This is a genomic window from Mesorhizobium sp. M6A.T.Ce.TU.016.01.1.1, assembly GCF_003997065.1.
Classification (GTDB): Bacteria; Pseudomonadota; Alphaproteobacteria; order Rhizobiales; family Rhizobiaceae; genus Mesorhizobium; species Mesorhizobium mediterraneum.
In genome coordinates this window covers 97,668-155,338 of record NZ_RZTJ01000013.1, presented here as the reverse complement: position 1 = coordinate 155,338, position 57,671 = coordinate 97,668, and the positions used below count along the sequence as shown (strand labels likewise).

Annotated in this window: 45 protein-coding genes and 1 pseudogene (2 of these 46 cut by a window edge); 14 read left to right on the top strand and 32 right to left on the bottom strand. The window is 63.2% G+C overall.

Annotated features, from left to right (window positions below):
• Nucleotides 1–44, bottom strand: the 5' end (the start) of a protein-coding gene (locus EOC94_RS22445; RefSeq protein ID WP_127293528.1) for an NAD(P)-dependent oxidoreductase. 1,321 nt of this gene lie to the left of the window's left edge; the window shows 44 of its 1,365 coding nt (coding positions 1–44); the start codon lies at nt 42–44; its stop codon lies off the left edge, out of view.
• 140 nt (nt 45–184) lie between these two features.
• Nucleotides 185–901, bottom strand: coding sequence for a gamma-glutamylcyclotransferase (locus tag EOC94_RS22440; protein WP_127293526.1), 717 nt, complete (start codon nt 899–901; stop codon nt 185–187).
• A gap of 178 nt (nt 902–1,079) precedes the next feature.
• On the opposite strand from EOC94_RS22440, the gene EOC94_RS22435 reads away from it, so the two are divergent.
• Nucleotides 1,080–1,856, top strand: a complete 777-nt coding sequence (locus EOC94_RS22435) for a VOC family protein (RefSeq protein ID WP_127293524.1) — start codon at nt 1,080–1,082, stop codon at nt 1,854–1,856.
• 427 nt (nt 1,857–2,283) lie between these two features.
• Here EOC94_RS22435 and EOC94_RS22430 read toward each other — a convergent pair whose 3' ends face one another.
• Nucleotides 2,284–2,772: a hypothetical protein gene (locus EOC94_RS22430; RefSeq protein ID WP_245465628.1), complete on the bottom strand. Its 489-nt coding sequence runs from the start codon at nt 2,770–2,772 to the stop codon at nt 2,284–2,286.
• 196 nt (nt 2,773–2,968) lie between these two features.
• Between EOC94_RS22430 and EOC94_RS22425 the strand changes: the two genes are divergently transcribed.
• Complete coding sequence (locus EOC94_RS22425) at nt 2,969–3,361, top strand: DoxX family protein (RefSeq protein ID WP_095482903.1); 393 nt, start codon at nt 2,969–2,971, stop codon at nt 3,359–3,361.
• Between the two features lie 20 nt (nt 3,362–3,381).
• Here the strand turns inward: EOC94_RS22425 and EOC94_RS22420 are convergent, their stop codons facing one another.
• Both EOC94_RS22420 and EOC94_RS22410 read right to left on the bottom strand, forming a co-directional pair.
• On the bottom strand, nt 3,382–5,823 hold the full coding sequence (locus tag EOC94_RS22420) for an FAD-dependent oxidoreductase (protein WP_127293520.1): 2,442 nt from the start codon (nt 5,821–5,823) through the stop codon (nt 3,382–3,384).
• 243 nt (nt 5,824–6,066) lie between these two features.
• Entirely contained in the window at nt 6,067–7,605 is a 1,539-nt protein-coding gene (locus EOC94_RS22410) for a trimethylamine methyltransferase family protein (protein ID WP_148128433.1), read from the bottom strand.
• A gap of 218 nt (nt 7,606–7,823) precedes the next feature.
• Here EOC94_RS22410 and EOC94_RS22405 point away from each other — a divergent pair, with 218 nt between their 5' ends.
• Nucleotides 7,824–8,414, top strand: a complete 591-nt coding sequence (locus tag EOC94_RS22405; protein WP_127293516.1) for a hypothetical protein — start codon at nt 7,824–7,826, stop codon at nt 8,412–8,414.
• A 13-nt stretch (nt 8,415–8,427) separates the two neighbouring features.
• Here the strand turns inward: EOC94_RS22405 and EOC94_RS22400 are convergent, their stop codons facing one another.
• The 6 genes from EOC94_RS22400 to EOC94_RS22375 all read right to left on the bottom strand — a co-directional run bounded on the left by EOC94_RS22400 (nt 8,428) and on the right by EOC94_RS22375 (nt 23,127).
• Entirely contained in the window at nt 8,428–10,644 is a 2,217-nt protein-coding gene (locus EOC94_RS22400) for an ABC transporter ATP-binding protein (protein ID WP_126105842.1), read from the bottom strand.
• A gap of 48 nt (nt 10,645–10,692) precedes the next feature.
• The gene (locus EOC94_RS22395; protein ID WP_095482909.1) at nt 10,693–11,850 is read right to left on the bottom strand and encodes an ABC transporter permease; all 1,158 of its coding nucleotides are present in this window, start codon (nt 11,848–11,850) and stop codon (nt 10,693–10,695) included.
• 12 nt (nt 11,851–11,862) lie between these two features.
• Nucleotides 11,863–12,897: an ABC transporter permease gene (locus EOC94_RS22390; protein WP_127293514.1), complete on the bottom strand. Its 1,035-nt coding sequence runs from the start codon at nt 12,895–12,897 to the stop codon at nt 11,863–11,865.
• A gap of 225 nt (nt 12,898–13,122) precedes the next feature.
• Complete coding sequence (locus EOC94_RS22385) at nt 13,123–14,775, bottom strand: ABC transporter substrate-binding protein (RefSeq protein WP_127293512.1); 1,653 nt, start codon at nt 14,773–14,775, stop codon at nt 13,123–13,125.
• Nucleotides 14,776–15,148: 373 nt separating this feature from the next.
• Nucleotides 15,149–21,199 carry a translocation/assembly module TamB domain-containing protein gene (locus EOC94_RS22380; RefSeq protein ID WP_127293510.1) on the bottom strand — a complete coding sequence of 2,017 codons (6,051 nt, stop codon included), beginning with the start codon at nt 21,197–21,199 and terminating at the stop codon, nt 15,149–15,151.
• The gene (locus tag EOC94_RS22375; protein WP_127293508.1) at nt 21,199–23,127 is read right to left on the bottom strand and encodes an autotransporter assembly complex family protein; all 1,929 of its coding nucleotides are present in this window, start codon (nt 23,125–23,127) and stop codon (nt 21,199–21,201) included. The genes EOC94_RS22380 and EOC94_RS22375 overlap by 1 nt, the downstream gene beginning before the upstream one ends.
• Before the next feature lie 376 nt (nt 23,128–23,503).
• On the opposite strand from EOC94_RS22375, the gene EOC94_RS22370 reads away from it, so the two are divergent.
• From EOC94_RS22370 to EOC94_RS22340, 7 genes are all read left to right on the top strand, one after another.
• The gene (locus tag EOC94_RS22370; RefSeq protein WP_127293506.1) at nt 23,504–28,984 is read left to right on the top strand and encodes an alpha-2-macroglobulin family protein; all 5,481 of its coding nucleotides are present in this window, start codon (nt 23,504–23,506) and stop codon (nt 28,982–28,984) included.
• A gap of 261 nt (nt 28,985–29,245) precedes the next feature.
• The gene (gene pbpC / locus EOC94_RS22365) at nt 29,246–31,336 is read left to right on the top strand and encodes a penicillin-binding protein 1C (protein ID WP_127293504.1); all 2,091 of its coding nucleotides are present in this window, start codon (nt 29,246–29,248) and stop codon (nt 31,334–31,336) included.
• A 1-nt stretch (nt 31,337) separates the two neighbouring features.
• Nucleotides 31,338–32,063: a M15 family metallopeptidase gene (locus EOC94_RS22360; RefSeq protein ID WP_127293502.1), complete on the top strand. Its 726-nt coding sequence runs from the start codon at nt 31,338–31,340 to the stop codon at nt 32,061–32,063.
• 244 nt (nt 32,064–32,307) lie between these two features.
• The gene (locus tag EOC94_RS22355) at nt 32,308–33,336 is read left to right on the top strand and encodes a sulfate ABC transporter substrate-binding protein (protein ID WP_095482917.1); all 1,029 of its coding nucleotides are present in this window, start codon (nt 32,308–32,310) and stop codon (nt 33,334–33,336) included.
• Nucleotides 33,337–33,368: 32 nt separating this feature from the next.
• Entirely contained in the window at nt 33,369–34,220 is an 852-nt protein-coding gene (gene cysT, locus EOC94_RS22350) for a sulfate ABC transporter permease subunit CysT (protein ID WP_095482918.1), read from the top strand.
• A complete protein-coding gene (gene cysW / locus EOC94_RS22345) occupies nt 34,213–35,097 on the top strand; it encodes a sulfate ABC transporter permease subunit CysW (RefSeq protein WP_095482919.1) in 885 nt (294 codons plus the stop codon). Before cysT ends, cysW begins: the two co-directional genes overlap by 8 nt.
• Before the next feature lie 68 nt (nt 35,098–35,165).
• A complete protein-coding gene (locus tag EOC94_RS22340; protein WP_126105834.1) occupies nt 35,166–36,206 on the top strand; it encodes a sulfate/molybdate ABC transporter ATP-binding protein in 1,041 nt (346 codons plus the stop codon).
• Between the two features lie 67 nt (nt 36,207–36,273).
• Here the strand turns inward: EOC94_RS22340 and EOC94_RS22335 are convergent, their stop codons facing one another.
• Both EOC94_RS22335 and EOC94_RS22330 read right to left on the bottom strand, forming a co-directional pair.
• A complete protein-coding gene (locus EOC94_RS22335; RefSeq protein WP_127293500.1) occupies nt 36,274–36,750 on the bottom strand; it encodes a GNAT family N-acetyltransferase in 477 nt (158 codons plus the stop codon).
• Nucleotides 36,750–37,031: a DUF1778 domain-containing protein gene (locus EOC94_RS22330; RefSeq protein WP_095482922.1), complete on the bottom strand. Its 282-nt coding sequence runs from the start codon at nt 37,029–37,031 to the stop codon at nt 36,750–36,752. The genes EOC94_RS22335 and EOC94_RS22330 overlap by 1 nt, the downstream gene beginning before the upstream one ends.
• A 271-nt stretch (nt 37,032–37,302) precedes the next feature.
• Between EOC94_RS22330 and EOC94_RS22325 the strand changes: the two genes are divergently transcribed.
• Together EOC94_RS22325 and EOC94_RS22320 are read left to right on the top strand one after the other, a co-directional pair.
• A complete protein-coding gene (locus tag EOC94_RS22325; RefSeq protein WP_127293498.1) occupies nt 37,303–38,289 on the top strand; it encodes a sulfate ABC transporter substrate-binding protein in 987 nt (328 codons plus the stop codon).
• A 251-nt stretch (nt 38,290–38,540) separates the two neighbouring features.
• Complete coding sequence (locus tag EOC94_RS22320; RefSeq protein WP_006202816.1) at nt 38,541–38,990, top strand: Rrf2 family transcriptional regulator; 450 nt, start codon at nt 38,541–38,543, stop codon at nt 38,988–38,990.
• A gap of 92 nt (nt 38,991–39,082) precedes the next feature.
• Here EOC94_RS22320 and EOC94_RS22315 read toward each other — a convergent pair.
• The 15 genes and pseudogenes from EOC94_RS22315 to EOC94_RS22245 all read right to left on the bottom strand — a co-directional run.
• Nucleotides 39,083–39,354: pseudogene (locus EOC94_RS22315) on the bottom strand (transposase); the annotation flags it as partial.
• Nucleotides 39,355–39,532: 178 nt separating this feature from the next.
• Entirely contained in the window at nt 39,533–40,081 is a 549-nt protein-coding gene (locus EOC94_RS22310) for a dihydrofolate reductase family protein (protein WP_127293496.1), read from the bottom strand.
• 218 nt (nt 40,082–40,299) lie between these two features.
• Nucleotides 40,300–41,226 carry an SRPBCC family protein gene (locus tag EOC94_RS22305; protein ID WP_127293494.1) on the bottom strand — a complete coding sequence of 309 codons (927 nt, stop codon included), beginning with the start codon at nt 41,224–41,226 and terminating at the stop codon, nt 40,300–40,302.
• Nucleotides 41,223–41,564 (bottom strand): metalloregulator ArsR/SmtB family transcription factor, encoded by a 342-nt coding sequence (locus tag EOC94_RS22300; RefSeq protein ID WP_095482948.1) that lies wholly within the window; start codon nt 41,562–41,564, stop codon nt 41,223–41,225. Before EOC94_RS22300 ends, EOC94_RS22305 begins: the two co-directional genes overlap by 4 nt.
• Before the next feature lie 274 nt (nt 41,565–41,838).
• Entirely contained in the window at nt 41,839–42,324 is a 486-nt protein-coding gene (locus EOC94_RS22295) for a gluconokinase (RefSeq protein WP_095482927.1), read from the bottom strand.
• A gap of 70 nt (nt 42,325–42,394) precedes the next feature.
• Nucleotides 42,395–43,381 (bottom strand): ABC transporter permease, encoded by a 987-nt coding sequence (locus EOC94_RS22290; RefSeq protein WP_127293492.1) that lies wholly within the window; start codon nt 43,379–43,381, stop codon nt 42,395–42,397.
• Nucleotides 43,378–44,358 carry an ABC transporter permease gene (locus EOC94_RS22285; RefSeq protein ID WP_127293490.1) on the bottom strand — a complete coding sequence of 327 codons (981 nt, stop codon included), beginning with the start codon at nt 44,356–44,358 and terminating at the stop codon, nt 43,378–43,380. Before EOC94_RS22285 ends, EOC94_RS22290 begins: the two co-directional genes overlap by 4 nt.
• Nucleotides 44,355–45,947 (bottom strand): sugar ABC transporter ATP-binding protein, encoded by a 1,593-nt coding sequence (locus tag EOC94_RS22280; RefSeq protein ID WP_245465627.1) that lies wholly within the window; start codon nt 45,945–45,947, stop codon nt 44,355–44,357. The genes EOC94_RS22285 and EOC94_RS22280 overlap by 4 nt, the downstream gene beginning before the upstream one ends.
• Before the next feature lie 71 nt (nt 45,948–46,018).
• Nucleotides 46,019–47,143 carry a sugar ABC transporter substrate-binding protein gene (locus EOC94_RS22275; RefSeq protein WP_095482929.1) on the bottom strand — a complete coding sequence of 375 codons (1,125 nt, stop codon included), beginning with the start codon at nt 47,141–47,143 and terminating at the stop codon, nt 46,019–46,021.
• 296 nt (nt 47,144–47,439) lie between these two features.
• The gene (locus tag EOC94_RS22270; RefSeq protein ID WP_127293488.1) at nt 47,440–48,468 is read right to left on the bottom strand and encodes a LacI family DNA-binding transcriptional regulator; all 1,029 of its coding nucleotides are present in this window, start codon (nt 48,466–48,468) and stop codon (nt 47,440–47,442) included.
• 237 nt (nt 48,469–48,705) lie between these two features.
• Nucleotides 48,706–48,921, bottom strand: coding sequence for a hypothetical protein (locus EOC94_RS22265; protein ID WP_127293486.1), 216 nt, complete (start codon nt 48,919–48,921; stop codon nt 48,706–48,708).
• Between the two features lie 135 nt (nt 48,922–49,056).
• Nucleotides 49,057–49,467, bottom strand: coding sequence for an SRPBCC domain-containing protein (locus tag EOC94_RS22260; RefSeq protein WP_127293484.1), 411 nt, complete (start codon nt 49,465–49,467; stop codon nt 49,057–49,059).
• Entirely contained in the window at nt 49,464–49,787 is a 324-nt protein-coding gene (locus EOC94_RS22255; protein ID WP_095482933.1) for a metalloregulator ArsR/SmtB family transcription factor, read from the bottom strand. Before EOC94_RS22255 ends, EOC94_RS22260 begins: the two co-directional genes overlap by 4 nt.
• A 132-nt stretch (nt 49,788–49,919) precedes the next feature.
• The gene (locus EOC94_RS22250; RefSeq protein WP_127293482.1) at nt 49,920–50,891 is read right to left on the bottom strand and encodes a squalene cyclase; all 972 of its coding nucleotides are present in this window, start codon (nt 50,889–50,891) and stop codon (nt 49,920–49,922) included.
• Between the two features lie 281 nt (nt 50,892–51,172).
• Nucleotides 51,173–52,345, bottom strand: coding sequence for an MFS transporter (locus EOC94_RS22245; protein WP_127293556.1), 1,173 nt, complete (start codon nt 52,343–52,345; stop codon nt 51,173–51,175).
• 236 nt (nt 52,346–52,581) lie between these two features.
• On the opposite strand from EOC94_RS22245, the gene EOC94_RS22240 reads away from it, so the two are divergent.
• Nucleotides 52,582–52,869, top strand: coding sequence for a DUF3175 domain-containing protein (locus EOC94_RS22240; protein WP_095482934.1), 288 nt, complete (start codon nt 52,582–52,584; stop codon nt 52,867–52,869).
• A gap of 45 nt (nt 52,870–52,914) precedes the next feature.
• Here EOC94_RS22240 and EOC94_RS22235 read toward each other — a convergent pair whose 3' ends face one another.
• Both EOC94_RS22235 and EOC94_RS22230 read right to left on the bottom strand, forming a co-directional pair.
• The gene (locus EOC94_RS22235; RefSeq protein ID WP_127293480.1) at nt 52,915–53,691 is read right to left on the bottom strand and encodes a FadR/GntR family transcriptional regulator; all 777 of its coding nucleotides are present in this window, start codon (nt 53,689–53,691) and stop codon (nt 52,915–52,917) included.
• 100 nt (nt 53,692–53,791) lie between these two features.
• A complete protein-coding gene (locus EOC94_RS22230; RefSeq protein WP_095482936.1) occupies nt 53,792–54,688 on the bottom strand; it encodes an NAD(P)-dependent oxidoreductase in 897 nt (298 codons plus the stop codon).
• A gap of 155 nt (nt 54,689–54,843) precedes the next feature.
• Here EOC94_RS22230 and EOC94_RS22225 point away from each other — a divergent pair, with 155 nt between their 5' ends.
• A complete protein-coding gene (locus EOC94_RS22225) occupies nt 54,844–55,770 on the top strand; it encodes an NAD(P)-dependent oxidoreductase (RefSeq protein WP_127293478.1) in 927 nt (308 codons plus the stop codon).
• A gap of 206 nt (nt 55,771–55,976) precedes the next feature.
• On the opposite strand, the gene EOC94_RS22220 is transcribed toward EOC94_RS22225, so the two are convergent.
• A complete protein-coding gene (locus EOC94_RS22220) occupies nt 55,977–56,774 on the bottom strand; it encodes a FadR/GntR family transcriptional regulator (protein ID WP_095482938.1) in 798 nt (265 codons plus the stop codon).
• A 135-nt stretch (nt 56,775–56,909) separates the two neighbouring features.
• Nucleotides 56,910–57,671, bottom strand: the 3' portion of a protein-coding gene (locus EOC94_RS22215) for a sugar-binding protein (RefSeq protein WP_095482939.1). Its footprint extends 228 nt past the window's final position; 762 of the gene's 990 nt are visible here — the last part of the coding sequence; its start codon lies beyond the right edge, outside the window — the gene reads right to left on this strand; its stop codon occupies nt 56,910–56,912.

The window sequence follows — 57,671 nt, the reverse complement described above, 5'->3', positions numbered from 1 at the left end:
AGCCGTCCGCCGGCAATGCCCTGCTTGAAATGACCAGTCGCCATTCCGCTTCCCCATTTCTTGTGGTTTTGAGGAAAGCTAACACGTTTTGTTTTTTTATCAATTGGTCAATTTTCGATGCAAGCCGCTGAAAAGGCTTGATAAAAACATGATAGATATACTCATGTTTTTGTTTCACGCGCGATCACTGTGCAGACAGGAGGCCCATTCCGGGGGCACGGCCATGAATCGACCTGATCTCGTTCGCGACCAGTTCCTGCAGCCGCCACAGATTGCGGTCACGAATGCCGAACGCTTCCAGGTGACTGACGGTGTTGTAGAGATATTCGGCACCGGACCCGACATGCCCGCACGCCCGCGCCAGCACTTGTGCTACCCTCTCCAGCGGCTGGTTGAGCGAGGTGCCCCTGCCGGTCACACCGACCCAGAAGCCCAGCGCCCTTAGCCTGCCTTGAGCCGTATGCACGGGAAGCCACCTGACTGAGCCAATACTCTCGTGATCACTGATTTCGCGCCGCAACAATCTCTCGATCTGCAGCGGTTTTTCGCCTTCCGGAAAACGGTAGATCACCCCGTTGCATCGCCCGCCCCGTTCGAGCGCCATCATCAAGCCCGGCTGCTCGGCACTGCCGCGCCAACGGACCATGTCGAGGCAAAAAGATCGATGCCAGCCGAAAGCGGTGGCGCGCTGTTGTTCGACGGACTCGAAGGCCGGCTTCCAGATCAGCGAGCCATAGGCAAACACCCATAGCGGTCCCTCGTCCGCCTCGCCTGACAGCCGGGAGGCAAGCGTCTGGAAATCCTCATCGGTCAGTTGCGTCCAGCTTCCATCAGGACCGGGATCGGCCTCCTCCCGATGGCATAGCGCGACAAGCTCTGAAGTGAGCGACATCCGGCGCATTGATCAACAACCCTCGTTGGCGGCAAGCAAAGTCGAAAACCGCGACTTGCGCAAGATTACGAATGAGGAGCGCCTTGCCGCCATCGATTTCTGGCCCAGATGTCGGATTTCCGTCGCCAAGATCGTCCTAGGATGGATCGAACCACAATCCACAACTGGAAACGCAAGGAGCACGACAATGCCAAAGTCCCCGATGCCCTTTTTCTGGTATGAACTGATGACCACCGATCTCGACGCTGCCGAAGCGTTCTACACCGCTGTCGTTGGCTGGAAAGCGCAACTCTTCGAGGGCGCGCCCGGCATGCCGCGATATATCGTCATGAATGTCGGCGAGCGCGGCGTCGGCGGGCTGATGGCGCAGCCAGACGAAGTGCGCAAGATGGGTATGCCGCCGGCCTGGATCGGTTACATCCACACCAGGGATGTCAATGCTTCGACGAAATCGTTGAAGGAAGCCGGCGGTGCGGTTCACCGCGAACCCGACGACATTCCGGGCGTCGGCCGCTTTGCCGTCGTTGCCGATCCGCAAGGCGCGGCCTTCAACTTCCTGCAGCCGGATGGCCCCGACCAGCCGCCGCTGCCATTGACGACGCCCGGCAATATCGGCTGGCATGAGCTCTATACGACCGACTGGCAGGCCGCGTTCGATTTCTATGCCGGGCAATTCGGCTGGACCAAGGGCGACGCCATGGATATGGGGCCGATGGGCACCTACCAGCTCTTCGCCGCCGGTGGCGAGCCTATTGGCGGCATGATGAACAAGCCCGAGCAGATTCCGGTGCCGGTCTGGCAGTTCTATTTCAATGTTCCGGCCATCGACGCGGCGGCCAAGCGCGTGACCGACAATGGCGGCAACATCCTTATGGGCCCGATGGAGGTTCCGGGCGGCGGTTGGATCGTGCAGTGCACGGATCCGCAAGGCGCTCATTTCGCGCTGATGGCGCCGGTGCGGTAGGCGTCCTGACCAACCGAGTGCTGCCGCTGGATCATCCAGCGTCAGCACCGCAACTTTTTGGTGCTGCTGAGTTGGACGGCTATGTGTCGTTCGGCGACGGCAAGAATTGGGAGCGCGAGTTAGCGAAAGAGCTTCGGGGAGCCGGAGTGCCATTCGGTCCGGGCGACGTTCTTAGAGCAATTCCAGGAAAAGTGCGTAGCGGTTTTCCGTCCGGAATTGCGTAAGAACAAATACTTAGAGCGGTTCGGCGATTCTATCAAAAGCTGAACCGCTCTAGGCGAAATCTATCGTGCCCATGGCGGAGTCTCACCCGTATTTCGCGCTGATCGCGCCGGGACGCTGAACCAGCCCGATACCTATCAAAATTGAACAGCCGCACCGCACCGTTGGTGCGATGCGAGCAAATGAATTGCCTCAGGGCGCAAAGTCATTCCGGCGCCAGTACAGCAATCTTGAGGGTCTCTTTCTTGGCGCCGCTGAGTTGGATGGTCGCCGGGCCGGCGGCCGGCTTGAAGCGCACGCTCTTGCGGATCCCGGGACAGGTCTTCATACCACTGAAACCCGCCAACTTCACGGCTTTGCCGTCCTGAACGACATCGATCCAGGCCTCATCGGACAGGCTGATCTGGAGTTCTCCCTCCGGGGGCACGGCCACGCTTGCCATCGCGCCGAATGTACCGGCTGCCGGCGCGCGTTCCGGCGGAACGGTGAAGCTGATCGTGTCGACCGGCACCAACGCCACATCTGCAGCCTCGCCGACCGAAAGGTCAGCGCCAGACTGCGCTGCGGGCGCCACCGCAAACAAGGCCTCCTCGCGCGTCACCGGCCATTTAAAAGCAGCACAATCGGTGTCGTCGGCGATGGCGACGCTGGTGCCTGCAACGATGGCGAATAGGCTGACGACGACTTTTCTCATGGCAAACGGAACCCACATGGTTTGGAGTGTCTGGCTATCAATACAACTATAGCGATTTTATGCAACCATAGCGAGAAAAATATTGAGGGACGAGCAACATTTCCAATCACCGATTGTTGATGGCAGGCCGTGCGAAGTGAATGGTCCCTTGCCGGGCGATAATCTATGGCCAGTTCGGGGGTAAAATGGAGCTTAGATGAAGCTTTTCGACGGTCTCGCCAGATATCAGCGGCAGGCTCTGGCTGTGCTTCGCATCATGACCGCGCTGCAGTTTATGGAACACGGCACCCAGAAACTGTTCAATTTTCCCGTCAGCGATCATGCCGGCGCCCTGAGCGGCCTATCGCTGACCGCGGGCATCCTCGAATTCGCTGGCGGCATCCTGCTGGTATTGGGGCTGTTCACCAGGCCGGTCGCGTTCCTTCTCAGCGGCGAGATGGCGATCGCCTATTTCATGGCGCACATGCCAAGCGGCTTTTTCCCGGTCAACAATGGCGGCGATGCGGCAATCTCCTTCTGTTTCATCTTCCTCTATCTGGTGTTCGCCGGTCCCGGCGCTTTTGCGCTGGACAACCGCCGCAGCGCTTGAGGCGCCGACAAGCGGCGCCTTCACCCCCGCATCCGCTCGAGATTCGCGTCGAACAGCGGCGACGGCTGCACGCGCGCGCGATAGCGCTTACCCAGAAGCTCGATCTCGAAGCCGTCGGCCTCGTCGGCGATCTCCTTCGGCACATAGCCCATGGCCACGGACGCCTTCGAATGGTGCGCGTAGCCGCCTGACGTGACCCAGCCGCGCACGGCGCCGTCGAACCAGATCGGCTCGTCGCCGATGACGTCGGCGTCGGCCGCATCGACGACAAAGGCGCGCAGCCGCAGCTTGCCGCCTTGCTGGCGCTCGGCGAGTGCCGCTTGCTTGCCGACAAAATCGGTTTCTTTCCCGTAGGCGACGAAGCGATCGAGACCGGCCTCCAGCGGCCCGTAGATCGGCCGGTATTCGCGCGCCCACGAGCCGTAGTTCTTTTCCAGCCGAAGCGCGTTGAGCGCGCGCGAGCCGAACAGACCGATGCCGAATTCTTCGCCCGCCGCCATCAAGGTCTGGTACGCGGAACGCTGATATTCCGGCGCCACCCAGACCTCGTAGCCAAGATCGCCCGTGTAGCTGACGCGGCCGACCAGACACGGTGCCATGCCGATGTCCATCTTGGCCGCGGCCATGAACGGAAACGCCGCATTCGACACATCCGCCCGCGTAACCTTTGCCAGCACGTCCCGCGCCCTCGGTCCGGCGATCGACAGGCCCGTTAGCTTCGCCCCCAGCGCCTCGATACGGACCGAGCCGTCTTGCGGCAGATGGGCCTCGAACCAGCGCATGTGATACTGCTCGGCAATGCCGGAGCCGGCGAGAAACCAGCCCTCCCCGTTGGAATTGGGGTTGCCGAGATTGGCCAGCGAGAAATCGCCGATCAGCCTGCCGTCTTCCTTCAGCATCGGCGCCAGCGTCATGTGGCCGGGTCTTGGCAGCTTGCAGGCAAGCAGGCGGTCGAGCCAGACCGCAGCGCCCTCGCCGGTCACCCTATATTTGGCGAAGTTCGAAATCTCCGACAGGCCGACACTTGTCCGCACCGTTCTCACCTCGTTTGCGACATGCTCAAAATCGCTTGAGCGCCGCCACGAGAACTCATCTTTGACGCCCTCGGGCGCATACCAAAGCGGCACTTCCAGTCCAAAGGCCACGCCCCATTGCGCGCCCTTGGCCGACAAGAGGTCGTAGACCGGCGTGGTCTTGAGCGGCCGCCCGGCAGGCAGCTCCTCATTGGGGAAGCGGATGGAAAAACGCCGCGAATAATTCTCGCGCACCTTGGCATTGGTGTAGGCCATCGTTGCCCAGTCACCATAGCGCGACACATCCATCGCCCAGATGTCGGCGCCGGGGTCGCCCTCGATCATCCAGTTCGACAGTGCGAGGCCAACACCGCCGCCCTGCGAAAAGCCGGCCATGACGCCGCAGGCGACCCAGAAACCAGGCAGGCCGCGCACCGGCCCGACCAGCGGGTTGCCGTCCGGCGCGAAGGTGAAGGGACCGTTGATGATCTGCTTGATGCCAGTGTTCTGGAAGGCCGGGAAATGCCTGAAGCCGACCTCCAGCGATGGCGCGATGCGGTCGATGTCGGGCTCCAGCAGTTCGTGGCCGAAATTCCACGGCGTCGAAAATTCGGACCATGGCTTGTTGGCCTTCTCGTAAGTGCCCATCAGCATGCCGCCGCGCTCCTGGCGCAGATAGAGCTCGCCGTCGAAATCGACCGCATGGATGATCTCCGTGCCGGTCTTCTGGTTCCAGGCGGCGACTTCCGGCATGTCCTCGGTGATCAGATACATGTGCTCCATGGCCAGCACCGGCAGTTCCAGCCCGACCATGCGGCCGACCTCGCGCGCCCACAGGCCGCCGGCATTGACGACATGCTCGGCCACCACCTCGCCCTTGTTGGTGATGACGCGCCACAGCCCGTCGGCGCGGCGCACGATGTCCTCGACCTTGGTGAAGCGCTCAACCTCGGCGCCAAGCTTCCTCGCGGCCTTGGCATAGGCATGGGTGACCCCTGAAGGATCGAGGTGGCCATCCTCCTTGTTGCGGACAGCGCCAACGAACTGCTTCGGGTCGAGCAGCGGCATCAGCTCGGCCGCTTCGTTAGGCGAAATCTCCTCGAGATCGATGCCGAGATAGCGGCCCTTGGCGACGACGCCGCGCAGCCAGTCGAGCCGCGCCTCGGTCGCCGCCAGAAGCACGCCGCCGGTCAGATGCACGCCGGTCGCCTGGCCGGACAGTTCCTCGATCTCCTTGTAGAGCGAGATCGTGTATTTCTGCAGCTTGGCGACGTTGGGATCGCCATTGATCGTGTGCATGCCGCCGGCCGCATGCCAGGTCGAACCGGAGGTCAGCTCATCGCGCTCCAAAAGCACGACGTCGGTCCAGCCGTGACGCGCCAGATGGAACAGCACGGAACAGCCGACGACACCGCCGCCTATGACCACGACCTTTGCATGCGATTTCATGGGTTTTCTCGTTATTTCAATGAGTTGGAGGGGAACGATGAATCGGGACGGGAGGAGCCAAGCCACCCCCCTCTGGCCTGCCGGCCATCTGCCCCTCAAGGGGGGAGATCAGCAGCGACGGCGCCGCCATGCTTCTTTCAACGTTGGTGATTAGCGAAGGAAAACGTGACAGCCAATCTCCCCCCTTGAGGGGGAGATGTCCGGCAGGACAGAGAGGGGTATACGAGCGCAAACCTGTGGCCATCACGGCTCACCCGCCCCAATCGCTTCCTTGCGCTTCGCCACATACGCCTCCAGCGCCTCGCGCACAGAAATGTCCATCGTCGGCTCGACATAATCCTCCAGCGCTTTCTTCCACAGCCGCGTTGCGCGCGCCGTGGCGTCGAGCCCGCCGGCCTCTTGCCACGCCTCGTAGTTCTGCCAGTTGGAGAGCATTGGCTGGTAGAAGGCGGTGGCGTAGCGCTCCAGCGTGTGCGGCTCGCCGAAGAAATGGCCGCCGGTCGGCACAGCACCCAGCGCCTCGACGGCGAGTTCGGCCTCGTTGACTTCGATCGGGCGCAAAAACTCCATCATGTGCTGGATCATCTCGACGTCGATGATGAACTTCTCGAACGATGCGGTCAGCCCGCCTTCCTGCCAGCCGGCGGCGTGGTAGACGAGATTGCCGTGGCCAAGTACCCCGCCCCACAACGCCATCAGCGTCTCATAGGCGCCTTGCGCGTCAGCGGCGTTGGAGGCGGAGCCCGGCGTCGTCCGGTAGGGCAGTCCATAGCGCCGTGCCAGCTGCCCGGAGGCGATGTTGGCCTTGGTGTTCTCCGGCGTGCCGAAGGCCGGCGCACCGGACTTCATGTCGACATTGGAGGTGAAGGCGCCATACATGACCGGAGCGCCAGGGCGAACAAGCTGGGTCAAGACCACGCCGAACAGCGCCTCGGCATTCTGCTGCGCCAGCGCGCCGGCAAGCGTCACCGGGCTCATCGCCCCCATCAGCGTGAACGGCGTCACCGCGACCGACTGGCCGAATTCGGCCATGGTCATCAGCCCTTCGGCCATCATCTCGTCGAAGCGGCGCGGCGAGTTGACCGAGATGATGGTGGTGACGCCGGGATCGTCGCGCATCTGGTCGAGACTCAAGCCCCGCGAAATCGCCATCATTTCGATGCCGTCGAGCGCCCTGCCCCGGCCGATCGCCGAGACGTGAAAACCTTTGTCGGTCAGCGTCAGATTGGCGAAATAGGTGTCGAGGTGGCGTGAATTGGCCGGCAGTTCCACCGGTGCGCAGACCTGGTTGCCCAGCATGTGGATGCAGTTGAAATGCTGCGCCAGCCGGGTGAGATCGCTGTAGTCGCGCAAATTACCGGCACGGCGGCCGCGTTCCATATCGTGCACGTTGGGCGGTCCGGCGACGAGCGTAAAATTGATAGTGTTACCGCCGAGATGGACGGTATGGGCCGGGTTGCGCGGCGTAAGCCGGTAACTCGACCGCGTCGTCTTCAGTGCCTCATCGACCATGCCCCGGTCGATGCGGATGGTCATCGACGCATGATCGACCTTGGCCCCGGCCTTCTCAAACAGCGAAAGCGCTCGCGGGCTCATCACCTCGATGCCAAAATTCTCCAGGATATGCATCGACGCCTGGTGAATAGCCTCGATCTGCTCGGCCGAGAGCATCGCCATTGGCGGATAGGGATTGGTGACGCGGCGCAGCGGCAGTTGCGGGATGGCAGCCGGTCCCCTGTTGCTGGTTCGCTCAGCGCCGCGCTTGCGTCTCGGTTCAGTCATGCGGCGCATCAAAGCGCCGACACGATGATCGGGCTGTCAGAAATCCGCCACTCGCGGGCGTGATTTTAGCCAAGGCGGCATTTTGGGAATTTCATTCCAACAAAAGCGACAGAAAACGTCGGAATATCCATCCTCGCTCTGCCCCGACCAAAGCAGCCGATGAGCCGTTAAGAAACGCCGCAAGATTCCCTTTATGTTTTCGGCCTAATCCTCCTCCGATGCGTAGGTCGAGTTTTAGTAAAATTGTAGCTGTTACCGTGCTGTTCGTGCTGTCGGCCTGCGCGACGCCGCCGAGCCATATCAACGATGTCTGCGCCGTCTTCGACCAGAATGACGGTTGGTTCGACAACTGGCAGGCGGCGGCCGAACGCGCCGAGCAGAAATACGGTGTGCCGGTCCCTGTGCTGATGGCGACGGTGCGCAAGGAATCCGGCTTCAAGAGCAATGCCAGGCCGCCGCGCACCAAGCTTCTCGGCTTCATTCCCTGGAAACGTGTCTCCAGCGCCACCGGCTTCTCGCAGGCGCTCGACGGCACCTGGGCGCAGTACCAGAGCGAGACGGGCAGCTGGGCGGCGCGCCGCGCCAGGTTTGCCGATGCCGTCGATTTCGTCGGCTGGTACCATTCCAAGACATCAGACACGCTCGGCATCGCCCGCAACGACACCTATAATCTCTATCTGGCCTATTATCTCGGCTGGACAGCCTACGGCCGCGGCAATCGCGGCGACGCCGGCGTGCAGCGCTACGCGCGGGCCACCGAGCAGATGGCGCAGGACTACGCCGCGCAGCTACGCCAATGCGCGCGTTGACGGCGCCACGGATCTAACCCTCCGTCAGCTTCGGCCGCTTTCCATGTGGACGCTTGGGCGGGGTGCCGGCAAAGCCCGGACCCACACCTTGCGGCGCGTCGTCCGGCACGCCTTCATTGGCGGCATGCTCCTTGTCGAACTTGATCACCGGCTCCATTTTCGCCAGCACATCGTCGGCAAGCCAGCACAGGCTCATATGGCCGTCGCCGAGATGCTTGACCGGCGGCACCTGCGTCTCGCAAAGATTGTCCGGCACCAGCCTCTTGTAGCCGCAGCGCGTCTGGAACGGACAGCCGGTTGGCGGGTTCATCGCCGACGGGATGTCGCCTTCCAGCACGATGTGCTTCTTGATGACGCTGGTGTCGGCGATCGGGATCGCCGAGAGCAGCGCCTCTGTATAGGGATGATAGGGCGGCGAAAAGATCTGGTCGGTCGTGCCCTGCTCGACGATATAACCGAGATACATGACGACGACACGGTCGGCGATGTAGCGCACCACCGACAGATCGTGGCTGATGAACAGCATCGTCGTCTTGTTCTTGCGCTGGATGTCCATCAAAAGCTCGGTCACCGCCGCCTGGACGGACACATCGAGCGCCGAGACCGGCTCGTCGGCCACCACCACCTTGGCGTCGCCGGCAAAGGCCCGCGCCACGCCGATGCGCTGCTTCTGGCCGCCTGAGAGCTGGCGCGGCTTGCGGGTCTCGAACGCCCGCGGCAGCTTCACCAGGTCGAGAAGCTCCAGCATGCGCTTGCGGCGGTCGGCGACGGTGTTGCCGACGTTGAACTTTTCCAGCGTGCGGATGATCTGCGAGCCGACCGAGTGGCTGGGATTGAGCGTGTCGAACGGATTCTGGAACACCATCTGGATCGACGACACCGTCTCGACGCTGCGCTTCTCGACGCCGGTCGACTCGATCCGCTGGTTGCCGAGCGTCACAGTGCCGGAGCTTGCCGTCTCCAGCCCGAGCAGCACCTTGGCCAGCGTCGACTTTCCGCAACCGGACTCGCCGACGATGGCGACGGTTTCGGATTCGCGCGCCATGAAGGAGATCGTCTCGTTGGCCTTGACGACGCGGCCTTCGCTTGAGCCGAACACTTCGCTGCCGCCGACCTTATAGTATTTCCTGAGGTCCTCGATCTTGAGCACCGGAGCGCCGGGCTCGACGCGCTCGTTGACCTTCTTGGCGCCGGGCGGCAGCGCCTCCCAGTCGATCTCGTTGAAGCGCACACAGCGCGAAAAATGGCCTTCATGGCCGTCGACCGCGATCATCGGGATTTCGGCGGCGTTGCAGACGCCCTCGACGAAATGGTGGCAGCGAGGGCCGAAATTGCAGCCCTTCGGCCGCTCGTGCGGCAGCGGCAATTGCCCCGGGATGGAGATCAGAGGCCGCGAATTCTTGTCGGCGCCGGGCAGCGGGATCGAGCGGAACAAGCCTTGCGTGTAAGGATGGCGCATCCGGTCGAAGACGTCCTTGATCTTGCCGGTTTCCACCGCCTCGCCCGAATACATCACCGTGATGCGGTCGCAGGTCTCCAGGATCAGGCCGAGATTGTGCGACACGAAGATCATCGAGGTGCCGAACTTCTCGCCGAGCCCCTTGACCAGGTCGACGATGCCGGCTTCCACCGTCACGTCGAGCGCAGTCGTCGGCTCATCGAGCAGGAGCAGCGCCGGCTTCGACAGCAGCGCCATGGCGATGACGATGCGCTGTTGCTGGCCACCGGAAAGCTGGTGCGGAAAGGAGCGCATCATGCGCTCGGGATCGGGCAGCCTGACCGAGCGCACCATTTCAAGCGCGCGCCTATAAGCCTCCTCCTTCGATACCTTGTCGTGGATCAGCGGCACTTCCATCAGCTGCTGACCGACCTTCATCGCCGGGTTCAGGCTGGCCATCGGCTCCTGGTAGATCATCGCGATCTTGTTGCCGCGGATGGCGCGCAGTTCCTCATCGGACAGCTCGCCCATGTCCTTGCCCTGGAACTTTATCCGGCCGCCGACGATCTTTCCGATGTTGGAGAGGTCGCGCATGATGCCGAGCGACACGGTCGACTTGCCGCAGCCGGATTCGCCGACGATGCCCATCGCTTCGCCGGGCATGACCGTGCAGGAGAAGTCCATAACGGCCGGTATCTCACCCTTGCGGGTGAAGAAGGAGATCGACAGGTTCTCGATCTCGATGATCGGCCCATTGGTCGGCTTGGCGGGATTTCGAACTGCCTCATTCATGGGTCGCTCCAATCCTGGTTCTTCTAAGTAGGGTCGAAGACCCGTCCATCAATCTTTCATCGATTGTTCACGCAGCGAGTCGGCCAGGAGATTAAGGCCCAGCACGAACGACATCAGCGCGATCGTCGGCGGCAGCGCCGGATGGATGAAGGAGCGCAGCAGCCGGCTGGCATCCTTGATCGCGGTGCCCCAGTCCGGGCTCTCTGGCGCCAGCCCTAGGCCGAAATAGCCGAGCGTGCCGAGCAGGATCGTGGTGTAGCCGATACGCAGGCAGGCATCGACGATCAGCGGCCCGCGGGCATTGGGCAGTATCTCCCACAGCATGATGTACCAGGGCGATTCACCGCGCGTTTGCGCCGCCGCCACATAGTCGCGCGTTTTGATGTCCATGACCAGGCCGCGCACGATGCGGAACACGCCGGGGCTGGACGCGAACACCACCGCCACGAAGATATTGAGCTGGTTGGGATCGATGTGGATGATCCTGAACGGGTCGGCATCGAAGACCAGGCCGGCATAGACCCAGCCGCCAATGATCAGCGTCAGTCCCAGGAGGATGTAGAGGCGGTCGGGCCGTTTCTTGTAGCGCGTCCAGAACAGCACGCTGAAGAAGATGATCGGGAACAGGAAGAACAGGCCGGCCATCATGTAGGGAATCGGTGTCTCCATGATGCCCGGCGTCACCAAGAGGTAGAACAGGAGGATCACCGGGAAGGCGAGCACCAGATTGGCGAGGAAGGACAGCACGGTGTCGATCCTGCCGCCGTAATAGCCGGCCGGCAGGCCGAGCGTGATGCCGACCATCAGCGCGAAACCGGTCGCCGCCGGCGCGATGATCAGCACGATCTGGCTGCCATAGACCATGCGGCTGAACACATCGCGGGCAAGCTTGTCGCCGCCGAACAGGTAGACAAGTCCGGATTGCGGCTCGACCGCGCCCGGCAGCGCGTCCTTCATGATCGGGATCTGGACAAGCGGATTGAAGGGCGAGATGGTCGACGCGAAGATCGCCGTGAACAGCCAGAATAGGCAGATGCCGACGCCGACGATGCCGACGCTGCTGTCGAACAGCTGACCGTAGAGGCCAAGCCTCTTCTTGTAGGCGAAGCTCGCCCCCATCACCAGGACGAGAGCGATCCAGACCGGCCAGAAACGCGCAAGCACGCCAAGCACCACGTTGAAGGCGCCGATATATTCAAGCTGCATCCGCCCGATCCCCTATTGAACTCTGATACGCGGATTGAGAAACGCATAGCCGACATCGGAAATGAGCTGCGTGATCAGGACGATGAACACCGAGACCAGGGAGCAGCCGAGCAAAAGATCGATGTCGTTGTTGCCGGCCGCCTCGACCAGCGTGTAGCCGAAGCCTTGATAGCGGAACATCACCTCGACGATGACGACGCCGGTGAGCAGCCAGGGAAATTGCAGCATGATGACAGTGAACGGCGCGATCAGCGCGTTGCGCAGCGCGTGCTTGACCACGACGCTGCCGAAGGAGAGGCCCTTCAACCGGGCGGTGCGGATATATTGCTGCGTCATCACCTCGACCATCGAGGCGCGGGTCATGCGGGCGATGTAGCCGATGCCGTAGATCGCCAGCGTCATGACAGGCAGCGTGAAGTTGTAGAAGGTGATGCCCCGGCTGGCCGAAGCCGCCGAACCGTTCAGCAGGCCGAGCCATGAGGCGAAGATGACGGTAAAAATGACGCCCGACACATATTCGGGCGTCGCCGTCGAGGCGATCGAGGCGACAGACAATGTCCGATCCGTTCGCGAGCCCTCACGCATGCCGGCGAGAATGCCGATCAGAAGCGAGATCGGCACCATCACCATCAGCACCCAGAACATCAGGATCCCGGTAGCACTGAGCGCCGGGAAAAGCTTCGACGCGACCGTCGTCTTGAACTTGGTCGAGCAGCCGAAATCGCCCTGCAACACGCCGGAGAACGTCGGCTCGACAGGATCGTTGCAGAAGGAAAAACGTCGCCCGGGCTTGCCCGTTGCCGGGTCTGTGACCGGCTGCTTGGGCACGACACCCAGCCATTGGCCGTAGCGGGAGAAGAAATTCTGGCGGTAGCCATGATTGACCAGCCAGCTTTCGAGCTGCTCGGCCGAGGTGTGCATTTCGGTCTGGCTAATCGCCAGCTTTTTCAGATTGGGGTCGAGATTGATCAGGAAGAACACGACCAACGTCAGGCACAGCATCGTCAATGCCATGGTGCCGAGGCGTCGAAGGATGAAAGAAAGCATGGCGGTCCCCTGCCGGTCTGGTTGGGGTTGAGGCCGGCTTGGAACCAGCTCAGCCGCTATCGGCGGAGCTGGCTGTCAAACGGACCCTCAGAATGCGATCAACCCTGTCTTATTGCACGCCCTCATCCGAAGAGTTTGCGCTTTTTTGCTGCGCCGACTTTCGGTTGTGGGATCATGCATGGCGTGGGTGGAAGGGGCGAACCGCCCCTTCCACGATCGATCCGATCAGGCCTCGTCGAGCCAGACCTTGCCGTAATCGCGCTCGAAGGTCGGGTGCATGGCGTAGTTCTTAACCGCCGCGACCGAATGGCTGTACAGCTTGCGCCAGTAGGGCTGGATGATGATGCCGGAATCCTGCAGGATCTGCTCGATGTCCTTCATCATCTCCTTGCGCTTGGCGGCGTCGGCGACCGAAAGCGCGGCGTTGAGCTTGGCATCCCACTCGGGATTCGACCAGGCAGTTTCGTTCCAGGCTTCTCCGGTGCGGTAGCCGATCGCCAGAACCTGGACGCCGAGCGGCCGCATGTTCCAGTTGGTCATCGACAGCGGATACTTCGTCCAGTCGTTCCAGAACGTCGAACCCGGCAGCACCGTGCGCTTCACCTTGATGCCGGCGTCGCGCATCTGCGCGGCGATCGCATCGCCGGTGTTCTTGTGCCAGTCTTCGTCGACCGTGATCAGCTCGTGCTCGAAATCGGCCTGCCCGGCTTCCTCCATCAGCGCCTTTGCCTTAGCCGGATCGCGGGCAATCTTCGGCAGCTCGTAATATTCCGGATGGATCGGGGCGACATGGTGGTTTTCGGCGACAGTACCGGCATCGCCACCGCCCAGCTGGAGCACGACAGCGTTGTCGACTGCGAGCTGCAGCGCGTTGCGGACCTTCTGATCATCATAAGGCTTGTTGGCCACGTTGGTGCGGCAGACGATGGTCGCTGCGGTGACCACCTCGTACTTGACCAGGTCGACACCGTCGAGGATCGACACATAGTCGGCTGACGTCTCGAAATTGGTATGGACCTCTCCCGATTCGAAGGCGCTGACCGTGGCCGCCGGATCGGTGCCGTAGTCGATGAACTCGATGCCGTCGAGAAAGACCTCGCCGTCCCACCACTTGTTGTCTTCGCGCCGCTTGTAGACGACTTTCTGGCCGACATCGTAGGAGACGAGCTCGAAGGGGCCGGTGCCGATCGGGCAGGCTTTGAAATCGCCACCCTTTTCGTCGAAGGTCCTGTGGACGACGAGACCGGGATAGTCGCACACGTTGGGGATGAGGGCGATATCCGGCGTGCTGAGCTTCAGCTTCACCGTCAAATCGTCGACCTTGGTGACTGCGCTCTCATCCAGCTTGTCGTCCTTGACCAGCGAGCCGAGACGGCCGGGCATGGAATTGCCTTCGGCCTTCTTGTCGGCCCAACGCTTGAAGTTGAAGATGACATCGTCTGCGGTGAACGGATCGCCGTTGTTCCAGGTGACGCCCTTGCGCACATGCAGCGTGTACTCGGTGGCATCGTCGTTGACGTCCCAGCTCTCGAGCAGGTAGGGGCGGAACGTGTATTCGTTTGTGTACTTGACCAACGGCTCGAGCGCCTGGCGCTCGGCATTAGCGATTTCCGACCAGTCGGCCTTGCGCGGATCCTTCGGATCCTTGATCCACATAGCGACCTTCAATATGCCGCCCTTCTTGCCCTCCACGTCCTGCGCTCTCGCCGGCGTCGGGTCGGCGAGGCCGAGCATGCCATAGGCCATCGCCGTGGACGCGCCGAAGACGCTGGCCAAAGCGAGAAACTCGCGGCGATCGACACGTCCGGCCCTGGCTTCTTCGGCCATTACGTGGATGTGATCCGGAACGCGATCGCCATTACTCTTGTAGATTGTCATCACGAACTCCCATTGTTGGCTTTCTGCCTTTTACCATTCCGCATCCGGGCCATGATGTCAAAAACGGCACGGATTGGGAACATGCCAAGGAATGTGCAACTTTGGAAGGGAAGCAGTTCGCGTGATAACGACAGTCTTGGCGCAAAATTGCTATTGCCCGGCAGATTTCGCTCGAATATCCGGCATCGATTAAACTGAGACATTCACTACAGCGCCGCGCGTCCTCGTGGACGCGCAAAGGACGCTGTAGCGCTTTGATTTTGCGCATAATCCTTTGCCGAAAATCGATTTCGATTTTCGGGGTCATGCGCGAAGGTCTGCACGGCGCCAGTTGATCGCGGATGTCGTGCAAAAACGGCGGCGGCGGCAGGCTTCAGTACTCGCGCTCGTAGAAAACGCCGCCCTTGGCTTCGCCGGCGTCGGTGGCCTCGCCGCGCAATTTGACGCCGCGCCCGACGTCGAGATCGATCGCCGCCTTGCCCGAACCCGGCTTGTCGCCTTTCTGGATCGTCACATAGGTGCGGTCGTTGAGATATTTGCCGGCCGAGACCGCGGTGCCGCCCTCCTCGTCCGTGATGACGTCGAGATCGTCGACGCCGATCGCGCTGCGCAGGTTCTGGAGCAGCGACGTCGAGCCGCCGACACCGGCCAGTTGCGCGGCGGCTTCGGCAAGCTGGGCGATCTGCAGCGGCGACAGGTTCGACATCGAGCGGCCGAAAATCAGTTGCGCCAGAACCTCGTCTTCCGGCAGCGCCGGCACCGACGAGAAATTGAATTTCGGATTGGTCGCCTCGCCCGATACCACGATGGTGACGGTGGCGCTGCTCGTCGTCGATGTCGCTGTGAGGTTGAGATAAGGCACCAGCGACCCTGAAAAGCCGACAGTGCCTTCGGTGAAGGTCAGCCGCTTGGCGAGGATCGTCAGCCGCCCGCGCTGCAAGGTGAAGGTGCCGACCGCTTGGGGCGACGACGCCGGGCCGGTCAGCCGCAGCGAACCGCCAAGCTCGGCATCGACGCCCCTGCCCTGGATGAATATCTGGCTCGGCGCGTTCACCGTGACATCGAGGTTGAGGCCGCTGCCACCGCTACTGCCGCTCGCCGTCGCCGGGCGCAACGCCTTGTCCTGCGCGCGCACGGCCGCCGGTGCGTTCTTGTGCTTGACGTCGAGCGCCGCCAGCGAGCCCGGCAGTTTTTCGGGAACGGTGATGACGGTCTTGGCCAGGTTGACCGTGCCCGAAATCACCGGCGCCGATGCGAGCGGACCCCTGATAGTCAGGTCGCCGCCGAGATTGGCGGTGACCACCCTGCCGTCGGTGTAGCGGCCGTCGACGAGCCTGACCGTCAGGTCGGCCGGAAAACCTTGCGCCGGAACGATGCCGACGGTGCCGCTGGCAGACAGGCTGCCGCGCGTCGACAGCGTGCCGGTCAGGCGGTTGATTCTGGCGACGCCGCCGCCGATTGCGACATCGGCGGCGATATCGTTGATCGCAAGGCCCGAGCGTGCATCGATCAAACGGGCACCTGACGTGCGGACCGTGCCTGAGATCACCGGCGATGTCGCTGGGCCGCGCACCTGCAAATTGACGTCGGCCGTGCCGCTCAAGGACAGGCCTTGAGCAGCGAGTGTCCGAGTGAGGAAGGCGAACGGCACCTTGCCGGAAAAGTCGAGATCAAGGGTGGGCGTGCCTGATGTCGTCATCGTGCCGCCGCCCTTGAGACCGAGGCCGGCGCCGTCGCTCATGTCGGCGTCGAAGGCCAGTCTGTTGCCCGAATATGTGCCGGAGGACGAAACACCCATGCCGCCGAAACCGGCACCGCGGGTCTGCGACGTCTGGACGCCTGCGGCGTCGATCTTGAAGGCAACGGCCGGATTGGCCGGCGCGCCCGTCACCTTAACCGTGCCCGAGATCGAGCCGGCGGCATCGAGGCCCGGCGAGAAACTGTTGGCGAGCGAGATCGGCACCCGGGCCAGCGTCGCGTTGAGATCGAGCGCCTGCCCAGCTTTGCCCGTGACCGTCGCCGTGCCGCCGCCGAGGTTGAGCACGAGCCTGTCCAGGTTGGTGGTGCCGTTGGCGATGGTGATGGTCGAGGCCTGGGCGATCGCCGCCTTGATGCCACGCATGGTCGCCTCGCCGGAGGTGAGCTCGACCGTCGTCGTGCCACTGGCGATCCTGACGCGGCCGGCGGCCCTGGCCGGAATATCCTTGACGGTGGCGCCGCCGGAAAAGCCGGTCCAGTCGGCCTCGCGCGTGAGGTCGACATCGATGCCGCGAATGACGGTGCCGCCGGAGGTGACGCTGTCGGCACGGATTTTTCCGGAGATCACTGGCGCGGCGAGATAATTGGCGATCTGCGCATCGATAGTGACCGTCTTTGCCGAAAGATCGCCGCGCGAAATCGAAGCCGTCGAAGCCTTGATGGTGACTTCAGGCGCATTGCCGGTCTTCGAGAAGACGATCGTGCCGCGCACGTCGCCTTCCGCCTTTTCCAGCGCAAGCGCTGCGAGCGGTCCGATATCAGGCAGGTCGAGCGCCACGGTGCCATCAGGCACGAAGGCATTGTCAAGTGCCAGGTCGCCCGATATCCGGTTCTTGCCGAGCGACAGCAGAAGCCCGTTGATGGCGCGCTTGCCGTCGGACGTCGCCAGCACGGCACTGCCTTGCAGGGCCTGGCCCGCGACATTTCCGGTCAGTTGCACATTGGCCGCCGGGTTGGCGGCATCGGCCTTGCCGGTGGCGGTGAGCCTCAGCCCGGTGATCTCGCGTTCAGCCACCGAAAGCCGGTCGCTGTTCACCGTCAGCGACAGGTCGGGCGCCGTGCCGGCGCCTTGCGCGTTGAGCGCGAAAGCGATGGCGCCCTTGGCATCCCCGGACAGAAGCGAGATGTCGGCCAGCACGCCCTTGATGTCGGCGGCGAGTTTGTTGTCGGCAAGGCTGGCCTGCCCGTCGGCGGTCAGCGCGCCGGATACCAGCCGGATCGCGTTGGCGGTGACATTGCCATTGGCGTCGCGCTTCAGCGCGGCACTGAGTTCCGTCCGCTCCGCGAGCACACCGCGCGCTGCCGCCGGCAGCGCTGCGGAAGCCGCATCCGCGCTAAGGTTGAGATCGATGGCGCCGTCGGCCAGCGAGACCCTTCCGTTGAAGCCGGTGTTCAGCGCGTCGCCCGTCACCGACCCGCTGTCGATGACGATGGTGTCAGCGGCGAGACTGCCCGCGACCTTGGCGGTGATCTTGCCGGCGATCAGCGGCGCGATGGTCGGATTGTCCAGGCCGATCTTGTCCGCCGTCACCGTGCCGGAGATCGGCCCTGTCCGGCTTTTCACGTCGAAGGCGTCCGAGTGCAATGCCAAGGTGAGCCTCTCGACCTTGGTAAAGTTCGTCGCGACCGAAGGCAGGACAGCGGAGATATCGAGCTTCGACTGCGTGCCCTGCCCCGCAGCCTTTACCGAAAGCGCCTGCAGCTCGAGCTTGACCGGGCTTTCGGTGCTGCCAAACGCCAGCGGCAGGCTCGGGCCGGTCGAGGCCAGGTCGAGCGCAAAATCGCTGATGCCGTTCGGATTGATGGTGCCGGCGGCCTTGCCGGAAACTTTATCTCCGGTAAGCGTCGCTTGATCGATGGCGATGCCACTGGCGGATGAGAAGCTGCCTGCCGCATCGACATTGAGCGGACCGAGTCCCGCCTGGCGTGTCTGGCTGGTTTCGGCACCGTTGAGTTGCGCATTGAAACGAATGTCGGGGGCAGCCGACGGTCCCGTCACTTGCGCCGTGCCGCCGAGCGTGCCCGCGGCGTCGAGGCCGGGGGAAAAATCATTGGCAAGGGCGGCCGGCAGCGCTGAAAACTCTGCCGCGAGGTCGAGCGTCTGGCCGGCAGTGCCGGACACGGACACCGATCCGCCGCCGACATCGAGCATCAGCCTCTCAATGCTGGCTGTGCCATTGGCGATGCTCAAGCTCGACGGCTGTGTGATCGCTGCCTTGATGCCGCGGATGGTCGCTTCGCCCGAGGCGATCTCGACGCTGGTCGTGCCGTCCGCGATCTTCACCCGGCCTTCGGCTGTGGCCGGAATGCCAGATACGGTGGCGCCGCCGGAAAACCCGGTCCAGTCGCCGTCACGCTTCAAATCGACCCCGATGCCGCTGATGACGGTGGCCCCGGATGTGACCGTATCGGCCTTGATCGAGCCGGAGATCGCCGGGGCCTTGAGATAGTTGGCGACCAGTGCGTTGACGGCAATGGTCTTTGCCGCCAGATCGCCGCGCGAAATAGACCCGCTCGTCATATCGATCGCAACCATCGGCGCGCCGCCATCATTCGAGAGGCGGATGCTGCCCTGCACGTCGCCCGCCGCCGCCTGACCGGCAAGGGCGGCCAGCGGGCCGATATCGGACGCTTCGAGTGTCAACGTCCCGAGCGGCAGCAAGCTGTCGTCGAGAGCGAGATCACCCGAGATCTTGTTGTCGGCCAGCGACACGCTAAGCCCGTTGATGGAACGCTTTCCGTCACGCGTGACCAGTGATGCCCTGAGATCGAGCGGCTGGTCGTCGACGGATCCAGTCAGTGAGACATCGGCGGCGGGGTTGGCGATGTCGGCCTTCCCGGTCGCCGCCAGCTTGATCGTCTTGACCGTATGACCGGACGCCGTCAGGCTGTCGCTGTCGGCCGAGACCGAGAAATCCGGCGCCGTGCGCGCGCCGCTCGCCGTCAGCGCGAAATCGACGGCCCCGCCGACGGGTATGCCAACCATGGGCGACAGCACCGAAACGTCACCGAGCGTGCCCTTGATGTCGGCCTGGATGTCGGTGCCCGTCGCGCTGGCGGTGCCGCTGGCGCTGAGCGTGCCCGAAGTGAATTGCAGCGCATTGGCGGCAAAGGAACCCTGCGGATCGCGGGTCGCCGTCGCCGAGAATGTCACACGCTCGCCGAGAACCGAGCGGATCTGCGGCGGCAGCGCGGTCGAGACGGCATCGGCATTCATCTTGAGCGTCATCGCCAAATCGGCCAGCGTCACCCTGGACGTCACCGAGGCGTTGAGCGCGTCGCTGCGCAGCGTGCCTTGATCGACGACGATCTCGGCCTTGCTGACCGATCCGGCGAGGTCCGCTGTCACCCTGCCGGTCACCAGCGGCGCCAGCGTCGCCACGTCCGTGTTCAGGCCACCGGCCGCAAGCTTGATGGTGACCGGTCCGCTGCGGTCCTGGATGTCGAAGCCGTCGGAATGGATTTCAGCCGTCAGATCGTCCACCCGCGTGCCGCCCGCCACCACCGAGACCAGAGACGCGCCGATGTCGACGATCGGCGCCTTGCCGCCGCCGAACGCGCGGGCCGTGGCGCCGGTGATCGCGACGGTCACCGGCTGCGCCGCAGTGCCGAGGCTGAGCACAATCGGCGGGCCCTTGGCGGCGAGCTCCACCGAAAGATCGCTGGCGCCATTGGGGTCGATGATGCCCGCGGCGGTGCCGTGCACCGCATCGCTGTCGATATTGGCGCGCTCGACTTCGACGCCGCCCGTCACGATCGCGGTTCCGGCGAGGTCGAAGCTGGTTTTGCCGGTAAACAAGGGTTTTATATTGTCGGGTATGAAGCGCTGGAAGTCGCCATCGCCCTTGGCCTCGACATAGTTGCCCTTGTCGGTGAGCTGGTGGCGGCCGGTGAGTTGGGTGACGATCTGGCCGTCGACGACGAAGGTGCCGATGCCGCTCCAGTTGGCGACCGGCCCCGTGCCCGTGACGACGATGTCGACCGGAGGCGCATCTGGCAAATTGAGCAGATTGGCGATGATGCCGCCGGCCGGCTCGGACGCCTTCAGGTCGAGGTCGAGCTTGTTGTCGGCGGGTGCGAAATGGATGTTGGCGTCGACCTTGCCTTGCTTGCCATCATGGCGGGTGATGTTGAGGTTCGTTTCGAGCGCCAGTGGCGCCGCGTCGGCCTTGAACGCACCCTTGGCCGCCAGCTCTGCGATGCCGCTGCCGGCCAGGGCCTGCCCGAGCGCAATTTCTGGCAGGTCGATCTGCTTGATGTCGAGCGACACCGGCAGTGTGGTGGCACCACCTTGGCTCGGCTGCGTGCCGGCCACCGGCAATCGCGCCAGCTCGATGCGATCGGCGGCGATGCGGCCGGCGCTGAAGCTCTTCGACAGAAGCGCCAGCGGCGACCAGTCGACGGCCACCTTGCGCGCCACCAGCCAGGCGCCCTGGCGATCCTCCAGCACCACGTGGTCGACGGTCAGCGCGCCGGACCAGATGCCGTCGATGCCGCTGACCGTGACCTTCCGGTCATCGGTCGACGCCATGGTCGAGATGAGGCCGGCGAGATTGTCGCGGCCGCGCTCGGTCTTGGTCAGCACGACGAGCGCACCGACCACCGCCGCCACTAGGACGAGCAGCGTGTAAAGGACAATGCGGAGGATGCGCTTGAACATTGTCATCAGAACGCCTGGCCGATGCCGGCATAGATGCCGAAACGCGGGTCGTCGGGACCCCGGTTGAGCGGCACCGCCGCATCCACACGCAGCGGTCCGAACGGCGTAATATAGCGCAGGCCGACGCCGGCGCCGACCTTCATGTCGGAAAAATCCGGGAACTGCTCGGTCGAGACCGTGCCGGCATCGACGAACGGCACGACGCCGATCGTGTCGGTGACGGCGATGCGCATCTCGAGCGAGGTCTCGAAGTACGAAAGCCCGCCGATCGGCTCTCCGTCGATGTCCTTCGGACCGATGCCCTGATAGGCATAACCGCGCACCGAGCCGCCGCCGCCGGCATAAAAGCGCCGGTCGGCCGGAACATCCTGAAGGCCGGCACCGATGATCGAGCCGATGGCGACGCGTTCGGCCAAGACGAACTTCGAGGCCGCGTCGATCGACTGATAGGCCGATCCTTCGCCCCTCAGCTTGACGAAGGCCGCACCGTTCAAAATGTCGTAGCTCGGCTCGACATAGGCCAGCGCCCTGAATCCCGTCGTTGGGTTCAGCCGGCTGTCGCGATTGTCGTAGACATATTGCAGCGGAACGCTGGCGATCAGATAGGTGTGCTTGCCGAAGGAATCGGTGATCTTCGAATAGTCGAGCGCGACTTCCGCAGAAACCGTCTGCTGCTTGTCGAGTTCATAGGACAGACCGGTGTTGCCCTTGACGGCGAAATGGTCGTAGGCGTCGGGATGCTCCAATACGGTCCTGACGCCGGCGAAGAATTTCGACGCCGGCCCGACCACGCCCGGCTTTTCGAACATGATGCCGGCATTGTAGTTGAGCTCGGTCAGGTCGTTGCTGCCGATGCCGCTGATTGCGCCCTCGATGCGCAGCTTTTCGGCACGGCCGAACAGATTGCGGTGGCCCCAATAACCTTCGAGGCCGAGCCCCTCGGTGTTGGAGAAGGTGCCGCCAATGCCGAAATAGCGTGGCTTGCGCTCGCTCACTTCGACGCCGATCGGGATGTTGCCGTCGGCGTCGAGACTGTCGGCCTCCTTCAGCGTCACGCTGTTGAAGACTTCCAGCCCGAGCAGCCGGTCGCGCGCCTCGTCGACCTCTTCCGGCGAATATTGGCGGCCGCGCTCCAGGCCGGTCATGTATTCGGTGAAGTCGCGGTCGACTTTTTCGGTGCCCTCGACCGTGGTGTCGCCGTAGCCGGCAACCGGTCCGGCCGCAACGGTCAGCGTCACGTCGAGCGTCGAGGTGGCGTGGTCGGCAACGATCTCGCGATCCGTCACATTGGCCAACGGCCTGCCTTCCTCTTTGAGCGCCCGCACGATCGACGCCTCGGCTTTGAGCACGGCACCGGAACCGGCATCGCCGCCGGCGATCAGGCCGAAATTGGCGCCCAGCAGTCCCGCCGCATCGCCCTCCAGCCTGATGTCGCCAAGCGTGAATTTCGGCCCGGTCGCAATGTTGATCACCACCGGAATCGGCTGCGGCCCCGAAAATTCGGCGTCGGGCGGCAAATCATCGAGCGGCTTGCCTTCGATGGTGATGGTGACGACGCCCTCGTAGCGGGCGTCCGCGTAAAGTGCGGCGATAAGCTGATCGCGGTCGCCGCGCGCCTTGGCCAGCAGGCCGAGCGAACCGGAAACCGGGCGTTCTTCGTCGGCCTTCAGTGCCGACGCGTTTTCGAGCTTCTTGACGAGATCCTCGTCGGCGTCGGGCGCCTCGATGGTCACCGCATAGCGCAGCGGATCGACGATATCGGCATCTTCGTCGTCCGACGACCCCCACAGCTTGATGCCGAATATCTCGAAAGCGGCCGCATTTCCGCTCGTGGCAACCAGTGCAGTCGAGCACAGCAAAGCGAAAAGCAGGGCGTGCGAAAGCACGCGCCTTGGCGCGGTTCCTCCCGACATCTGCCTTTCACACGCCGACATTACAACTCTACACTAGCTCCCAAAGCTAAAATTGGAATGAAGTTCTGAATTGCTCGTAAAGGAGCCACAATCCAATTGTCTGAAATGGACAGGGCTTGGAATTCACACCTTCTGCGTCGCCGCAAGAAAGCGTGATCCCTGTCCTATGGAGGTACTACCGGCCATCGGCCGAAAAGGAAACCGTTGGCAGGCGGAACCTGCCGCGTCCTCGCGTTGACAAGCTGGACTGAAGCTTGAACATGTCTGGACGTTAGAGCGAGGTGCGTCCATTCGGACGCACAAAGTACGCTCTAAGACGTGGAAGTGACGCATCGTGCTTTCCGAAAATCGATTCCGATTTTTGGGCCGATGCTTAAGCAGTGTCTGGAGGGGTATTATGGCAATGCGCGCGGCTCGTGGTCTGTCGATCCTTTTCCTTCTCTTTTTCGCCTGGGGCGGTATCGCGCAAGCGGCCGAAGCACGCCGGGTGATGACATCGGACAATTCCGATTATTTCGGTTTCGACCTCAGATCCGATCAGAATGTCAGCCTCGACCAGTGCAAGACGACATGTCTCGGCGATCCCGCCTGCCGCGCCTTCACCTACAACCCCAAGGCCAAATGGTGTTTTCTCAAATCCGACTATAACACGCTGAAGCCGTTCAACGGCGCCGTCGCCGGCAAGGTCGTCAACATCGATGGCGACCCCGACATCGGCGCGGCGCCGGACCTCGTCTTCTTCCCCGCCTGGATGACCGACCAGGCCCAGCAATATCGCAACATGCTCACCGGCCCGGCCTATACCAAGCCTACCGATGGGCTGGCGGCGCTGAAGCAGGCGGCGCAACAAGCGTCGCAGACCGGCGACCGCCGCTCGGCCATGCAAAAATACGAAGCTTTGGTTTCGGTATTGCCCGACGACGGCCAGCTCTGGCTTGAACTGGCGCGGGAAACGCTCGCCGTGCCGCCAACCGCCAACAGTGCGGAGGCGTCCACACTGCCCGCGAACGCCACCTCCGCCGCCTTCAATGCCTACAAATTGCTGCGCACCACAAAAACGCGCGCCGAAGCGCTGGCACTGCTCGGCGACGGGCTCGATCGCCGCGACCTCTCCCGGCCGGCCCTGCAGGCCTACGAAGCGAGCCTCGCGCTGGTCAATTCGTCTTGGGTCTCGGCCGCCTATCAGGACCTCAAGGCCCGCAAGGGCTTCCGCGTCGTCGATCACACGGTCGACGCCGACACCGGCGCACCGCGCATCTGCGCGCAGTTTTCCGAGGATCTGGTCAAGACCGGCGTCGACTATTCGCAATTCGTCACCGTTGACAACGCCGCCCCCAAGGGCGTCGAGGCCAAGGACAAGCAGATCTGCGTCGAGGGGCTCGAGCATGGCCAGCATTACGACGTGACCTTCCGCCCCGGCCTGCCGGCCGCCATCGGCGAGGTGATCACCGCACCGATGGTGCTGTCGATCTATGTGCAGGACCGCGCCCCGTCAGCCCGCTTCACCGGCGACAGCTTCGTGCTGCCCGCCGGCGCGCGCCGCAGCGTCCCGGTCGTCACCGTCAACATGAACGCCGCCGAAATGAAGCTCTATCGCATCGGCGACCGTTCGCTGACCCAGCTTCTGTCCGGCTACCAGTTCCTGCGCCAGCTTGACGGCTACGACATCTCCAACATTTCCGATCAGATGGGCGAGCCGGTCTGGCAAGGCCAGCTCGACATCGCCAGCGACCTGAACAAGGAAGTCACCACCTCCTTCCCGGTCGACGAGGCGCTGCCGCAGCGCAAGCCCGGCGTCTACGTGCTGACCGCGCAACCGGTCGACGAGAATGACGACGACTATGATTCCCGCGCCACGCAATGGTTCGTCGTCTCCGACATCGGCCTGTCGACCTATACCGGACAGGATGGATTGAACGTCTTTGCCCGTTCGCTCGGAACCGCCAAGCCGATATCAGGTGCTGAACTGACGCTGCTCGCCAGGAACAATGAAATCCTCGGCACCGCGACCACGGACGCGGAAGGCCGCGCCGTCTTCAACCCCGGCCTGACGCGCGGCGACGGCGGCATGGTGCCGGCCGTGCTGACGGCCAAGCAGGGCGACAGCGACTTCGTCTTCCTCGATATGGGCCGCGCCGGCTTTGACCTGTCCGATCGTGGCGTCACCGGGCGTCCGGCGCCGGGCGCGCTCGACGTCTATGCCTGGACCGAACGCGGCATCTACCGCGCCGGCGAGGACGTCCACGTCGCGGCCCTTGCCCGCGACGGCGCCGCCAAGGCGGTCGAGAACCTGCCGCTGACCTTCATCTTCACGCGCCCCGACGGCGTTGAGAACCGCCGCATCGTCAGCGACGGCGCATCGGCAGGCGGCCATGCCGTCGACCTGCCGCTCGAACCCAACGCCATGCGCGGCACCTGGACGGTGGCGATCCACACCGATCCCAAGCAGGCGGCGGTCGCCAGCCACATGTTCCTGGTCGAGGACTTCGTGCCGGATCGCATCGAGTTCGACTTGTCCTCCGACAAGCAGGAGATCGCGCAGGGCGAAACAGCCAACGTCACCGTCGACGGCCGCTTCCTGTATGGCGCGCCGGCCGTCGGGCTGGCGCTCGAAGGCGAGCTGACGCTGTCGACCACCCGCGACTGGGACCGTTTCAAGGGCTACTCCTTCGGCCTCGCCGACGAGCAGTCGGCGGAACCGTCGGTCACGCCGTTCACCGGGCTGCCGGTGGTCGGCGAGGACGGCAAGGCGACCTTCCCGGTTTCCGTCGACCAGTTGCCCTCGACCACCAAGCTCGTCGATGCCAAGGTCACGGTCAGGATGCGCGAGACCGGCGGCCGCGCCGTCGAGCGCTCGCTCAACATCGGCATCCGGCCGCAGGGCCACATGATCGGCATCCGCCCGGATTTCGACGGCGACGAGGTGCCGCAAGGCGGCACGGCGAAGTTCGGCCTGATCGCCGTCGACCCCGGCGGCAAGCGTGAGGCGCTGCAGGGCGCGCAATGGTCGCTGGTCAAGGTCGAACGCAGTTACCAATGGTACCGCTCGAGCAATTCCTGGAACTATGAGCCGGTAACGTTCACCAAGTCGGTGGCCAACGGCCAGGTTGACCTGACCGCCGATGGCGAGGCCACCGTCTCGCTGCCGGTCGACTGGGGCCGCTACCGGCTCGAGATCGAGACATCGGATCCGGAAGGCCCGGCGACCAGCTACGAGTTCGACGCCGGCTGGTATGTCAGCTCCACCACCACCGAAACGCCCGACGGCCTCGAGATCGCCCTCGACAAGGATACCTATGCGGAGGGCGAAGTGGCCAAGCTCAAAGTGTCGCCGCATTTTGCCGGCGAGCTGCTCGTCACCATTGGTGCCGACAAACTCTTGAAGACCGTCACCGCGACCGTTCCAGAAGGCGGCAGCACCGTCGACATCCCGGTCGGCGACGACTGGGGCGCAGGCGCCTATGTCACGGCAACGCTGTTCAGGCCGGGCGATGCGCAGGAAACGCGCATGCCGGCGCGCGCCATCGGCGTCAAATGGCTGAAGGTCGATCCGGGCTCGAAGAAGCTCGCCGTCACCTTGACGCCGCCGGACAAGACCATGCCGCGCCAGCAGCTGTCGATCCCGGTCTCGGTGGCCGGCGTGCAGCCGGGCGCCAATGCCTATGTCATGGTCGCGGCCGTCGATGTCGGCATCCTCAACCTCACCAATTACAAGGTGCCGGATCCGGAGACCTGGTTCTTCGGCCAGCGCATGCTCGGCCTTGAAGTGCGCGACCTCTACGGCCGCCTGATCGACGGCTCGCTGGGCACGTCAGGCAAGCTGCGCACCGGCGGCGACGGCGCCAACATGCAGTCGCAAGGCAGCCCGCCGACCGAAAAACTGGTCGCCTTCTTCTCCGGTCCGGTCCAGCTCGACGCCGACGGCAAGGCGCGGATCGATTTCGACATCCCGCAGTTCAACGGCACCGTGCGCGTCATGGCCGTCGCCTGGACCAAGGACGGGGTCGGCCATGCCCAGTCCGACGTGATCGTGCGCGATCCGGTGGTGATCACCGCCGGCCTGCCGCGCTTCCTGGCGCCCGGCGATTCGGCCGTCATGCGGCTCGACGTCGCCGACACCGATGGTCCAGAGGGCGACTATGCACTGTCGATAGATACCACCGGCGGGCTGTCGATCGGCACTGCCGCCCTGCCCGAGAAGCTGACGCTCGCCAAAGGCAAGCGGCAGACGCTGACCGTGCCGCTGATGGCTGAGAAGCCAGGCAACGCCTCGATCACGATCAAGCTCGCCCATGCCGACGGCACCGCCGTCGAGCAGACGCTCTATGTTCCGGTGCGTCCGGCGCAATTGCCGGTGACCACCCGCATGGTGGTCGACCTCAAGGGCAATGGCGGGTCGCTGCGCGTCGACAAGGAGCTGCTGGCGGCAAGCGTGCTCGACGGCGCTTCGGTCAGCGTCGGCGTTTCGCAGGCGGCGGCCTTTGACGTGCCGTCGCTCCTGATGACGCTCGACCGCTACCCCTATGGCTGCGCCGAGCAGACCACCAGCCGCGCCATGCCGCTTCTCTATGTCAACGAGATGGCCTCGGGGATCGGCATGGCCAGCGACTCCGATCTGCGCGGCCGCATCCAGGACGCCATCTACAAGGTGCTGAGCTATCAGGCCTCGGCCGGCAGCTTCGGCCTTTGGGGTCCTGGCTCCGGTGATCTGTGGCTCGACGCCTATGTCACCGATTTCCTGACCCGGGCGCGCGAGCAGAAATACGACGTGCCGGCCCTGGCCATGAACCAGGCGCTGAGCAATCTGCAAAATGCGATCGGCTACGACCAGGACGTCAAGGGTCGCGGCAGCGAGATCGCCTATGCGCTCTATGTGCTGGCCCGCAACAAGAAGGCTTCGATCGGCGACCTGCGCTACTATGCCGACACGCAGCTCGAAGCCTTTACGAGCCCGATGGCCCTTGCCCAATTGGCGGCAGGCCTGGCGCTTTATGGCGACACGCAGCGTTCGGAAGCCACCTTCCAGGCCGCCCTGCAACTGGCCCAGTCGACCTCCGCATACGACTACTACAGGTCCGACTATGGCTCGCCGCTGCGTGACGGCGCGGCGATGCTCGCGCTCGCCGCCGAATCGAAGCCGGTGCCGACGATCGTGCCGGCGCTGATCACGCTGGTGACGAAGGAACGCGCCGCCGTCAGATGGACCAGCACCCAGGACGAGTCCTGGATGATGCTGGCGGCCCGCGCGCTGAAGGCCGGCAACGATGCGATCGCGCTGACCATCAATGGCGCACCGCATGTCGGCGCCTATTCGGAGCAGATCGCCGGCAGCGACCTGGTCGATAGCCCACTGACCGTCGCCAACACCGGCAGCAACTCGCTGCAGGCAGTCGTCACCACGGTGGCCTCGCCGATCCAGCCACTGCCGGCCAGCGGCAACGGCTTCACCATCGGCCGCACCTACTACAAGCTCGACGGCACCGAAGCCAATGTCACGGAGGCGACCCAGAACGAACGCTATGTCGTCGTGCTCAAGATCTACGAGCAGAACAAGTGGCCGTCGCGGCTCGTGATCACCGATTTGCTGCCGGCCGGCTTCGAAATCGACAATCCGGGCCTGGTTTCCAGCGCCCAGTTGTCGAACTTCTCCTGGCTGGCCCAGACCGACGCCGCCCATCTCGAATTCCGCGACGACCGTTTCGTCGCGGCCTTCAATCCGAACGACGGCGACGGCGACCGCAACATCACGCTCGCCTATGTCGTGCGCGCGGTGACGCCGGGCACCTATGCCCATCCGGCGGCAACGGTCGAGGACATGTACCGGCCGCAATATTCGGCCCGCACCGCGACCGGGATGATGGAGGTCAAGGCGCCGTAAGGCGCCGATGGCGAACAGGAACATGGCGATGGCACCTTCGCAAAGGATTTCGCCAATCTTCAGCGCTGCAGAAAGGGAGCCGAGGTTGCGGCCGGCTCTCCCTTCTCCCCTTGTGGGAGAAGGTGGCCGAGCGCAGCTCGGTCGGATGAGGGGTGTTCCAGCTTGGCACCGATAGCGCTCTGGCCAGCACCCCTCAACCGTCTTGGCGCTGCGCGCCAATCCACCTTCTCCCACAAGGGGAGAAGGAAGAAGGGCGGAGCGATGCTCTCCAGAAAATTCCTACGCCGAACGGCCATCACCGCCGCCGCTTGCGCCGGCCTCATGGCCATCTCCGCCGCCACCCTTTGGCAGCTCGACCGCGCCTTTCCGCCGCCGCTGCCGGCCGAACCCACTGTGTCGACCGAGGTGCTCGACCGCGACGGCCAGCTTCTGCGCGCCTTCGCCACGCCGGACGGCTACTGGCGGCTCGCCACCCGCCTCGACCAGGTCGACAAACAGCTCGTCGACATGCTGGTGACGTACGAGGACAAGCGCTTCTGGGACCATCAAGGCGTCGACGTGCTGGCGCTGGCCCGCGCCGCCGGTCAGTTCGCGACCAATGGCCGTATCGTCTCCGGCGGCTCGACGCTGTCGATGCAACTTGCCAGGCTGGCAGAGCCGCGCGACAGCCGCAGTCTCGGCTCGAAGATCAAGCAGATGCTGCGCGCGCTACAGATCGAGCGGCGGCTCACCAAGCGCGAGATCCTCGAACGCTATTTGACGCTGGCGCCCTATGGCGGCAACCTCGAAGGCGTGCGCGCCGCCTCGCTGGCCTATTTCGGCAAGGAGCCAAAGCGGCTGACGCTCTCGGAGGCCGCCCTGCTCGTCGCGCTGCCGCAATTGCCGGAAAAGCGCCGGCCCGACCGCAACCTCGCGATCGCTCACGCCGCTCGCGATCGGGTGCTGGCGCGCATGGTTTCATCAGGCCTGCTTGGCGAGCGCGAGGCCGCACGTGCCGCGCTCGACGACGTTTCAGCCATCCGCCGCACGCTGCCGGCGCTCGCCGCCCACGCCGCCTATGCGGTGCTGCCCAAGGCCGTCCCCGGCCAGAAGCTGCAACTGACGATCCGCAAAAGCGTCCAGGAAGGGCTGGAACAGGTGGCCAGGGATGCCGCAACCAGGCTCGGGCCCCGCCTGTCGGTCGCCATGGTGCTGGCCGACGCCCGCACCGGCGAAATCCTCGGCGAGGTCGGCTCGGCCAACTTTTTCGACGCCAGCCGCTCCGGCTGGATCGACATGACCAGGATCGTGCGCTCGCCAGGTTCGACGCTGAAGCCGTTCATCTATGGGCTCGCCTTCGAGCAGGGACTGGTCGCGCAGGAAACTCTGATCGACGACAGTCCGGCGGATTTCGGAGGCTATCGGCCGAAGAATTTCGACATGGGCTACCAAGGCGACGTCAGCATCAGGCGGGCGCTGCAACTGTCGCTCAACGTGCCGGCGATCAGGGTGCTTGACGCGGTCGGACCGGCGCGGCTGCTCGCGCGCTTCCGGCAGGCCGGCGTCACGCCGATCCTGCCGGTCAACAAGGCTCCGGGTCTCGCCATCGGCCTTGGCGGCGTCGGCGTGACGCTGCGCGACCTCGTCCAGCTCTATGCCGGGCTTGCCAATGGCGGCAAGGCGCATACCCTGCGTGACGGCACCGAGCCGGCCAATGCCGAACGCTCCACCACTACCATCCTCGACGATCAGGCGAACTGGCAGATCACCGACATATTGTCGGGCGTCAAGCCGCCCGAAGGTGCGGCCCAGCGCGGCATCGCCTACAAGACCGGCACCTCCTACGGCTACCGCGATGCCTGGTCGGTCGGTTTCGACGGGCGTTACGTGCTGGGCGTCTGGGTCGGCCGTCCCGATGCCGGCGCGGTGCCCGGCCTGTCCGGCTATGTCTCGGCCGCACCCATCCTGTTCGAGGGCTTTGTCCGCGCCGGTCTGGCCGCCGTGCAACTGCCAAGCCGGCCGGCCGGCGTGGTCAGACCCAGGCGCGACGATCTGCCGGTGACATTGGCGCGCTTCGGTTCTGGCGCCGATGGGCTGGTGCAGGCGACGCCGACCGAGCCCGCGCCGACGATCATCTTTCCGCCTGACGGCGCCCGCGTCGATCTCGACACCACTACCGCCGAAGCCTCGCCACTGGTGCTGAAGCTGCAAGGTGGCCGCGCGCCGTTCCGCTGGCTGGCCAACGGCAAGCCGCTGGTCGGCATCGACCGGCGACGCACCACGACCTGGCAGCCGGACGGCGCCGGCTATTCGACCCTGACCGTGATCGACGCGGCCGGGCGCGCGGCCAGCGTGAAAGTGTTCGTTGAATAGAATGCGCCAAGCGATTCAGCGCATTGCGTTTTGCGCCCCGCTGTTGGCTGCCGGTATTGTCCCCGTCTTTTCCGCAGACCTCCCCGCCGGCTTCGTCCGCCTTGCCGACGTTGACCGCACCGTCCGGCAGGACATCCGCTATGCCGGCACAGACAATTTCCTGCACCGCAAGGCGACCGGCTACGACGCGCCGGTATGCATACTCACCGAGCGAGCGGCGGAAGCGCTTTCCGGCGTCCAGAAATTGGTTGCCGCCGAGGGGCTGACGCTGGTCGTCTTCGACTGCTACCGCCCTGCCCGCGCGGTCTCCGACATGGGCGAATGGACCAGGGAAGGCGGACCACCCGACCCGCAATGGTACCCGGCGGTCAAGCGCAAGGACCTCATCGCCAAAGGTTACATCGGCGAACTGTCGACCCATTCGCGCGGCTCGACCGTAGATGTCGCCATCGCGCGAACCGACCGCAACACTGCCACCCCGAAACCGGCCTGCGGTGTATCAGATGCCGACATGCTCGATTTCGGCACCGGCTTTGACTGTTTCGACCCAATGAGTGAAACGGCGCACCGTCCGCTCGCCGAGGAAGCAACTGCAAACCGCAAGAGGCTTGTCGAGACCATGCGCGCCGGCGGCTTCAGGAATTATCCGCGCGAATGGTGGCACTTCACGCTGGAAAACGAGCCATTTCCAAAGCAGCGCTTCGATTTTCTCGTCACCGCCGACTGAACCTGTGGCCACCGCGAAAGCAAATCGCGCCCAGATCACATCCAGCCATTGCCGAGGCGCGACCTGTCTCTAGATAGATCGCTTCATGAGCCCGGATTCTGCACCCCGGCGTCGAGAGGAAAGAATTTCTTCGTGAGACCAAAGATCAGCGAAAAATTGCTTCTGAGGGACAAAAAAAGCAACATTGAGTGCATCTAATTTCTACCAATTCGGTAGATTTGAGGTGATCTCAACGGAGGCGTAAATGACCAATCCTCATTTCAGGAAACTGCTCGGCGCCCTTGTCGCTGCATCGGTCCAATTCGGAACACTCGGTTTCGCGTTTGCCGATACCACCATTCTCAACGTGTCCTATGATCCGACGCGTGAGCTATACAAGCAATTCGACGAGGCCTTTGTCGCCCACTGGAAGGCCGAGACCGGTGAGACGGTAACCGTCCAGCAGTCGCATGGCGGGTCGGGCGCGCAGGCCCGCGCCGTGATCGACGGCCTCGACGCCGACGTGGTGACGCTGGCGCTCGAAGGCGACATCAACGCCATCGTCTCGAAATCGCAAAAAATCAATCCCGACTGGCGGACCAAGTTCGAGAACAATTCGGCGCCCTACACCTCGACCATCGTCTTCCTTGTCCGCAAGGGCAACCCGAAGGGCATCCAGGACTGGGGCGATCTGGTCAAGGACGACGTCCAGGTGATCACGCCGAACCCCAAGACTTCGGGCGGCGCGCGCTGGAACTATCTCGCCGCCTGGGCCTATGCCAACGCCAAGGATGGCGGCGACGAGGCCAAGACCAAGGAGTTCGTCGGCAACCTCTACGCCCATGTTCCGGTGCTCGACACCGGCGCGCGCGGCTCGACCGTGACCTTCGCGCAAAAGGGCCTGGGCGACGTGCTGCTGGCCTGGGAAAACGAAGCCTATCTGGCGCTCGACGAGTTCGGCGCCGATAATTTCGACATCGTCTACCCGCCGACCTCGATCCTGGCCGAGCCGCCGGTCGCCGTGGTCGACGCCAACGTCGATGCCAAGGGCACGCGAAAAGTCGCCGAAGCCTATCTGGGCTATCTCTACTCCAAGGAAGGCCAGACGCTGATCGCCAAGAACCACTATCGCCCGTCGAAGCCCGATTTGGTGCCGGCGGAGGACCTCGCCAAACTGCCGGAGATCAAGCTGATCACCATCGACGATCCACTTTTTGGCGGTTGGAAGAAGGCGCAGCCTTACCATTTCGGCGACGGTGGTATATTCGACCAGATCTACAAGCCGGCCCAGTAGGCCTAACAAGCTAGACTCTAGATCAGGACGACATGACCACAGCACCCGCAAAAGCGGGGTGGCGGTTCAGACAGCCGAGCGTCATTCCGGGTTTCGGATTGACGCTCGGCTTCTCTCTTGCCTACCTCACGCTCATCATCCTCATCCCCCTTTCCGGGCTGATCTGGCGATCGGCCGCGCTCGGCTGGGCCGATTTCTGGGCGATCGCCACCGATCGCCGCACCGTCAACGCGCTTGAAATCAGTTTTGGCACCGCTTTCATTGCCGCCGCGGTCAATGTCGTCTTCGGCACGATCGTCGCCTGGGTGCTGGTGCGCTACAACTTTCCTGGCCGCCGCATCGTCGATGCAATGGTCGACCTGCCCTTCGCGCTGCCGACGGCGGTCGCAGGCATCGCGCTGACCACGCTCTACGCGCCGAATGGCTGGCTCGGCAGCCTGCTGGCACCGCTCGGCATCAAGGTCGCCTACACGCCGCTCGGCATCGTCATCGCGCTGATCTTCATCGGCCTGCCTTTTGTCGTGCGCACCGTCCAGCCGATCATGGAGGAGATCGACAAGGAGGTGGAGGAAGTGGCCGCGACGCTCGGCGCCAACCGCTTCCAGACAATCGCCCGGGTTCTGCTTCCGGGCCTCGCGCCCGCCATCGTCACCGGTTTCGCGCTGGCTTTCGCGCGCGGTGTCGGCGAGTACGGCTCCGTCATCTTTATCGCCGGCAACCTGCCCTACAAATCCGAGATCGCGCCGCTTCTGATCGTCATCCGGCTGGAGGAATACAATTATGCGGCGGCGACCGCGATCGCGGCAATCATGCTCGCTTTGTCGTTCGTGATGCTGCTGGTCATCAATCTGGTGCAGACGTGGAGCCGTAAGCGCTATGGCTGACCCGGAGATCAAATCCTACGCACCGCACCACGAAAGCCAGTCGGCGGCAGTGACCGAAAGCCGCCCGGCGAAAGCCGTGCTGATGATCGTTACCTTTGCCTTCCTCGGCATTTTCCTGCTCTTGCCGCTGATCGTCGTCTTCAACGAAGCCTTCGCAAAAGGTCTCGGCGCTTACACGGAGGCGCTGACCAACCCAGACACGCGCTCGGCGATCCATCTGACACTGCTGGTGGCGGCGATCTCGGTGCCGCTCAATGTCGTCTTCGGCATCTCCGCCGCTTGGGCGATCGCCAAATTCGAGTTCAAGGGCAAGGCCTTCCTGACCACGCTCATCGACCTGCCGTTTTCGGTCTCGCCGGTCATTTCCGGCTTGGTCTATGTGCTTTTGTTCGGCGCGCAAGGCCTGCTCGGCGCCTGGCTGAAGGCGCATGGCATCGTCATCCTGTTTGCCGTGCCGGGTATCGTGCTCGCCACCATCTTCGTCACCTTCCCCTTTGTCGCCCGCGAACTGATCCCGTTGATGCAGGAACAGGGCAATGGCGACGAGGAGGCAGCGCTGTCGCTCGGCGCCAATGGCTGGCAGGCTTTCTGGTACGTGACGCTGCCCAACGTCAAATGGGGGCTGCTCTACGGCGTGCTGTTGTGCAATGCCCGCGCCATGGGCGAGTTCGGCGCGGTGTCGGTGGTGTCCGGCCACATACGCGGGCTGACCAACACCATGCCGCTGCATGTCGAAATCCTCTACAATGAGTACAACGCCGCCGCCGCCTTCGCCGTCGCTTCGCTGCTTGCGGGCCTGGCGCTCGTCACGCTGGTCTTGAAAACACTTCTCGAAATGCGCTACGGCGCCGAGATCGCCGCGACGCGCGGACATTAATGCCTGTTGCCCAAAAGTGTGTAGCGGTTTTGGGATAACGACATGCATCGACAAAAAAGGGACGGTTGATGGAAGTTCGCGTTGCCAACGTGCGCAAGGAGTTTGAGCGGTTTCCCGCCCTCCACGATGTTTCGCTCGACATCAAGTCCGGCGAGCTGATCGCGCTGCTCGGGCCTTCCGGCTCCGGCAAGACGACGCTGCTCAGGCTGATCGCCGGACTGGAGCGACCGACGAGGGGAAAGATATTCTTCGGTGAGGAGGACGCGTCGCAAAAGTCGATCCAGGAGCGTAACGTCGGCTTCGTCTTCCAGCACTATGCGCTGTTTCGCCATATGACGGTCGCCGATAATATCGGCTTCGGACTCAAGGTCCGGCACGGGCCGACACGCCCGTCCGCGCAGGAAATCCGCCGCCGGGCCTCCGAGCTTCTCGACCTCGTCCAGCTTTCCGGCTTGGAAAAACGCTATCCGGCGCAGCTTTCGGGCGGCCAGCGCCAGCGCGTGGCGCTTGCCCGCGCCATGGCGATCGAACCGGCTGTGCTTTTGCTGGACGAGCCGTTCGGCGCGCTCGATGCCCAGGTCCGCCGCGAGTTGCGGCGCTGGCTGCGTGACATCCACGACGCCACCGGCCACACCACGGTCTTCGTCACCCATGACCAGGAAGAAGCGTTGGAGCTTGCCGACCGCGTGGTGGTGATGAGCCAGGGCCGCATCGAGCAGGTCGGCACCGCCGATGAAATCTACGACACGCCGAATTCGCCCTTCGTCTACGGCTTCATCGGCGAATCGAGCTCGCTTCCCGTCAAGGTCGAAGACGGCCAGGTCTGGATCGCCGATCGCCCGATCGGCCTCTCCGCGCCACAGGCGCCGCAGGGCGAGGCGACGCTGTTCTTCCGCCCGCACGATGTTGAGCTGGTGGACGAATGCAATGGCTGCATCGCCGGCACGGTCGCCGCCAGCCGCCGCGTCGCCGGCACCAGAAGGGTGGAACTCGAAATCGGCGGCGAGCGCCAGCGGGTCGAGATCGAGCTGCCCGTCGACCATCCGGCGGCGCAGAAAAGCCGGGTCGCGTTCAGGCCGCGGCGCTGGAAGCTTTTTCCGGCCGCTTAGCCGCAAGGCGATGGTGAATCCGGCTGATGGTGGTCGCCTCTTCATGCTGAGCGACATCGACTACCTTTCAACGCGCCTGTAGCGAGAGCACCAGGGTCATCGGATTTTTTGGGGAAGCCGCAAAGCCGTAGTGCTCATAGAAAGCTTTCGCTTCAGCCGATATGGCATGAACAAAAATGCCGCGAATCCCGAGGATCGTCGCGGCATGGCCAGTGCGCAGAACGGCATCTTGCAAGAGCGCTGCGCCTAGCCCCTTCCCTTGCCAGCTTGCGTCCACGGCTAGACGCCCGAGCACAGCCATAGGGACGGGATCCGGCATGTTGCGGCGAATGGCGCCTGGCGCTTCCGCAAGATCGAGCCCACCCGAGGACAGACAGTAGTAGCCGACAACGCGCACGCCTTCCGTTACGACATAAGTGCGCGACGCGCCGCTGACCTGGTTGGCCCGCGCCCTGCGGCGAAGGCATTGATCCAGGCTCTCGGTCCCGCTTTGGAATAGTTCGAGATCGTGGTTGTCGGCAAGAGGCGTGGGCGCCGACAGCATCAGCCCTGCCAGGGCTTGGGCGCATTCATAAGGCGTGCAAAACCTTCGCCGCTCGGTGGCTCGTCAAGAATGTCGAGATAGTGTTGGTAACTCTCGGGATCGACCTTGATCAGCGCTTGATCGAGCAACGTGTCCTCGGCCGCGCGGTAGGCGGCATCGATCATAAAATCGGAGCGGGTTTTACCGCGTATTTTCGCGGCGCGGTCAATCAGAACTCGCACATCCTCTCGGATGCGCAGATTGACAGGCTTGGCGTGGGTTTCAGGTGCAGTTTTTGTCATTGAGGACTCCTCTTTCCCACCATAACACTCCGCATACACAATGTGTATCTATTTCATTGCCTCACTAGGAAGGTGATTGGAAAAGCACCGGCGGAGTGGCGGGAACACACCGAAATGACTCTGCTTGGAAGAAAATCCTAGCAATGGGCTGTCTCGGCAATCTTTTTTCTCACAGCAACACCATAGATCCGGCTTGCATGCCTCGTCGTCTCGGGCATCGCCCGATTATTCTGCGGCATTCGACAAACGACATTTTCAGGAGCCCGTTTTCATGAAGCGATTTTTGCTTGGCGTCGCCACATCGGCCGGCCTGTTCCTGGCATCCTCCCAAGCCTGGTCGGCCGACAAACTGCTGAACGCGTCCTACGATGTCGGCCGCGAATTGTTTGCGCAGGTCAACAAGGCATTCATCGCTGGGCACCCCGGCGTCACCATAGATCAGTCGCATGCCGGGACGTCGGCGCAGGCACGTGCCATCGCCGAGGGCCTCGGCGCCGATGTCGTCACCTTCAACCAGGTCCTCGACATCGACTTCCTGGTCTCGAAGGGTCTTATCTCCGCCGACTGGCAAAAAGACTTCCCCGACAACGCCTCGCCTTTCTATTCGCTACCGTCCTTTTTGGTGCGCGCCGGCAATCCGAAGAACATCAAGGATTGGAACGATCTCGTGCGCGACGACGTCCAGGTGATCTTCCCCAATCCGAAAACGTCGGGCAATGCGCGCTACACCTACCTCGCGGCCACCGCCTACGCCAAGGAAGCCTTCAAGGGCGATGACGCCAAGGTGAAGGAATTCGTCACCAAACTCTTCAACAACGTGCCGATCTTCGACAGCGGCGGACGCGCCGCCACCACCACCTTCGTGCAGCGCGAAATCGGCGACGTGCTGATCACCTTCGAGTCGGAAACCCGCGGCATCAGCAGGGAGTATGGCGAGGACAAGTTCGAGCAGGTGACGCCTTCGGTCAGCCTGTTGGCGGAGTTTCCGGTGGCGATCGTCGACACGGTCGCCGACGAGCACGGCACACGCGATCTCGCCAAGACCTATCTCGACTTCCTCTATACGCCGGAGGGCCAGGACATCGCCGCCCGCAACGGCCTGCGGGCCCGCGACGCGGCGGTCGCGGCCAAATACACGGCTGAGTTTCCCGATGTCCGCCTGCTGACGGTGGAAGATGTCTTCGGCGGCTGGGCCAAGGTCCAGGCCGAGCATTTCGCCGCGGGCGGATTGCTCGACCAGACCTACGGCAGTCGCTGAAGCAAGCGATCTTCGAACTGAAACGAAAGTCGGCTTTTGCCGGCTTTCTTCGTTTTTCGCTCCGGAAAGGTGATTTCCCGCTTTCCGGGCGCCTGCCATCCAAAAACGTTACGAAGAATCAACGCGTTTGCGCGCAATGTGTCAGCAGGCGGCTTGTCTGCGCGAACGGCATCGCAAGGCTCAACCGTCATGATTTGCACACAAACAGCCGCCAGACGCGGGTGGTTGGGGCTTCATGGGTTGACTCGGGCATGCTGACCAAAAAAGGCAAATACGGCCTCAAGGCCCTCGTGCATCTGTCCGGCCTGCCGGTCGGCCAGCTCGCATTCGTCAATGACATTGCGGTCGCCAACAACATCCCGAAGAAATTCCTGGATGCCATTCTGGGCGAGTTACGCAATGCCGGCTTCGTCCAGAGCCGCAAGGGCAAGGAGGGCGGCTATCGCCTCGCGCGGCCGGCCTCCGAGATCAAGATCGGCCATGTCGTGCGTGTCCTCGACGGGCCGCTGGCGCCGATCCCTTGCGCCAGCCGCACGCAGTACCAGCGTTGCGAGGATTGCGACGAGGCGACCTGCCAGGTCAGGCACATGATGCTGGAGGTGCGCCAGGCGATCGCCGAGGTGCTGGACAATCGCAGCCTCGCCGCCATGCGCGATGCCGACAATGACGATTTTCCGGTCGAACTGACGTCGCAGATCTAATCTAAATTTAGGCCGTAGACTCATAAGCGCGGAGCCAAAGCCGCATTGACCGAGACAATGATCTGGACCTCCTTTTTTGCTGTCACAGCCTGCTGGTGGGCGCGAACGGAGGTTCTGTCGATCATCTGGATCTCGCCGTCGTGCGCAGCCATGATACACTCCATCAGTCGGCCCCACACGCCTGCCTTCCGCCATCGCACGAAACGGTTGTAGCAGGTGGTGCGCGGGCCATAGCGCTCGGGCAGGTCGCGCCAAGGCCACCAGATCGCAGCACCCAGAAGATGCCGTTCAGCACGCGCCGATCATCAACACGCGGCACACCTCTTGGCTTGTTGGGTAGCAGCGGCGATGTGAAAGCAGCCAGTCGACAAACGCCCCCAATTCAGCTGTTCCGGGCTGGCCGCGCCGAATCCATAAACGGTCATTCACAGATTTAAGGTGATGGCGGCTGCGCCCCTTGGGCGCCGATCGTCTGGAGCGCGCCGCTTCCGCAGGCCCTCCATTTCGACAAGCCTAGTTGACGGGAAAGAGCGGATCGATCGTCATTGTCTGCTCTCCGGCGCGTAATGGAGGATGACAACACCTGACTTGAGCGTCCTCGTCTCCAGATGCTTCAGGGGTATCCGGTTCGGGCCGCCCTTGAAGAGCGGCGTGCCTCTCCCGAGAATGACGGGGTTGATCCCGAGGTGATACTCGTCGATCAGTCCGTGCTCCATCAGGGTGGCCGTGAGGTCGGCGCTGCCGAACACGAAGATGTCTCCGCCGTCCCTGGTCTTCAGCTTGGAGACTTCTTCCGCGACATTGCCGTTGAAGAGCTTCGTGTTGTTCCAGTCGGCGCTTTTCAGCGTGCGCGAGAAGACCACCTTCTCGATCTTGTTCATGAAATCCGCGATCCAGCCTTGCTCGGACGGCCAATAGGCTGCCATGAGCTCGTAGGTCACGCGACCGAAGATCAGCGTGTCGGCCTTTTCCTGGGTCTCACGAATGTAGTTCTCAAGTTCTACTTCGAAGACGAACCAGCTGATGTCCCTGTCCGGACCTTCGAAGAAGCCGTCGACGGTCATCATGTCCCATATGATCAGTTTTCTCATAGAACCCTCCTCTTCATGTATCCCTTTGTGAATTCTCGGCCCTATCCCGCGAACCGGAAGCGCATGTTGGTGATTTGCCCCGCTTCCGAGATCTCGGTCTTCTCCAGCCTGACCGGCTCCATGCCTTCTGACTGAAGAGGCGGATGCCGTCGCCGATGAGGACGCGACACGGATGAGGACCTCGTCCACAAGCCTAATTCGGGGCGAGTCGCAGCACCTCAGCGGGATGCGACGAAGCGTTCCAGTTTGCCCAGAGTTTGCAGCCCCAGCTCCACGGCACCGAAGCCCTTCGCCTCCTGGAACTCGGCAGCCGTGCTGAATACCATGCCTAGCGTTACCTTCGTTGCCCCGTCCTGATCCTCGAACGAGGCCCAGGCGTCGGCATGTTTCGGCCCGTTTTCACCCCAATGCAGCGTATAACCGATCCTCTCCTCGGGCCGGACCTCGTTATAGAGATGGTGGTTCGGGAAGACCGTGCCGTCAGGCGCGATCATGTCGAATACCCATTCGCCGCCCGTTCGCAAGTCGATCCTCTTCGTCCGACAGGAGAAGCCTTCCGGCCCCCACCATTGCGGCAGCGTTTCAGGATTCATCCACGCGCCCCACACGATGGACCGCGGCGCCTGAATCACCCGCTGCAGCACCATGGTCCGTTCAGCCGCGCCCGCGAGGTTGTCTAGTCCCGCGCCGAAGCCTTCCCGATAGCCTGCCTCCATGTCCTCCGCCAGCGAGGAAAGCTGCACCGTCACGACCAACCGGCTGCGCTCGTCCGCACCTTCGAAATCGGCTGTCACCAGCGCTGCTGATTGCGTCACGCCTTCGGACGAGACCACCTCGTAGTTCACGCTGCACAGCGCCGGCTGCAACGCCAGCCAGCCGCACTCGCAGCGGATGTCCGAATGGCCCTCTATCTTGCAGAGCGAGACCTCGCGTCCACCCACCCTGGTATCGACCTCCATGAACTCCACGGTGACCGAGGGCGATGGCGCAGCCCAGATCGCCCGCGCGGCCGGAGCCGTCCATGCCTCCCATAGTACGGCCAGTGGCGCGGCCACGTCCCGTTCGAAGGTGAGCGTCGCAAAGCGGCCCTTCCTTTCATCAGGCACCGCATGGGTCGCACTGTTTGTAGCGAGGTTCTGTGTCATTCTGCGCGCTCCTTCATCACATTCATCACAAATGCGTCCAACCGGTCGAGCCGAGCTTCCCAGATGGCCCGCTGTTCATCGAGCCATGTCCGCGCTGGGTCCAGAGCCTCGGGCACGATGGCGCAGGTGCGTATCCGCCCGTCCTTGGAGGTGGAGATCAACCCTGCCTCCTCCAGCACAGAAAGGTGCCGCATCACCGTGGGCAGACGCAGTCCCGTCGGACCAGCCAAATCCGTCACCCGCGCAGGCCTTTCGGCGAGTCGAGTCAGGATCGACCGACGGGTCGGATCGGCCAGAGCGTGGAAGAGCAGCGATAGATCGGGATAATGCTTAGCCATGTCGCTAACTATCGCCCACTTTTCCGGTGGCGCAAGCGAAAACTTCGTCAAGTCGCTAAGTTTTTTTCCCAACGCGCCGAGTTCTCGGAGTAGGCGGCTTACATTGCCGAGTCCGCTGAGAAGTTGCTCGCAGCGATGCGAGCGCAGGCCGATGTCTGCAATCGAAGACAAATTCCTGAAGCCGCCAGTCCGCTTCCCACCAATCTCAGCCGTTCGCGTTTTATGGGTTCACGGACTGGCACCCTGAAGGCGAGAGCCGCGCCGGCGAGCCGGCTCATGAATTCGCCTCGAACAGGCTCACGGCGTCGGCGACAATGTCGGCGATCGGGCGCGTCGCATCGAGCGTCACTGCGTTCTCGTCGGCTGCCGGCGCTTCAAGCGTGGCGAACTGGCTGTCGACCAGGCTTGCCGGCATGAAATGGCCCTGGCGGGAGCCGACGCGCTGCTTGGCGGTCGCTGGATCGATTTCCAGATAGAGGAAAACGATATCCTGGCAAAAGCCACGCAGGCGCTCGCGGTAGCTGCGCTTCAGCGCCGAGCAGGCGGCGACGACACCTTGCCCATCGCCGACCGATCCCGCAATGCGCCGGCCGATCGCGTCGAGCCAGCCTTCACGCAATGCGTCGGTCAGCGGCTCACCGCTTGCCATCCGCGCGACGTTTTCCGGCGGATGCAGCCTGTCGCCCTCGACGAAGATGGCGCCCAACGCTGCGGCCAGCGCTTCGCCGACGGCCGACTTGCCACAGCCGGCAACGCCCATCACCACGACGGCCGGTGCGGACCGGACGGGATCCCTCTGCAATTGTGCTGCCTTTTCGTCCACGATGCGGTCAGCGGCTGGCCGGCGCGCGGCCGTAAAGCAGGAGCATGGCGACGATGACGACGCCGTAGATGATCTGCCGCCCCGCCTCAGGCATCTGCATGACCGAAAGGATGGATTGCAGGAGCGTGATCAGGATGACGCCCGCGACGGTGCCGAGATAGGAGCCGCGGCCGCCGAGGATCGAGGTGCCGCCAAGCACGACCGCTGCTATCGACGGCAGGAGATAGGCATCGCCCATCGACTGTGCCGCCTTGGAGGCATAGCCGGCCAGAAGCACGCCGCCGAAAGCCGAGAGGCCGCCGGACGCGGCGAAGGCGATCAGCACCACGCGCCGCGTATCGATGCCGGAGAGGTAGGCGGCGCGCTCGCGATTGCCGATGCCGTAGACCGTTCGGCCGAAGCCGGTGCGGGTCAGCACGAAAACCATCGCAGCACCGATCAGCGCCCAGATGATGACGGCGTTGGGCACTCCGGGAATGGCAAAGCCGGTCGCCAGATAGCGCATCGCCCGGGTCGCCGAATCCTGCGGCGAGAAGCCGCCCGTATAGACCACCATCAGCCCTTGCGCGACGGCGTTGGTGGCGAGCGTGATGATCATCGAGGGAATGCGCAGATAAGCGACACCGATGCCGTTGACGACGCCGATCGCGACACCGCAGAAAATGCCGAACGGGATGGCCAGCGCCACGCCGACCGGGCCGTAGGCGGCGGCCGCACAGGCCATCATCGCGCCCGCCGCCACCGACCATGGCACCGACAGGTCGATCTGGCCGAGCAGGATGACCAGCATCATGCCGGTGGCGATAACGCCGAGAAACGAGGCCACCTTGAGCTGCTGCAGCAGATATTCCGGCGACAGGAAGCTGCGCGAATAGAGACTGCCGACAAACAGCAGCAGCACGATGCAGGCGAAGGCGGTCAGCACCGCCGGGTCGGCGCGGCGGATGAATTTCGGCATGCGGCCGGCGATGCCGCCGATGGTCGTTTCGCTCACAGGAACCACTCCAAGCGGTTGCGGACCCTGAACAGGGCGAAGGCGCCGAGGCTGACCGCGATCAGCAGGATGACGCCCTGGAACAGCGGCTGCCACAGCGGATCGAAATCGAAGACGAAGAGCAGGTCGCCGATGGTGCGGAAGGCGAGCGCCCCAAAAATGGCGCCGATGGCGCTGCCCTTGCCGCCGAACAATGAAACGCCGCCAAGCACCACGGCGGCGATGGAAAACAGCGTATAGGCATTGCCGCTGGCATAGGCCGCCTCGCCCGTATAGGTGAAGAAGGTCAGGAACAGCCCGCCGATCGCGGCCAGCAGGCCGGCCAGCGCATAGGCGGCGAATTTTCCGCGGCGGATCGGCACGCCGGACATGTAGGCCGCCATCTCCGAAGATCCGGCCGCGTAGGCCGCGCGGCCAAGCACCGACCGGCTGAACGGCACCCAGACCACGAGCACAACGGCCAGCAGCACCACCAGGCTCGCCGGCACCACACCGAACAGCCGCCCGGTCAGCGCGTCGGCAAGATCCTCGTTGACCGAACCGCCCGGAAACGGTCTCAGCAGCAGCGCGATGCCGAAATAGACCGCGCCGGTGGCGATGGTGGTGACGATCGGCTGCAGCCGTCCGTAGATGACGATGGCGCCGTTGATCGCCCCGCACAGCAGCCCGGTGCCAAGCACCGCGACGACGCCGAACGCGGTCTCGATGCCGGTGCCGATGACCAGCCATGAGGCCAGGCAATTGGTCAGCAGAAAGATCATGCCGACAGAAAGGTCGATACCGGCGGTGATCACCACCAGCGTCTGCGCCATGGCCACGAAGGCGAGCAGCACGCCCTTGTTCGAGGCCGTCTGCACGACATTGGCGGTAAAGCCCGCCGGATGGTTCGAGGTGTAGATCGTGAACATCACGATGAAGATGCCGAACGCCAGCAGCGTTCCGCGTTGTTCGGCAAGCCAGTAGCGCCAGTCCTTCACGCGTCCGCTCCTCGGGCTGGCGTCTTCGCCATGCCTCGGGCTGGCGTCTTCGCCATGTCTCTGACAGGCATCTCTTCGCCGTGGATGTTGAGCGCGCTGGCGATCAGCGCCCGCTCTGTGATCTCGGCGCCGACCAGCTCGCGCTTGACCGCCCCGTCATAGAGCACCAGCACCCGGTCGCAGCAGCCGATCAGCTCGTCATAGTCGGTCGAATAAAACAGGATCGCCGCACCTTGGTCGGCGAGCTTGCGCATCAGCTGATAGAGCTCCTGCTTGGTGCCGACATCGATGCCCCGCGTCGGGTCGTTGAGCAGGATGATGCGCGGCTGCCGCATCAGCCATTTGGCGATGACGACCTTCTGCTGGTTGCCGCCGGACAGCGCGCCGACTGGAATATCGAGGCCTGCCGTCTTGATCGCCAGCAGAGCGACCATATCGTCGATCAGCCGCTGCTCGGCGGCACGGTCGATGATGCCCGCCCTGGAAAGCCGGTCGAGCGCTGCGAAGGAGAGGTTTTCGCGTACCGTCATCGGCAGCATCAGGCCTTCCGTCTTGCGATCCTCCGGGATCAGCGCCATGCCGATCCGGTCATCGCGCGCCGCGGCCGGGCTGGCGATGGTCGCCGGTCTGCCATCGATCAATATCTGGCCGCTGAGGCCGCGAAGCACGCCGAAGAAGGCGAGCAGCAATTCGCGCTGACCCTGGCCGTCGAGACCGCCGAGACCGACGACCTCGCCTGCCCCGACCGACAGCGAGATATTATCCAACCGGTCGGTCCAGGACAGTTTTCGCGCCTCCAGCACCGGAGCGGCGGTGGCCGGCGCGCGCACCGGTTTTGATGGGAAGATGTGGCTGTATTCGCGGCCGATCATCAGCTCGACGACTTCGTTGTCGCTCTTCGTGCCTGCAGCGTAGCTGGCGACATTGCGGCCGTTGCGGAACACCGTGCACTGGTCGGCCAGCTCGGCGATCTCGTTCATCCGATGCGAGATGTAGAGCAGCGCCAGCCCTTCCGAGCGCAGCCGCTTCAAGACGCCGAATATCTTGGCGACGTCGGCCGCGGTGAGCGCTGAGGTAGCCTCATCGAGGATCAGGATGCGAGGCTTCCTGGCAAGTGCTTTGGCGATCTCGACCATCTGCCTTCTTGAAAGAGGGAGGTCCTTGACCAACGCCAGCGGGTGGATGTCGGCAGCGCCCGCGCGAGCAAGGGCATCTTCCGCAATGCGTCGTTGCGCCCTGCGGTCGATCATGCCGAAGCGCTTGGGCGGATCGGAAATAACGATGTTATCGGCGACGCTGAGTTCGGGGACGAGCGACAGTTCCTGGAAGATGCAGACGATGCCGGCCTGGTTGGCAGCGGCCGGCGACGCGAAGGTCACCTCGCTTCCGTCCAGCATCATGCGGCCTTCGTCAGGCGCGACGACGCCGGCCATGACCTTGATCAGCGTCGATTTGCCGGCGCCGTTTTCGCCGAGGATGGCGTGGATGCTGCCCGACGTGACCGAAAGCTTGGCCTTTTCCAGCGCCCGCACACCGCCATAGCGCTTGGATATGCCCTCCATGCGGAAGAGCGGAACCGCACCGTCCATCGGCCCCTCCCAAGGCGCTTGTTTTTCGGGACCGGCGCCGCGGGATTATCCCGCGGCGCCGAGCGATCACTCTATTGGTTTTCCTTGCTCTGGCCCATGATTTCCTGCGCGGTGAAATTGATGCCGCAGGTCGGGAAGGAATTTCCGACGAAGAAATTGTCGGACTGGTCGGGGAAATAGTCTTGGCCTTCCTTGAAGTTCGGATCCTCGACGATCGCCAGCGGCAGCTTCACCGCTTGCGGGATGACCTGGCCTTCGAGCGCTGCGATCGCCGTCTTGATGGCGACCGCCACCTGGGCGGGCCCGGTTCCGGCCGACGAGCATTTCAGCCCGTCTGCGGCAAACTTGGCGCAGAATTTGCGGAAGCCATTCTCCGTTTCGCCGCCGAACGGCACGAACGGATGCTTGGCATCCATCATCGCCTGGACGATGCCGGTGTCGCCGCCCTGCCCGGTGACGCCGTCGAAGGGACCGTTCGTGGCGATCGCGTCGGCCGAGGCCTTTTGCGCCACGCCATCATCCCATTTGCCGACGACTTCGGTGACCTCCCACTTCTTGCCTGAAGCATCGAGGACCTCGTGGATGCCATTGTGGCGGTCGGTGTCGACCGACGTGCCGGCAACGCCGCGCACCTCGAGGATCTTGCCACCATTGGGAATATGCTTGATCAGCCAGTTGGCCCACAACTCGCCAAGGCCTTTCTGGTCGACATTGACGTTGATGGCGTCCTTGGTGTCGAGAATATTGTCGAAAGCGACCAGCACGACGCCGGCTTCCTTGGCGCGCTTGATAACCGGTCCGAAAGCCGTCGGATTCTGCGCGTTGACGACGATCGCGTCATAGCCGGAATCGATGAAGTTGTTGATCGCCGAAATCTGCGCCGGCACGTCTTCGCCGGTCGAGACGACTTTGAATTCTTTCAGTTTGGCGGCGACCTCCGGCTGCGCCGCATAGGCCTTCGCCGTCTGCACCATCTGGATGCGCCAGGTGTTGGCGATGTAGCCATTGGCGAGCGCAATTCGGTATGGGCCTTCCTTTTTAGGAAATTTGAAGAACTGCGTATCGGCGGCCCATGGCGCAAAGCAGTCCGGCTCGGCGGACGGGCCCGTGACGATTTCGGGTTCGGCGAGCGCCGACGAGCTCAGCATGACGAATGCAGTGGCAGCAACGATGCCGCCAACGAGTGACTTGATCATCGATATTCCTCCCAGTTGCAGTTTTTGATTGTTCTTACGCGTCTCGCGCGTGTGCCCGGCACCTCCAGCCTTGCCCCTCGCGCTTTTCAGGTGGCCGAATGCCGACCCGATCTCCTCCCTTGCCGCACGGCAACCGAAGTAAAAACTATCATATTATACATAATAAACAAGCATGAGCTGTCGCTTATATATAATAAACAGACTTCAGTCTTTGCCGCGAGTTTCGCCCAGAGGTAGATGGTAGCGCTACCATGACGTAGTGTAAAGCGGCATTTCGCAATGCCTGCAAAGTGCTTTCAGCGGGCCGTGCTCTCGCGGCGCTTGAGCTCGAAGCCGAGGTCGACAACCGGTTCTTGCGGCCGCTTGCCTGAAATCGCCGCGAGCGCCATGGCGACCGAGCGCCGGCCGATCTCGTAGCGAGGCGTCCGGACGCTGGTGACCGACGGAAAGGCCACTTCCATCATGTCGAGATCGTTGAAGCCTGTGATGCCGATCGTCTTCGGCACGGCGATCGAGGCGCGATGGCACTCGAACAGCACGCCGAGCGCGATGTCGTCATTGTTGCAGAAAACCCCATCCTGCGTCGGCATCTTGGCCAGCGCGTCGCGAAACAATTCGCGCCCGAGCGTCACGCTGGATGGCACCGGCGTGGTGGTGACCAGCCGCGCGTCGAACAAACCGGCCGCCTCCATCGCCGCTCGATAGCCGGCCAGACGACGCTGCGAGCGCGGGTCCATGCGCGCGCCGATGAAGCCGATGCGGCGGTAGCCCATTTCGATCATATGCTCCGTCGCCGCCTTGCCGCCGTCGAAATGCGAGAAGCCGACCATCATGTCGACCGGATCGGGCCCGGTCTCCATGACCTGAACCACCGGGCAGCCGGCCGTCTCGAGCAGTCTTCGCGACGTCGGCGTCTGGTCGATGCCCGCCACGATCAGCGCCGCGGGGCGCTGCGGGCCGAAAACCTGCAGCAGCCGTTCCTCCTCGAGACCGGAATAATGGGTGTTGCCGAGCTGGATGCGGTAGGAGCTGTCGGACAGGCTGTCATAGATGCCGCGCAGCACTTCGGCAAAGACGCTGTTGGTGAGCGACGGCACCAGCACGCCAAAGACTTCGGCGCGCGCCGAAGCCAGCGCTCGCGCATTCGGGTCGGGCAAATAGCCGAGCTCATCGACGGCCGCCTGGATCTGGCGGCGCAAATCTTCCGAGACACGCTCCGGCTCACGCAGGGCGCGCGATACAGTGATGGCGCCGACGCCGGCCTTGCGCGCGACATCGGCGATGGTCGGACGGCCGCCGCCGCGGCGCGAGCGCGGTTTGGTCACAGCCTTGCCCCGAACGCGGCGCCTTCGCCGAAGCGCGGCCGCGAAATGCTATTCAGCGTCTTTGCCACTGTCGCCATGCCAACCCATGCTTGCCAGAGATTATGGCTGCCGCCTGGCGTCGCGCAGCCTTACCCTATTGTCAAGCGAACGGGCCAGGACTGCTGATCGAACTCGGGTAGGTCTCAGTTTGAATTTCGGCTGTGGGTGGATTTGCAGGTGTCTTCTCGTCCATCGCCTCTACGCCGTGCGTCGTCTGCTGCTGCGCCACCTGTCGGCATAGGGCAACGCGAACAAGTACAGACCGCTGAGCATGAGCAAGGCGAGCGGGACCAGCGGCATCAGGTATACCCAGTAGGCGGGCTCCACACCTACGCCCAACGTGATGAAGATAGCGGCGACGACCGCCGTAAAAATGATCGACAGCCAGCGGTGGAATTGCCGAATCCAGTTCATGAGGACCTCCCCTGAAGACGAGCCGAAGCGGATCGGGCGACCCGCTTGGCGACCTTCCTTGCAACCTTGTTTGATTTGATGGACGTCTTGTTGGCCATTGCGTTCATCGCAGATGCCTATTGGTGCCGGCGCGCCTCACTCTATCCGCGCCAGGACCTGCTCCAGGTTCGCAAAGAACCGCTGCCAGCCGTATTTTGCGCCCTGGTAGTACTGTTGCTGATCCGGCCGGAAACCCATCTGCTCCATGCGCAGATGGGTCCCTGTGCTCGTAGGGGTGAGCGTCCACGTGACGACACTTTTGAGATCCTTGGTATCCCACGTGTAGGACAGCGACTTGTTGGGCTCGACTGCCTGGACCTGACAGTCGACCGCCCCCCAGTCCGCGCTAAGATTGAAACGGTGACCCTCGTCCGGCTTGAAATCGTTCTTCATCAGCCACTCCTCGATCAGGTGCGATTGCGTGAGCGCGCGCCAAATCTTTTCCGGCGGAAAAGCGACTTCTCGTTCGACAACGACGGAGCGCGTTTCGGTCGCAGTATTGGTCATTGGTCCATCCTTTTGAGCAGATCTTCGAGGTCGTCGAACCGGCTTTTCCAGAACCCGGTCATTTGGTTTGTCCAGTCGATCAGCGGGGCCAAGGCGCCGAGCTCCGCGCTATAGTGCGTGTTGCGGCCTTCGTGGCGGTCGCGCACCAACCCGGCCTGCTTCAGCACCCCAAGATGCTTTGACACGGCCGGTTGCGAGACCCCGGCCCGAGCCGTCAGGGCCACGACCGTCTGGTCTCCATCGCGACACAGCCGCTCGAAGATGGCCCGTCGCGTCGGATCGGCAAGCGTTCTGAAAAGGATTTCGTGGGGCTGCGGCATCGCGATCGATAACTCATTGGCTATTGATGAACCGATAACCGACGAGATATGTGTAAGTCAAGCAGGAACGTGGACCGGCATCCGCGTCACAGTTTTGCTACCGTCGATTGCAGACTATAGTCACCGAGCGTTTCAAGCGCGCTGTTTCCACCATTTGAGCACCCGCATTGCTCGCAGGGTCACCCACTTGGACGGCTTACCCGGGCCGGCGTCGACCTCGAACCATACCTGCCCTTTAGGAGTCCAGTCGAGAGGCCAAGTGCCATCTGCCAGGCGCTTGGAGCGGAGGTGGGCGATGGCGTCGGCAAGCCGCGGATCAGGTTCGGCACCAGTAAGCATGGACGCGGAACGGAAATAGTCCAGCGCACGCAGTATGTCGTAATGCCAGCGGTTGGGGTGATGGAGACACAGAAACTGATCGTCCGCAGGGTTTCCCGAGCTTAGACGTCGGAAGAGGCTACGCTCCAAAAGGAACGACTCTCCAGATTGGCGAGCTTCTCTGGATTCGGATGTGCCGACGGTCGCTTTCTCATACTCCAACAGCCCTTCCAGCACATTGATCGTGGTGTGGAACGACGAGCGGATCGAACCATTGGCCCTCTCGCAATTCCAACCGCCGTCATCGAGACGCTCGCCAAGCAGCCGAACAACAATGGATGAAATATCGGCTCCAAAATATGCACCGTCAGCAACAGTTCGCCCGTTGATGCACTCTTCAACTTCCCCCTCCCAATAGGGCTGGCCACCCTCATCCCAGCGCGAGTTGAGGCCAACCAACTCGACGATCCGCTTCGCACGATCCGACGATGGGTCGAAACCAAACTCGCGAAGCTGCGAGAGCGAGAAGGTTGTTGCCGTCCAAGGCTGGCCGAACTTTTCCCAGTCTTGAGGTTTGAAACCGCACGGGACAAAAGAGCCTGCCGCCCACTGCCCGTCCTCATCTTGGCAAGCCAGAAGCTTGGCTCCCCAGCCGAAGGTTTCGATCTTAGCCCGTTCAGCCACCCACTCCGCTTCCGGAGTGTCGAGGAGGTCGCGCATCACTTGCCAGCGGATCGCCGGGTCGGAATCGAGAAGCCAAGCAATCACATCGCCTGCGTCAGTCATCTGAGCCGTCCAGTTAACAACTTAGAATTGACATTACAGCGTGTGTCGCTGGTAGGCATAGCTGACATCTGCAATGGGGCGTGGGCCGAAATTCAAACTGAGACACCGCCCGAAACTCGTGATCCGTTGCTAAATGACGGCAGATATGCTAGGTATTTAGGCATGGTGCTGATTTGCGCCAGCAACCCGTCCCTGAGGCGGGTTTTTTTACGCCGTGTTGGTTATTTCGCTGGCTCTGGCCGTCGACAGGCCTGGCAGGCCAGCCAGCTCCATTCTCCGCTTCACGCAATCGCCGTGGCGCTGCGCCGTGCCTTCCACAGCAGCAGCACCATGGCCGCTATGTTCAGCAGGTTCCAGGCAATGCCGTTGAGGAACGCGGCGGCATAGGAACCGGTCAGATCGTAAATCCAGCCCGACATCCAGCCGCCGATCGCCATGCCGAAGATCGTCGCCATGATGACGATGCCTACGCGCTGGCCGGCCTCTCGGGCCGGCATGTATTCCCGCACGATGATGGCATAGCAAGGCACGATGCCGCCTTGCGACAGGCCGAAGACCAGCGAGACGACGTAAAGCGAGGCGAGCCCGTCGAAGGGGATGTAGAGCAACAACGACAAGGCTTGCAGCACCGAGCCGATTAGCAGGGTTTTCACGCCGCCGATGCGATCGGCAAGGAAGCCGGACGCCAGCCGGCTGACGACGCCCGCCGCCATCATGATCGACAGCATGTCGGCGCCCCGCGCAACGCCATAGCCGAGGTCCATGCAATAGGCGACGATATGGACCTGAGGCATCGACATCGCCACGCAGCAGCTAAGGCCGGCGACGACGAGCAGCACCTGCAGGGCTGCCGGCGACAGCGATATCGGCTGGACGGGCCGGCTGCCGGGTGAACCGGAAATGGCGACGCGTGGTGCGCCGCGCCTGAGCAGCAGGATCAGCGGCACCATGGTCGCGAGGCAGACGACACCGATCGCGGCATAGGTGAAACGCCAGCCTTCGCTCTGCATGATATAGGGCATAACCATCGGCCAGATCGCCCCGGCGAGATAGCTGCCGGCAGCGGCAGCCGACACCGCGACGCCGCGCCGGCGGTTGAACCAGTGCGAGATGTCGGCGATCAACGGCCCGAAGATCGCCGAGGTGCCGACGCCGATCAAAACACCCTGGACAAGGGTGAACTGCAGCACCGAGGTGGTCAGCGACGCCAGCAGGAAACCGGCACCGAGCGCCACCGAAGCAATGAGCGCCGGTATCCAGTAGCCCATGCGGTCGATGGCGCGACCGATCGCAACATTGCCGACGGCGAAGCCGACCATGGTCGCGGTATAGGGCATCGACGCGGCGGCGCGATCGACGCCGAATTCCGCCTGCATGGCGGGGAGGACCACGACCACCGCCCACATGCCGACACCGCCGATCGTCGACAGCAGCATCGAGATGCCGAGCCGCATCCAGGCATAGGCGCTGTCGATGCCGGGGCTGCTTGCCTGGCTAGAGACGGTTGTGATCAAGGCGTTTCCTGTCCGCGGTTCTGCAAAATCGACCGGTTCAACACCACTATCGGCACATTCGTGGCGCCGTGCAGCGCCACATCACGCAATCCGTGGCTCCAGGGATTTAAGCTGAAATGGAACAGTGGCCGCCGTCCCGGAGTTTTCCATTAACTCACCGATGGAAGGAGGTTGTCATGACCGCGAAAAGGAAATGGTCGGCCGAGGTGAACGAGCACAGCGATGCGCTGGACCTCGAGGAACATGTCTTCGAATCCCACGACCCCAAGAAGATCGCGGCCTCGCTCAAGCGATCGGCCGAGCACAGTGATCGGCGCAAGGCCGAGCCGTTCCAGTCCGCCATGTCGATGCTGAATTTCTACATCAACCGTGCCGGTAAGAACCTGCCGGCCAAGCAGAAGAAAGTGCTGGAGGACGCCAAGGACGAACTGCGCGCAGCGTTTGGGCGTCCGCGAGAAGACTAAGGCGCCGGCAGGAAACTTCGCGGGCGCGACATCCGACGCGCTTTGTCAGCGCGACTTGATGACGCCGTCGGTGTTGGCCAACAGCTTGCGGACCGCGTTGCGCGCCGCATCCGGCCGCTGCAGGCGGATGCTCTTCTCGATCGCCTCGTGCAGCTTCTGCGCATGCTGCAAATCGTCCAGCTCCCGCGTCGTATAGGCGAACAGATGATCGAAAGCCGATTCGATCAGAACGCCGAGCGGCACCAGGAGATCGTTGCCCGAGGCACGCAGGATGGCCAGATGAAAACGCGTATCGGCGCGGGTGCGCTCCTGCAGCGTCGTCGCCTCCCCCATCTCCCGGCAGGCCTGGCTGATCTCAGCCATCTGCTCGTCCGTGCGCCGCATCGCGGCAAAGGCGGTCGCTTCCGGCTCGATGATGTGGCGGAACTCCTGCACCGTTTTCAGGAACACCTCGCGGTCGGGCGATGTCGCGTACCAGGCGAGCACGTCGCGATCGAGCAGGTTCCAGCGCTCTTTCGGCTCGACCCAGCTGCCGATCTTGGGGCGCGAGGCCAGCAGGCTCTTGGCCATCAGCATCTTGATCGCTTCGCGCACCGCCGAGCGGCTGACGTCGAAGGTCTCCGACCACTTGGCTTCGTTGGGCAGGATGGTTCCCGGCGGATAGTCGCCGCGCACGATCCTCAGACCAATCTCATTGGCCAGCGACGCATGCACGCTCGATCCAGGCATGCGCGCCGCATCCGCACGGCGAACGGCGGTCGGGCGCTCGGCGGACGCCGCCTTGGCCGGTGTTTTTCCCTTATTCGGCTTGCCGTCCCGCATGTGCTCACAAAGTCCGGATTCCGAAGACTGTCAAGCACGGGAAAGACCCCGGGTTGGAAACCCGGCCGCCGTGCACAGATCAGCCAGGATCGACGCCCTGTCAGGCCGTCTTGACGTATTTCCGCCAGCTATGCTCAGGACGAAACCCGAGCACGTCCCGCGCTTTGCGGTTGGAGAGCAGCGTCTCGTATTCGCCAAGTTCGCCCTTAACCGGCACGTCAGGATAAAACCGCCTCAGCAGTTCGGCCGTCGGCAGGTCGGACGAAGTGTCGTCGTTGGCGGCGTTGAACACCTGATAGCCGAGCCCGTCCTTCTCGATAGCGCGCAACGTGATCTGGCCGAGATCGCGCGCGTCGATGTAGCTCCAGGCGATCCGCTTGCGGAAACCCGGATCGGCGAACCATTTCGGAAACAGCGAATATTCGTGCGGTTCGATGACGTTGCCGATGCGCAGAGCGTAGATGTCGATGCCGCTGCGCAGCGCGAAGGCACGCGCCGTCTTCTCGTTGACGATCTTGGACAGCGCATAGCTGTCCATCGGATCGACATCATAGTCCTCGTCGAGCGGGAAATGCGTCGGGTCGCGCGGCTCGTTGGCAAAGACCAGCCCATAGGTCGTCTCGCTGGAGGCGATCACCACCTTACGGATGCCGAGCTTCACCGCCGCCTCGATGACATTGTAGGTGCCGAGCGCGTTGATGCGGAACACCTCGTTGTCGGGCGTGATCATGATGCGCGGGATCGCCGCGAAATGCACCACGGCATCGACCGGCTGCGCGCGCAGCGACGGGTCGAACTCGTGCAGGCCCATATAGCTGGACAGTGCATTGAACACCTGCCCGCTGTCGGTGATATCGGTGATCAGCGTGCGCACCTTGGGATTGTCGAGCGGCTTGGTATCGATGTTGAGCACCTGGCAGCCCTGCTCGACCAGATACTGCACGACATGACGCCCGGCCTTGCCGCTGCCGCCGGTGAACATGATCCGCTTGGTCATTTTGCTCTCCACATTCCGTAGGATTCATGTGTATTGTCAGACAATATGGCATTCCGCAATCGCCTGCCAACCGTCTGCGGCAAAAACCCGCTTCAACAATTCGCCTGCCAAAGCGCAGCGCCGTCATCGACATCAGCAACACAGGACGACACGACATGAACACGACTGCCGCGAGCGAAAAGATCGGCTTCATCGGACTTGGCTTGATGGGCCACGGGATCGCGAAGAACATCGTCGACAAAGCCTATCCCCTGACGTTTCTCGGCCGCAAAAACCGCGCTCCGGCGGAAGACCTGCTCGGCCGTGGCGCAAAGGAAGCGGCGACCTCGCGCGATGTCGCAGCGGCATCCGATATCGTCTTCATCTGCGTCACCGGCTCGCGCGAGGTCGAAGCCATCATCCGCGGACCCGGCGGCCTCAAGGAGGGCCTGAAAAAGGGCTCGGTGGTCGTCGATTGCTCCACCTCGGATCCGACCTCGACCGTAGCGCTTGCCGCCCAACTCAAGGCGCTCGGCGTCGACTATGTCGATGCCCCGCTCAGCCGCACGCCGAAGGAGGCGTGGGAGGGCACGCTCGACGCCATGGTCGGTGCGTCCGACGCGGTCTTTGCCCGGCTGAAGCCGGTGCTCGACACCTGGGCCGGGCGCATCGTTCATATCGGCGACACCGGCGACGGCCACCGCATGAAGCTGCTCAACAATTTCATCTCGCTGGGCTATGCGGCGATCTATTCCGAGGCGCTGGCGCTGGCGCAGAAGGTCGGCATCTCGCCGCCGCGCTTCGACAGCGTCATCCGCAACGGCCGCATGGATTGCGGCTTCTACCAGACCTTCATGCGCTGGACGCTCGAAGGCGACCGCGACGCGCACAAATTCACCATCGCCAACGCCTTCAAGGACCTCACCTATCTCGAATCGATGGCGGGTGCTGCCGGCATCGCCAACCCGCTCGGCAATGCCACGAAGAACGCCTTCGCCGGCGCCTTCGCCGCCGGGCCCGCCGATCAATATGTGCCGATGCTGGCAACGCATATCGGCAAGATCAACGGCGTCGACCTGACACCGAGCAAGGACGGCAAGTAGTAGAAGATTTGAGGTGACCGACCTTAGTGTTTGGTCAAGGCTGGCGCTGCCCCCTCGGCTGCCTGCCGGGCACCCTCATTCCGGAGTAGGCGCGGTCGGCGAAGCGGCCGATCTCCCCCGCAAGGGGGGGAGATTGGACGTCACTTCGGCTTTCGCCAATCGCCAACGTAAGGCAGGGGCAGACGGCGCCAGCCTTGCTGGATGAATTACCGCCGTGACCGTCCGATAACGTCGTCAGTGTTGGCGAGCAGTCTGTGCACTGCCGTGCGGGCTGCAGCCGGCCGCTGGAGACGGATGTTCTTCTCGATGGCCTCATGCAGCGCCTGCGCCCGAGGCTGGTCGCTGGTTTCGCGCGTGACGAAAACGAAGAGGTGGTCGAGCGCCGATTCGATCAGCACGCCGAGCGGCACCAGGAGATCGTTGCCCGAGGCACGCAGGATGGCCAGATGAAAACGGGTATCCGCGCGGGTGCGTTCCGGCAGCGTCGCCGCCTCCCCCATCTCCCGGCAGGCCTGGCTGATCTCGGCCATCTGTTCGTCGCTACGCCGGATCGCGGCAAAGGCGCTGGCTTCCGGCTCGATGATGTGACGAAACTCCTGCACCGTGCGCAGGAACATTTCGCGATCGGGCGCCGTCGCGTACCAGGCGAGCACGTCGCGATCGAGCAGGTTCCAGCGCTCTTTCGGCTCGACCCAACTGCCGATCTTGGGGCGCGAGGCCAGCAGGCTCTTGGCCATCAGCATCTTGATCGCCTCGCGCACCGCCGAGCGGCTGACGTCGAAGGTCTCCGACCATTTAGCTTCGTTGGGCAGGATGGTTCCCGGCGGATAGTCGCCGCGCACGATCCGAAGACCGATCTCGTTGGCCAGCGACGCATGCACGCTCGATCCGGGGATCAGCGCCGCGTCGGCACGGCGAGCGCCGACCGGACGGGCGGCCCGTGCCTTGATCTTGGCCCGTTCCTTGACCGTGGTAAGTCGCTTTTTCGGTCTTGCGTCCGGCATCCACGTTCCCCCGGTGCAGGCTGAACTCAAGGCGCGGCAAAGCAGGAGCGGTTCGCCCCGGCAATGTCGCCTCGCACGTTTCATGAACCGGCGTGACGGGGCGCCCGTCGATCGGACGCCCCGAAAACTGCGAACCTACTTCTGGATGCAGGTGTCGACCGTATCTTTGGTGCACTCGTCGAGACCGGTGAAGACCGGATCGGCGACGGGCTTGCCTTCGACCAGGTCGATCATCACCGAGGGCGCCTTGTAGCCCATCTCGAACGGCCGTTGGCCGACCAGCGCGGTCACCAGACCCTCCTTGGCAATGGCCACTTCATCACCGATCGTATCGGCGGCGCCGATGACGAACTCGTTCTTGGCGATCTTGTCGGCCATCGGCTTGAACAGGTCGCGATAGGGCTGCGGCGCGCCGAACAGCGGCCAGCCGCCCATGATGCCGAAGGCGTCGAGATCGGGATTGGCGGCGAGGATATCGGTCATCGCCTGCACGCCCTTGGCGCCGTCGTCATTGGTGAACACCGGGCAGCCGGCAACTTCGGTCCAGCCGCCCTCGCCGGCGAGCGCCGGGAGATCCTTCTGGCCTGTAAGCGCGTCGCGCATGCCTTGGGCGCGGCGCAGGATGTTGTCGGCCGCCGGATTGCCTTGGATGGTGCAGATCTTGCCGCCATCCGGCTTGCCCTTCTTGATGTACTCGCCGATCTTGTATCCCATCAGGTAGTTGTCGGTGCCGAGATAGGTCTTGCGCAGCCCCGCATCTTCCTTGCTGAGGTCGGCGTCGAGCGTCATGATCGGGATCGACGGATTGGCGCTTTTGATCGTCTGCGCGATCAGCGGCGCGTTGGACGGCGAAATGGCCATCGCCACTGTATCGGGCTTGCTCAGCATGTCCTGAAC

Bases quoted from the DNA above. Each gene is read 5' to 3' on its own strand.
- EOC94_RS22275 (WP_095482929.1), bottom strand. From the start codon at position 47,143: ATGATCAAGTCACTCGTTGGCGGCATCGTTGCTGCCACTGCATTCGTC.
- EOC94_RS22440 (WP_127293526.1), bottom strand. From the start codon at position 901: ATGCGCCGGATGTCGCTCACTTCAGAGCTTGTCGCGCTATGCCATCGG.
- EOC94_RS22265 (WP_127293486.1), bottom strand. From the start codon at position 48,921: ATGAACTGGATTCGGCAATTCCACCGCTGGCTGTCGATCATTTTTACG.
- EOC94_RS22385 (WP_127293512.1), bottom strand. From the start codon at position 14,775: ATGACAATCTACAAGAGTAATGGCGATCGCGTTCCGGATCACATCCAC.
- EOC94_RS22255 (WP_095482933.1), bottom strand. From the start codon at position 49,787: ATGCCGCAGCCCCACGAAATCCTTTTCAGAACGCTTGCCGATCCGACG.
- cysT (WP_095482918.1), top strand. From the start codon at position 33,369: ATGACCACAGCACCCGCAAAAGCGGGGTGGCGGTTCAGACAGCCGAGC.
- EOC94_RS22405 (WP_127293516.1), top strand. From the start codon at position 7,824: ATGCGTAGGTCGAGTTTTAGTAAAATTGTAGCTGTTACCGTGCTGTTC.
- EOC94_RS22220 (WP_095482938.1), bottom strand. From the start codon at position 56,774: ATGCCGGACGCAAGACCGAAAAAGCGACTTACCACGGTCAAGGAACGG.
- EOC94_RS22390 (WP_127293514.1), bottom strand. From the start codon at position 12,897: ATGCTTTCTTTCATCCTTCGACGCCTCGGCACCATGGCATTGACGATG.
- EOC94_RS22375 (WP_127293508.1), bottom strand. From the start codon at position 23,127: ATGTCGGCGTGTGAAAGGCAGATGTCGGGAGGAACCGCGCCAAGGCGC.
- pbpC (WP_127293504.1), top strand. From the start codon at position 29,246: ATGCTCTCCAGAAAATTCCTACGCCGAACGGCCATCACCGCCGCCGCT.
- EOC94_RS22340 (WP_126105834.1), top strand. From the start codon at position 35,166: ATGGAAGTTCGCGTTGCCAACGTGCGCAAGGAGTTTGAGCGGTTTCCC.
- EOC94_RS22380 (WP_127293510.1), bottom strand. From the start codon at position 21,199: ATGACAATGTTCAAGCGCATCCTCCGCATTGTCCTTTACACGCTGCTC.
- EOC94_RS22395 (WP_095482909.1), bottom strand. From the start codon at position 11,850: ATGCAGCTTGAATATATCGGCGCCTTCAACGTGGTGCTTGGCGTGCTT.
- EOC94_RS22355 (WP_095482917.1), top strand. From the start codon at position 32,308: ATGACCAATCCTCATTTCAGGAAACTGCTCGGCGCCCTTGTCGCTGCA.
- EOC94_RS22400 (WP_126105842.1), bottom strand. From the start codon at position 10,644: ATGAATGAGGCAGTTCGAAATCCCGCCAAGCCGACCAATGGGCCGATC.
- EOC94_RS22250 (WP_127293482.1), bottom strand. From the start codon at position 50,891: ATGACTGACGCAGGCGATGTGATTGCTTGGCTTCTCGATTCCGACCCG.
- EOC94_RS22295 (WP_095482927.1), bottom strand. From the start codon at position 42,324: ATGGGCGTTGCCGGCTGTGGCAAGTCGGCCGTCGGCGAAGCGCTGGCC.
- EOC94_RS22430 (WP_245465628.1), bottom strand. From the start codon at position 2,772: ATGAGAAAAGTCGTCGTCAGCCTATTCGCCATCGTTGCAGGCACCAGC.
- EOC94_RS22305 (WP_127293494.1), bottom strand. From the start codon at position 41,226: ATGACACAGAACCTCGCTACAAACAGTGCGACCCATGCGGTGCCTGAT.
- EOC94_RS22435 (WP_127293524.1), top strand. From the start codon at position 1,080: ATGCCAAAGTCCCCGATGCCCTTTTTCTGGTATGAACTGATGACCACC.
- EOC94_RS22370 (WP_127293506.1), top strand. From the start codon at position 23,504: ATGGCAATGCGCGCGGCTCGTGGTCTGTCGATCCTTTTCCTTCTCTTT.
- EOC94_RS22420 (WP_127293520.1), bottom strand. From the start codon at position 5,823: ATGAAATCGCATGCAAAGGTCGTGGTCATAGGCGGCGGTGTCGTCGGC.
- EOC94_RS22425 (WP_095482903.1), top strand. From the start codon at position 2,969: ATGAAGCTTTTCGACGGTCTCGCCAGATATCAGCGGCAGGCTCTGGCT.
- EOC94_RS22235 (WP_127293480.1), bottom strand. From the start codon at position 53,691: ATGCGGGACGGCAAGCCGAATAAGGGAAAAACACCGGCCAAGGCGGCG.
- EOC94_RS22320 (WP_006202816.1), top strand. From the start codon at position 38,541: ATGCTGACCAAAAAAGGCAAATACGGCCTCAAGGCCCTCGTGCATCTG.
- EOC94_RS22245 (WP_127293556.1), bottom strand. From the start codon at position 52,345: ATGCGGCTCGGCATCTCGATGCTGCTGTCGACGATCGGCGGTGTCGGC.
- EOC94_RS22300 (WP_095482948.1), bottom strand. From the start codon at position 41,564: ATGGCTAAGCATTATCCCGATCTATCGCTGCTCTTCCACGCTCTGGCC.
- EOC94_RS22360 (WP_127293502.1), top strand. From the start codon at position 31,338: ATGCGCCAAGCGATTCAGCGCATTGCGTTTTGCGCCCCGCTGTTGGCT.
- EOC94_RS22240 (WP_095482934.1), top strand. From the start codon at position 52,582: ATGACCGCGAAAAGGAAATGGTCGGCCGAGGTGAACGAGCACAGCGAT.
- EOC94_RS22410 (WP_148128433.1), bottom strand. From the start codon at position 7,605: ATGACTGAACCGAGACGCAAGCGCGGCGCTGAGCGAACCAGCAACAGG.
- EOC94_RS22230 (WP_095482936.1), bottom strand. From the start codon at position 54,688: ATGACCAAGCGGATCATGTTCACCGGCGGCAGCGGCAAGGCCGGGCGT.
- EOC94_RS22335 (WP_127293500.1), bottom strand. From the start codon at position 36,750: ATGCTGTCGGCGCCCACGCCTCTTGCCGACAACCACGATCTCGAACTA.
- cysW (WP_095482919.1), top strand. From the start codon at position 34,213: ATGGCTGACCCGGAGATCAAATCCTACGCACCGCACCACGAAAGCCAG.
- EOC94_RS22280 (WP_245465627.1), bottom strand. From the start codon at position 45,947: ATGGACGGTGCGGTTCCGCTCTTCCGCATGGAGGGCATATCCAAGCGC.
- EOC94_RS22330 (WP_095482922.1), bottom strand. From the start codon at position 37,031: ATGACAAAAACTGCACCTGAAACCCACGCCAAGCCTGTCAATCTGCGC.
- EOC94_RS22225 (WP_127293478.1), top strand. From the start codon at position 54,844: ATGAACACGACTGCCGCGAGCGAAAAGATCGGCTTCATCGGACTTGGC.
- EOC94_RS22310 (WP_127293496.1), bottom strand. From the start codon at position 40,081: ATGAGAAAACTGATCATATGGGACATGATGACCGTCGACGGCTTCTTC.
- EOC94_RS22325 (WP_127293498.1), top strand. From the start codon at position 37,303: ATGAAGCGATTTTTGCTTGGCGTCGCCACATCGGCCGGCCTGTTCCTG.
- EOC94_RS22260 (WP_127293484.1), bottom strand. From the start codon at position 49,467: ATGACCAATACTGCGACCGAAACGCGCTCCGTCGTTGTCGAACGAGAA.